Here is a 44783-nt window from a genome sequence, read left to right on the forward strand (position 1 = left end):
CGTGAAGCGCTGGCCATGGATGTGGATCTGTCGTTGCCGTCAGAGCGTGTGGTGCGAGCCTTGGATCAGGTCATTGAATGGCGTGGCAAGCCCAAAGTGATTCGCAGCGACAACGGCCCGGCATACATCGGTGCTACGCTGAAGGGCACGATTCTCAGCAGGAGAAAGGCGTGTTTTCAAATAATGCGTTCGTACGCTAACCCCTTCTGTTTTTGAAGAAATAAGTAAAGTGGACGATTTGTGGCACATCATGTGGGACTGCCAACGCCGCATGGCATAAGCCCTTTAGGTGTTGCACACAGGACGCAGCGCTTGGCGTCGTGCTCAGCGTATCAACCATGCAATGTCACACTCAATTCCTGCTTGACAGGCTTACCCTTGTTGCGAGGTTAGTTTTAGGATGGTCGTCGACGGCTTCCCTCTAAAACGGCTAGTTTTGACCTCCTTGGTCATGCAGCCACTGGAGATATCAAGCCAACTATCCCTTGTGGTGTATACGTTCTTGTAGCTCCATTCCCAGCGGGTGTGGGCAACGGTTGCACCGTCAAGTTGCTCGATGCCGATCTCTGACACGGTTCCGGTAAAGCTGGATCCGGCAGTGTTTTGAAAGGTAATCGTCCACGAATCCCCTGAAGTAAATGGCCACTTGTAGTAACGATGAATCTCACCGGTTTTGGTGATCTGATTCAGGTCCTTGTCGAGGACGAAATGAACGTCCCCTTGCTTGTAACGGATGGTGCCGTTGGACATGACGGTGTAAGTGTCTGTGCGCTCTCCTGTTTTAACTCCGGAAAACCCATCTATGATGTCATATCGGCAGGTAAGCCCGCTTTTGATAACGGGGGCGTTAATTTGATCTGCTTGCGCCATATTGGTGCTAGCGAGAGTAGTTAACAGAAGAAGGGCACTTAGAAGATATTGGTTACGCATCATGAAATACCTTAATTATTTGATCGCCCCACCAAATGATGGGCGATTGTGGCGATTAATATTGATTTTCAGCTAGTGTGCGCGAAAAAAATGATGCATTTGCTAGTAAGCACGAAATACTATTACAAGGAAAACAGAATGTGAGCCGAGAAGGTGCAGCATTAGTGCGTGCCGTTGGCATTTTTTTAATATACTAGTACACGGTACGGCCTGTCTATTCGCACCGCCGACAGAAACGAGAAGAACTGGATTGCGCGACCTCTGCACTATGCTACGCGACTGGCCGGTTGGAATTCTAGGCCCCATTCGTTTTCAGCATTACTTACTTGGCACGAATCAACTGCGGAATCGGAATAGCCATAGCAATAAAGGCAAAGGCCCATTCCGGTAGCCGCTACTCAGAGCAGAATGTTATTTTTAGTTATATTACATTATATGACAGTAGCTCGGTAAAGCTCGAATAGCGCTTAACGCCACCTGCATCGAATCCATCGATCTGTTCCCGCACATAACTTTTAACAACAGGAGAGTACCAGATAGTCTTTACCGCGTCACCCGAGGCGCCATTTCGGAACCATTTGCAGCGATAAACAATCTTGACCGCCATGAATTTACCAGCCGGGACCGTTATGCTTTCGTAACCAACAACGATGGCAGTGGTTGTGAGCTTGTGCCCATCTTGGTAAGTGGGGTACTCCCATTTTTTTCCGGTCGTAAGTGGCCAAGAGTACATCTTTACATACACGTCGGAGTGGAGTTCTTCATTGGTGTAGTGGTAATTCAAGGATGGCAAAAATATACGGTGCCCACCCGTTTGATATTTCATGTCGACGGATTTGTTCGTGACCTCGGCGACCTCTATCGAATAATCCTTGAAAGATGTCGAGTGGTACGACCACTTGTCACCAACAGTAAGTTTCGGCTTCTGTGCGGGGGCTGACGTGTCAACAGACATCAGCTGTTCTGCCGTCAGGTTGCCTGTTGCTGCGCAACCGGCAAGAGATGTGATAATTACGGCGAACAAAATGACTGCTGCCGTTCTATGAAAAATAAATTCGAACATAACGTTCTCCTGAATATTCTTCTTGCCTAGGCTCTGGCGCGTGCGATCGGACGGCATGCGGGGGAAATGGGCTTTAGACTACGGATAGGGAATGATTTCTGATAAGTCACAGTGATGTTATCAGAAGGGCTGTGCCAGTAGGCAAATCTGCGGTGTAGACCGTCATGCTCCGTTATTAACGGGATGGTCGACATGAAAGGCTCTATGAACGAGTGAAGGCGCTACGGGAGCGCAACCGATATATTTTACACATATTGCCAATTCTCAATAAGAGCCGCAAGTTAATTCGCCGCTGACGTTCGTGCCGTTTCCCTAATGTGTTGCAATTTTTCTTATGCGCACTATCTTCCATGGTGAGCAACGGGCATGACTCGTGGAGGTGTACAGCCAAGGACGATGAGAATATTTATTTTTGAATAGAGCTGGTTGTTTTTCTTGGCTCACGGCGATGTCTATGCCCCTCTCCTCTACGGCTTATTTTGCCTTATTCAGGTTAATCGTGCGATATCATTAATAGATTCATCGCGTGATAAATTAATAATTGGCATCAACCATGAATTCAAATTTATTGTCGCGCTATGAGCTTGCTATTGCATAGTACCTTCACTGCACAATTCTTAATTATCCTGTAATTTAATTACATGGTTCTTTGCAAATACGCCATGCTGTCATGCAGGGAAAGCCGCTCATCCTATTTTGGAACTTCATTATGCATCATCAATACTTTCTGAGTCCATTTCTGCTGTCGGCTCGTTCACCTGTTCCGCTGCAGTGCTAGCCCTTGCACGCCTGCAGATACCCGTTTGTGCCCACCGCCAAGGACACATAACCTGATGGGTTCGTAGATGCATCCCCTTCTGTATTACTTGCTTGGCACGAATCAACTGCGGAATCGGAATAGCCATAGCAATAAAGGCAAAGGCCCATTCCGGTAGCCGCTACTCAGAGCAGAATGCTATTTTTTGTTACATAACATTATATGACAGTAGCTCGGTAAAGCTCGAATAGCTCTTGACTCCATTTGCGTCGAATCCATCAAGCTGAATTCGTACGAAATTTTTAACGATGGGAGAGTACCATAAAGTCTTTGTTCCGTCCCCGGACACCCCATTGTGAAACCATTTGAGGCGATAAACAATCTTGACAGCCATAAATTTACCAGCCGGGACGGTTATACTTTCGTAACCAACGACGACGGCACTGGTTGTGAAATTGTGCCCATCTTGGTAATCTGAGTACTCCCATTTTTTACCGGTCGTAAGTGGCCAAGAATACAACTTTACATACAAGTCAGAGTGGAGCTCTTCATTGGTGTAGTGGTAATTCAAGGATGGGAAAAATATACGGTGTCCACCCGTTTGATATTTCATGTCAACGTATTTGTTCGTGACTTCTGCAACCTCTATCGAATAATCCTTGAAAGATGTCGAGTGGTACGCCCACTTGTCGCCAACTGTAAGTTGCGGCTTCTGTGCTGGGGCTGACGTGTCGACAGCCATCAACTGCTCTGCCGTCAGGTTCCCTGTTGCTGAGCAACCGACAAGAGATGTGATAATTACGGCTAACAAAATGTCAGCTGCCGTTCTATGAAAAATAAATTCGAAAATAACGTTCTCCTGAATATTCTTCTTGCCTAGGCTCAGGCGCGTGCGATCGGATGGCTTGCGGGGAGCTGGGCTTTAAATTACGGATAGGGAATGATTTCTGATAAGTCACGGTGATGTTATCAGAAGGACTGTGCCCCTGTGCCACAGTTGTGACAGGCCTCACCCGGCAAGGCCGTTATTGTGACCGTTTTAGATAGTGCTAGAATACAGGCAAGCGCGGCAAGCCATTGATAACTAATGAAGTTAAAAACCACAAAAAGGAATCATAATCCGCAGGTCCGGGGTTCGAGTCCCTGATTCGCCACCATCCTATTCATAGACTTAGCGATGTCTGCATCTGGCTGAGTCGATAGCATGGCGATTCACGTATACGCTGTGTAAGCAAAATTAAGAGAGGCCAGCCATGCGCTGGCCTTTTTTGCATTCCTCTATTTCTTCACTGCAATCGTAAAATTATATCTCGCTCACCAATGAGAGCCGAACAGATCGCTGCGCCCGCTCGACCAACGCATTTCACGACCCGATAAGCTGCCGACCTGATGCGCAGAAAGCCCGGCACTCTCTGCCAATGGGCCAGCACGGAGAACGGCCCGCTGCGCCCGGCAGCATCCACGGGAGACGGATGTGGTCAGCAAAGGAAATCGCGACGGTACCGGCGCCCACCTGGATGATCTCGACCTACGGCAAGCCCCGCCCGCAACTTCAGCCAAGACACAGAAACCCGCGGCGCTCAACGCGCCCCAACACAGCGCACGGCCCCTTGCCCCCCCTCGCAAAGACCCCCAGCAAAACACTTTCGAGCGGCCTCCCCCTTAGCGCCACCATCCAATTCCTTGATGACCCAAGGCTGACATCCGCAATGATCGAGAACGTTTTTAATGCCAGCAAGTTCGTGCAAGCCCTGCAAACTCTAGAGCGGGAACTTCCGCTTCGTGTAGTCCACAGCAGACTGGCTATCCGTATGCTCCGGCATTTCCAGTGCTCCAGTGAGTCAAGGCATCAGCTCTTTCAACACATCAATAAACGCCCTCAGACCCGCAGGAACATGCCGATGCCCTGCGTAGTACAGAAACAGACCCGGGATTGCCGGGCACCAGTTTGAAAGAACCTCCACCAGCTGGCCCGCATCCAGGTAAGACTGCACCACCGAAGTCGGAACGTAGGCGATGCCCATTCCCTTTAGCGCACACTCAGCCATCAACCCCGGGTGGTCAAGAGTTAGCTGCCCCGGGAAATCGACGGTCAATTCCTGTCCATGATGTTCAAACTCCCATCGATACGGCTTGCCGCTAGGCATACGGACCCGGATACACCGGTGGTCCCGGAGATCATCCGGCGTTTCTGGTTTGGGATGGTCTGCCAAATATCCCGGGGAGGCTACGGCCACAAACCGCGCCGTCCCACCGAAACGCACCGCAACCATATCCTGAGGCACCGACTCTCCAAGCCGGATACCAGCATCAAAGCCCTCGGCAACGATATCAATCAATCGCCCTTCCGTGACTAGGTCCAGGCTCATATCTGGAAAACGCGCCAAGAAGGTCGGCACCACCGAATGCAGCAGCAGTCGGGCAGCAATCTCACTGGCATTGATGCGCAATTGGCCACTGGGGCGATCCCGAAAGACATTGACCTCCTCCAGCGCCAGATCGAGATCACGAAGCACAGGTTGGAGCCGCGCAAGAAGCCGCTCCCCGGCTTCCGTGGTAGACAAGCTGCGGGTCGTTCGATGCAGCAGGCGCACCCCCATGTTGGCTTCCAGCGTCCGCATCATGTGGCTGAGGGTGGAGGGCGATAACCTCAGCTCTTCGGCTGCTTTACGAAAGCTGCGGTGGGTCACGATGGCTGCGAACGCTTCGAGATCCGAGAGGGTTGGCCGTATATTCATGGGTTTTTTTCACCAAATCATGCAACATTGTACGGATAGTAAAATGAATTGGCCAGACCTACCATTACTTTCACGGCCTGCTGCAATTCCGCAGCGTTACGCGAAAGGTATTTCTCCATGACTAAAACCTGGTTCATTACGGGCACTTCATCCGGCATCGGCCGACAATTGACCGAGAAAATCTTGGCGCGCGGCGACCGCGTTGCGGCCACTGTGCGCCGAGAAGATGCGCTCGACGATCTGAAAGAACACTATGGCGAACTCCTGTGGGTCACGACGCTGGATGTCAGCCATATGGACGATGTGCGTCGTACCGTCGACCGCGCATTCGATGCCATGGGGCGTATCGACTTTGTGGTGAGCAATGCGGGTTACGGATTATTTGGCGCCGGCGAAGAAGTCAGTGACGCCCAAATCCGCGACCAGATTGATACCAACCTGATCGGCTCGATTCAGGTGATTCGCACCGTGCTACCGCATTTGCGAGCCCAAGGCGGCGGGCGAATTTTGCAGGTCTCGTCTGAGGGCGGCCAAATTGCGTATCCCAATTTCAGTGTTTATCACGCCACTAAATGGGGAATCGAAGGCTTCGTGGAGTCGGTGGCACAAGAGGTTGCGCCTTTCCATATCGAGTTCACCTTGGTTGAGCCTGGTCCAGCCAAAACGGCATTTGGCAGTGGCATGGTGAGTCCAGAGCCGATGCCTGCCTATGAGAACACTCCAGCTAACGATGTTCGCAGGGCGGTGATGAGCGGCTCATTTAAGCTCAAGGGCGATGCAAGCAAGATGGCGCAGGCGATGTTGGATTCAACGGCCATCAACCCTGCTCCGAAGCGGCTGACGATGGGCAGCGATGCTTACCTATCGATACGCACGGAACTTTTAAAGCGGATCGCGGCACTGGACGCTCAGAAGGACATCGCATTTTCTACAGATGCAGAACCCGCATAAACTAATGGCCTCTCCTTTGTCAGTCTGATCGGCAGGTTTTAGCGCGTAGTTGCACAAGCGGCGGCCCAGGCGTTCTCGTTTGGCGAACCAATCCCGGTACTCGACCGGCGCGGGATCCTCGACTATGCCGAGTGTCTGAATATGGGAAAGTGGTTCGAACCGCCGATCGGTTGGGAAGTCCTGGCGCGCAGTTGGCGCGCCTCGGTGCATCACGCCAGCGCCATTGCGGTGAAACGCAACATTCTGGTCTGCACCTTCAAACCGCACCCGCTGCTCTGCCGCTCCGACTTTGCCCAACGGGTGACCGACTATCTAGTATTTGGCAATCTGTATGCCCTGGAGGTCAAGAATCGACTGGGCCGCACCACCAAGCTGGATCCATCACCCGCCAGGTTCAGCCGGCGCGGCTCCGACCTGGAGAGCTTCTGCTGGGTGCCGTCCTGCAACCAGGAGATCCAACGCGATAACGTGATTCACCAGATAAAATACGATATCAATCAGGAAATCCACGGCCTGCCCGAGTACCTGTCGGCAATGAATAGCGCATGGCTGAACGAATCCGCCACGCTATTCCGGCGCAAGCATTACCTCAATGGCTCGCATGCGGGTTTTATTCTCTATGTGTCCGAGGCATCGCAAAATCAGGCCAACCCCACCCGTTGACGTCCCGGTTTGCCTGTTCATTGCGCAGATGAGCACCGGCCTGTCGAGCGCTCCATTCGCACAGCCGGGCCCGTTCTCCGCAACCCGCCGCTTCATCCCGCCTCCCCTGCCGATTTCTTCAGCACACTCGCACGCGCTGTCGCATAATCGCTGAATGATCCCTGCGCCGGACACTTCCCCGGCAGGCAGGCTGCGAACGATTCCGGTGCACGCTCATGATCCCGATTATTCCCCAGCGCGAATTTCCCGCCCAACGCTGGTTAAAGGTAGTGGTGCGCGGCCTGCATCTGGTGGCCGTGATCCAGTTCTGCGCCGGCGTGCTCGCACAGCCGATGGCCGAACCGTCCGGCGGCCTTGCGGTGCTGCTGACCGGGCTGACGCTATGGGCGCTCGATCTGTGGCAGCACCCCGACCATCTTCGCCAGATGGTCGGCCTGAGCATGCTGATCAAGCTGCTGCTGGTCGCCGCGATGATGCATATCCCCGCGCTGCGCCTGCCGCTGCTATGGCTGATCGTGGTCTGGTCGGCCGTGTTCTCGCATGCCCCCTCCAGTTTCCGCAATATCCGGCTCGGCGGCCGCCCCTAGCCGACGCCTCCCCCGGCTGTCACTAAACGGGACAGTCGGACGGCAAACAGCCCGATGTGCTTGTCGCAACCGTCCTCCGGGACAATAGTGCAGCCAGGGCAGGGTCACTCCGTTGCGGCCGCCCTGCCTTTCCGCCCAGGCGGAACGCCCGCCAGCGACAGCACAGGGGATGAATCATGATCGTCAGACAGCTCAAGCCCAACGTCTATTCGTTGGCCGCACAGGACTGGGACCGCAAGCTGTTCGACGAACTGGTGCCCTTGCCCGAAGGGACCAGCTACAACGCCTACCTGATCAAGGGCAGCGAAAAAACCGCACTGATCGATACAGTGCACCCGTCGATGGCGGAGGACTTCGTTCTCGCACTGCAGAAGCTCGGTCTGACACGGCTGGACTACATCATTTCCAATCACGCCGAGCTCGATCACGCCGGATCCATCCCGGCCGTACTAGCCGCCTTCCCGGAAGCGAAGGTGCTGGCCAATGCCAAATGCCGCAGCCTGCTGGTCGCCGGCCTCAATCTGCCGCGCGAGATGTTCGGCCTGATCCAGGATAATCACACGCTGTCGCTCGGCGATACCTCGCTGCGCTTCATGTGGATGCCCTGGGTGCATTGGCCGGACAGCACCGTCACCTATCTCGAGCCGGACAACATCCTGTTCACCTGCGACTTCATGGGCTCGCACCTCGCGACCTCGGACGTGTTCGCCGACGACGAAGCGCGCGTCGAGCGCGCGGCGCGCATGTATTACGCTGAAATCATGATGCCTTACCGCAAGCATGTGATGCGGCATCTGGAGCGTCTGACGGCGGAAAACATTGCGATGATCGCGCCCAGTCACGGCCCGGTCTATGCGCGCCCGGCCTTCATTCTCGATCTGTATCGGCGCTGGGCGGGAGATACGCCGCGCCCCGAAGTCATCGTCCCCTACCTCTCGATGTACGAGAGCACCAGCAAGATGGTCGCGTATCTGCTCGACAGGCTGATGGAACAGAATCTGAAGGTTCAGCCATTCAATGTCGTCGAGCTCGACAGCGGACGCTTTGCGTCTTCGCTGGTCGAAGCCTCGACCCTGATCTTCGCCTCGCCCACGGTACTGGATGGCGCCCATCCGGCCATGGCCAATGCCGCCTTCCTGGCCAATGCACTAAAGCCGAAAGCCACTCACGCCGGCATTATCGGTTCCTATGGCTGGGGCACGTCGATGCCGGAAAATCTGCGGCCGCTGCTGAACAATCTGAATGCGGAGTGGCTGGAACCCGTCATCGCCAGCGGCGTGCCCAAGCCGGAAGATTTCGCCGCCCTCGACCGCCTGGCCGGCGCGATCCTGCAGGCCAACCAGCCAGCCCCTGCCACGGCATGAGCGCGCGAGCGACATCTCGCACCCGGCAGTAAAAAAGCGGCCGTGGCCGCTTTTTTACTGCCGCTCGACACCGGATTCAGCGCCGGGCGAAGGCCACGGCCAAAGCCGCGCCGCGGCGGCGCTCGCTCAGCGTCAGCCAGAGGCCGATGCACACGCTCATGATCGCCAGAGCGATCACATAGTGCGCGGGAGCCAATGCGTCCCCCTTGAGCAGCAACGCCACCAGCATGGGGGTCAGCCCTCCGAATACCGCGTAGGCCAGGTTATAGGACAGGGACAGCCCGCTGAAACGCACTGCAGCCGGAAACGCTCTCACCATGATGCAAGGCACGGTCGCGATCACACCGACGGTAAAGCCGAGCAGAGCATAGCCGGGAAACAGCCATCCAGGGTGGGCGGCGATGCCGCCGTAGAACAGATGGCAGGCGCCGGCCAGCAGTAGCGAACCGCCGGTCAGCACCGAGCCATTGCCAAAGCGGTCGGTCAGACTGCCGGCCAACACACAGCCGAGCGACAGCGCGAGCACGGCCAGGCAATTGGCCTGCAGAGCGAGCCCGGGCCCGATCTGCGGCAGCTTGCCCAGCAGGGCCGGCGTCATCAGTATCACCACCACGATGCCGCCCGTCAGCATCCAGGTGACGAGCATGGACAGCAGCATCGCGCCGCGATGCGCAGCCATCACGCGTTTCATCGGCCATTCGGTCAGCACTGCGCGCTGCGCCTCCATCTCGCGGAATATCGGCGTCTCTTGCAGATAACCGCGCAGCCAGACCGAGATCAGGCCGAACACGCCGCCCAGCAGAAAGGGAATACGCCAGGCATAAGCGATCAACTCGTCGTTGCCGAAGCGAGCATGCATCACGGAGGCGACCAGCGAGCCAAGCAGGATGCCGATGGTCAAACCGGCGGTCAGGGTGCCGCAGGCAAAACCGACCCGACGCGTCGGCACATGCTCCGACACGAAGACCCAGGCGCCCGGCACTTCGCCGCCAATAGCCGCGCCCTGCAATACCCGCAACAGCAGCAGCAGGACGGGGGCCCAGACGCCGGCTACCGCATAGCTGGGCAACAAACCCATGATGAAGGTCGGCAGCGCCATCAGCAGAATGCTCAAGGTGAACATGCGCTTGCGTCCCTGCAGGTCGCCAAAGTGGGCCATCACGATGCCGCCGAGTGGCCGCGCCAGGTAGCCGGCGGCAAAGATGCCATAGGTCTGCAGCTGCACGAGCCAGTCCGGACTGTGCGGCGGAAAGAATACATGCCCCATCACGGCGGCGAAGAACACATAGATGACGAAGTCGTAGAATTCGAGGGTGCCGCCGAGGGCGGCCAGTGCGAGAGTGCGGTAGTCGCCGCCGTTGAGCGGCCTTGCGTGTTGGTCAGACATGATTGCGATCCCGATCGGTCATTATTGTATTTGGTGCGCTATTGCCAGACCCAGCATACCGCAAGCTGGCGCAAGCACAAAACACCAACAAGAAACCAAACAAGGCAATACGTCACAACTAAATGCTACAAGTTACCGTATAAAAACAAATAAAATTCAAAGAATAGATAAAATGTAGAATGGCGGCCGCGCAAAACGAAATCTGCCGCAATGTTGCCGCCCTGCCCGATCCTGGCCGGGCAGCCGTGTATGGGCCGTGGCGGCGTCGCGGAAGAGCGGCCGGCGATCGTCCCTGCATCGCGGCGCGGGATGCTCGAAGCCGCGATGCAAGCCCGCGGCTTCAGCAGGCATGGGGGTCGGGTGCAAGCTCCCGACGCCGGCAGCTTGCCGCAGCTCTCACGCGACCGGTGTCAGCGGCTCGCGACCGGCGAGGACCGCCTCGAGGTTGTCGAGCGCGCAAAACCCCATAGCGTTGCGCGTCTCTATGGTCGCGCTGGCGGCGTGCGGAGTTAGAAACACATTGGGCAGTGTGGCAAAACGCTGGTCAAAGGCGGGTTCGCTCGCGAAAACATCGAGCCCGGCCGCCGCCAGGCGTTCGCTTTGCAAGGCGTCCAGCAAGGCCTCTTCATCGACGAGCTGGCCGCGTGCGGTATTGACCAGCACCGCTCGCGGCGGCAGCAAGGCGAGCGCGGCGCGATCGATGACATGGCGGGTCGATGCGCTGGCAGGGGCATGCAGGGATAGAAATTCGCAGTACGGCAGCATGGCATGGAAATCGTCGAAATAGCGTGCCCCTTGCTCCAGTTCGGGCGGCAGGCGCGTGCGATTGTGGTACAGCACCTTCATGCCGAAGCCGCGCGCTCGCTGTGCCATTTCGCGTCCGATGCGTCCCATGCCATAGATGCCGATCGTCTTGCCGCTGACCTTGAGCCCGAGCATTTCACCCAGGCCGAGCACCCGGCGCCACCCCGCGCGCATCAGGTCGTTATATTCGCCGGCCCGGCGCGCCGCACACAGCAGCAGCATCATGGCCAGATCGGCGGTGCACTCGGTCGGCCCTTCCGGCGCATTGGTCACCACGATGCCGCGCGCGCGGGCTGCCGCGACGTCGACATGTTCGAAGCCGGCGCTCAAGGTGGCGATGATCCGCAGGCAGTCCGGCATGCGCGCTATCGTAGCCGCATCGAGCTTCACCGTGGCCCCCACCAGCAGACCCTCAGCCTGGTGGCGGGCGACACGGGCCAGCACTTCGTTGCTATCGGGAATATCGTCTTGCGACAACAGGGCATCGAAGTCCCGGCTCGCGCGCGCGGCGACGGCTTGCGGTACGGCACGGGCAATGACAATTCGCGGTTTCATATCATCTTCATCACAGGATAGGGGTGGAATGAGAACGTCGTGGCCGCGCAGCGGCATCCGGAAAGTTTACACCCGGACTTTTGCCCGGGTTTAGCGCGAAACAGAGAAAGTCGCACCTGTCCGACGCCGTCGAATTGTGCAACGGCACATTACGCGGCACGGCCGCGCTGCCTCCGACGCGCCGCGGCGCGCTCGCCCACGCTTGCGGGCTGGCGAACTCGCGCGCCAGGCCCGATAATGAGCCCAACCCGGCGCTTTCGCGCAACGGCGGACGCGTGTTGCAGCGGCGCTGCTCCTCGCTTTCACCGCGCGCGGGCCAGTCCCCGGTCCCGGACAACGGCAGGCCCGCGTACCGGCAACCGATTCAAGGAGTCGCAGATGGCACGTGTCAGTACCTACCTCAATTTCCCGCGCGTGACCGAACACGCGTTTCTGTTCTACCGCTCAGTGTTCGCAACCGAGTTTTGCGCGCCCATGGTCAAATTCAGGGATATTCCGACCTCCCCCGAACAGCCGCCGTTTGCCGAAGCCGACCAGGACCTGGTCATGCACGTCGAATTGCCCATTCTCGGCGGACATATTCTGATGGGAACCGATGCCCCGCATTCGATGGGCTTCCCCGTTGTGACCGGCAACAATATATCCATCAATCTGGAGCCGGACAGCCGCGAAGAAGCCGACCGCCTGTTCGCGGCGCTGGTGGAGGGCGGGAGCGTCGAAATGCCGCTGCGCGACATGTTCTGGGGCGGTTACTTCGGCATACTGACCGATCGCTACAACATACGCTGGATGTTCAATTGCCCGGCCACTGCGTGACGCCGAACGCATAGGCCTGAAAAGCACACGGAGCGACCGCCATGGCCAGCACACGGGATTTCGTCGATTATGTCTGCGAACAGGCCGGCCTGGGCGCGGCGCTCGGCTACCGCAAGATGTTCGGCGAGTACGCGCTTTATCTGGACGGCAAGGTCGTCGGCCTTGTCTGCGACAACGCCCTCTACCTGAAGCCGACCCAGGCTGCCCGCGAGCTGCTGTCGCCGCTGGTGGAAGGGCTGCCCTACCCCGGCGCCAAGGCGCATTTTCTGATCGAGCAGGCGCTCGACGAGCCCGAACTGCTGCGGCGCTTGCTGCAGGCGACCGCCGCCGAATTGCCGCCGCCGCGCCCCAAACCGCCCAAACCGCCCGGACGATCGCCGCGACGTTGACGGCACGGGCTCAACGCTCGCAAAAGTTGCGTCGAACGACTCGCACCGAAGCACCGAAAGCCTATCCACGGGCGCTTGAACGGTTATTTTTTCTACGGTGACGACCCACCATGCTGCGAGCGGGCGAGGACTCATAGCTCAAGCCCGGCATCCGGCTGTCAGCGGCGAATCTGCGCGGGGACGCGCCACATGCAAAACGCGGGGTCAGAATACGTAACTGACGCCGACATTCAGTACCGGCATATACCTGAGCCGATTGGCCTTGCTTTCCAGATCGCTCTTCTCGGTAGCGATATCGTTGACCGCTTGCTGTTGCAGCGCCTGGCTCGCACTCAGATCGACCGAAGGCTTGCCATAAGCGACGCCAAGGTCCGAATAAAACCCCAGCCCCTTCCGCGGCGTATGGCCAAAGCCGAAACCAAGGTAGGGACGTACCGTGGGGAATTTCACCGTCGCCGTGAGCGATTGGCCTGACGCGCTGTATTGGTTGCCGTTGATGGTGTAGCACGCGACAAACTCGCGATACCGGCCATGAGCGGTCCGGATCAGCCGTCGCCCCCCGTTCCGATGACGCCTTCAAGATGCCCGTCACGCAGGGTGACGGCGCGATTGCACATATGCGCGATCACATCGGCATCATGACTGACCAGCAACAGCGTCATGTCGTATTCCGTCTTCAGCCGGTTGAGCAGGTTGAGAATGCCGGCCTGAACCGACATATCGAGCGCGGAGGTCGGCTCGTCGAGCAGGAGCAAGCTCGGTCGCAGCGATAGTGCGGCCGCGATGGCCACCCTCTGGCGCTGGCCGCCCGACAACTGATGCGGGTAACGATCGGCCACGGCGGCCGGCAGATCCACCGCCGCCAGCAATTCGGCCACCCTGGCGTCGGGACGTTTTTCACCGGCCAGCAGCAAGGGCTCGCGCAGGGCACGCCCGATGCGATGGCGCGGGTGCAGCGAAGCATAAGGGTCCTGGAACACCATCTGCACTTTGCCGCGCAAGCCGGCTTCGAAACGCCGCCCCGGGAGCAGCGTCTGCCCGAGCAGACATATCTCGCCGCTCCACTCGCGATGCAGGCCGGCCAGAACCCGCAGCAAGCTGGATTTGCCGCACCCGGACGGGCCGACCAGACCGAAGGTCTCGCCGGCCTTCACCGTCAGCGCGGCTTCGCGCACGACGGTGCGCTCTCTGCCGTCGCTGCGATGCCAGACCCTGACGTCTTGCAAATGGACTGCACTCATGTCTGCGCCTCCAGCATGTTCAGAGTCGGCAGCGGCCGCCCCTTTGTCGCTGCCGAAGGGCGACACTGCCACAGCATCCTCGTATACGGATGGTCGGCATCGGCCAGGCGCGAGGCGGGCAGGGATTCGACCAGGCGGCCCCGGTGCATGACCAGCACGTGCTCGCAGTGCTGCGCCACTTGCGGCAGGTCGTGGCTGATCAGCAGCAGGGCCATGCCGCGCAGATCGACCTGCGCCCCTATCAGTTCCAGCACCTGCTCGCGCAGCTCGCGGTCGAGCGCTGAAGTCGGTTCGTCGGCGATCAACAAGCGCGGTTCGGCAATCAGGGTCGCAGCCAGCATAGCCCGCTGCCCCATGCCGCCCGACAGCTGATGCGGATAAGCGCGATAGGCGCGCAGAGGATCCGGCATGCCGACCGCTTCCAGCATGGACAACGCCCGGTCGCGCCGCTCGGCGCGGCCAAGTCGGCGATGAATGCGCAGTCCTTCTTCGACCTGACTGCCGATCCGGCGCACCGGATCGAGCGCATGCCGCGGGTCCTGCAGCATCAATCCTATCCGCTGTCCGCGCAGCCGTTGCCACCCGCTCTCGTTCAGACCCGATAAATCGGAACCGTCCATCTGCAAACGGGTCGCGGCAACGACACCGGGCGCGGCCACCAGACCGAGCAGCGCACGCGCCGTCATCGACTTGCCGGAACCGGACTCCCCCACCAGCGCCAGCCGGCCACCAGGGTGCACGAAGGAGATGCCGTCGACCACACGTTGTTCGCCCCCTGCGCCGGGAAAGGACACAGTCAGACCGGCCACGTCCAGCACCGGCGGTAAGGTATCAGTCATGACGCGGATCCAGCCAGTCCCGCAGACCGTCGCCCAGCAGATTGAATGCCAGACAGGCCAACACGATGGCGCCGCCGGGAGCGGCCGCCACCCACCATTGATCGAAAATCACCTTGCCCCCCTCGGCCACCATCGCTCCCCACTCCGCGGTCGGCGGTGGAACCCCCATGCCAAGAAAACCGAGGCCGGCAATGGCCAGGATCATGCCGCCCATATCGAGCGCCGCCCGCACCACCGCCGTCGGCAGACACATGGGCAGAACATGGCCGAAGACCAGCCGCACGCCGTAAATGCCATGCATGCGCGCGGCAGCCAGATAGTCGCTGCGGCGAAGCAATTGCGTTTCGGCACGGGCGAGCCGCGCATAGGCGGGCCAGGCGGTCAGCGCCAGCGCCAGCGCCCCGTTGAACAAGCCGGGACCGAGCACGGCGACCATGGCCAGCGCCAGCACGAGACTGGGCAGGGCCAGAACCATATCGGTCAGCCGCATCAATATCCGCTCCGCCCAGCCTCCGCCGAGTCCGGCCACCATCCCGACCGTCAAGCCGAAAGGCACGGTGAACAACAAGACCAGGGACACCAGAAGCAGGGTGGGACGGGTGCCGTAGATGACGCGGGCAGCCAGATCGCGGCCAAAGCCGTCGGTCCCCAGCCAGTGCGCGTGCGACGGGGGCGCCAGACGGATTTCTATGTGCTGCAGATTCGGGTCGTAAGGGGCTAGCCACGGGGCGAAGGCGGCCAGCAGCAACAACAGTATCAGGGCAGCGGCGCCCAGCGTCGCGGCCGGCGAACGCCGCAGTCGCTTGCGCCAGACAAGGCGGGGAACAGGCAGATTCACGATTTCAGTCGTCATACGCTTCGGGGGTCGAAAAAATGGATCAGCACATCGGCCAGCGCATTGAGCAGGATGAAGCACAGGCCGATCAGCAGGGTCGCGCCGAGAATGGCGGCGGTATCGGCGGCAAACAGCGCGGTGGTCAGATAGCGGCCGACCCCGGGCCAGGCGAATACGGTTTCGGTCAACACCGCCCCCTCGAGCAAACCGGCATAGGACAGGGCCAACACCGTCAGCAGCAGGGCGCCGGCATTCGGCAAAGCATGCGCGAGCAGCACCCGCCACGGTCCGGCGCCGCGTGCGCGCGATGCCAGGATGTAATCCTTGCGCATCTCCGCCAGCAGGCCGGCACGCATCAGGCGGGCGATGTTTGCGCAGGCGTGCAGCGCCAGCACCAGCGCCGGCAAGCAGAGATGCGACAGCACATTGGCCAGCAAGGTGCGATCGCCGCTGCGCCAGGCGTCATACAGCAAGAAACCGCTGCCTTGCGGCAAGGTGTACAGATAGACGTCGTCGAGTCGTCCCGGCCCCCCGGCCCAGTGCAGGCGGGCATAGAACAACAGCAGAGCCAGCAGCCCCAGCCAGAATACCGGCAAGGAATAGGCGAACAGTGCGAACACGCGGGCGAGCGTGTCGATCGCTCCCCCCGGATAGCGCGCCGACAGCAGTGCCAACGACAGACCGAACGCCGAGCCGACCACGATGGCCACCGTGGCCAATTCCAGCGTGGCCGGGAACACCCGTTTCAGATCGTCCAGCACCGGCTGGGAAGTCGAACGCGACATACCGAGATCGCCGTGCAGCAACTGGCCGAGATAGTGAGCGAATTGCAGCGGCAGCGGCCGGTCGAGCCCGAGAGCGAGCCGGGCCTGGGCATAACTGGAGGCGCTGGCATGATCCCCCACCCATTGCAGCGCGGAGTCTATGGGCGACAGGCGCGACAACAGGAAGGTAAATAGCAGCAGCCCGGACAATGTCAGCCCCCAGGTCAGCGCATGGGTGCCCAGCCGCCGCAATCCGCGGGCGAGGAGGGACGCTGCCGTCATTACTTGCTCACCCGGTCGTAATAGACCATGTCAGCCAGCAGCCCCTGCACATAGCCTTTCACTCCATTGCGCAGCACGACCTGATCCTGCGCCTGGAAAGCGATGACAAAGGGCGAGTGCGTCTGCACCTCGCGCTGGATTTCGCGGTAGCGCTGCTCGCGCCGGGCCGCATCGCTTTCCCGGACCGCAGCGTCGGTCTTGTCGCTCAGTGCCGGAATCACCCAACCGTTGCGCCAGGCCACGGTCTTGGTGCCATCGTTGCGATTGATCGCAAAAGCGCTGGCGTTCGAGTGGGCATCGAAGTAGTCCGGAATCCAGAACAGGATCGCCGCCTGATGCGTTTGCGAGCGCACTTTGGCATAGATCTGGCTGCCGACTGCCGGCTGAATCTGCAGATGGATGCCCGCCTGGGCAAAGCTGGCTTGCAGGGACTGCGCGATCTCGGGATACGGCGGCTGGTTGAAGATATCCAGTTTGATGGTCACGTCTTTCAGACCGGCACGGGCAAGGATCGCACGCGCACGCGCCACGTCCAGGCGATAGGGCCTGTCGTTGAGCGCGCCGGGGAAACCGGTCGGCAGAAAAGCCTGATGGACCTTGAATTGCCCCTTGAGCAGTTTTCCGGCGATGCCGTCATAGTCGACCAACCAGCGGGCGGCTTCCCACAAGGCAGGGTTCTTCAACGCCGGGTTCTCGGCATTGGCGGCATTGAACGCCAGATAGTCGACGGCGGCCGACGGCACGCTTTCGACATGGACGCCGCCATGCAAAGCCGCGACCTGGTCCGGGCCGAGATCGCGCGCGATATCGGCATCGCCCTGCTCGACAAGCAGACGGCGCGCGGCGGCATCGGCCACATTCTTCACGATCACGCTCGCGAGACGCGGCGCACCGGCCGGGGAGCCGACATTCGCATCCAGCACCAACGCTTCGTGCGGCAGGTACTGACGGATCTTGAACGGACCGCTGCCGGCCGAATGCGTCTTGAGCCAGCCGTTTCCGCTATCGCCGTTCTGCGCATTGGCCAGCGCCAGCTTGCTGTCGACGATGGATGCCACCGGCGCGGACAGGATATGCAAGGCAAAGCTGGCGCCGACCGCGGCGGGCCAGACGACCCGGACTTGATCGCCGGCCACGACCTTGATGCTGGCGTCGATGTTATCGGCCTTCCAGCCGAGTTCATTGAGGATGAAGGCGGGCGATTTGTTCAGTTTCACCGCCCGTATCAACGAGAACGCCACATCGTCCGCCCGCACCGGATTGCCGGAGGCGAAGCGTGCCCCCGGACGCAGCTTGAAGGTCAGACTGCGACCGTCGCTGCCTGCGCGCCAACTGGCGGCAAGCGCCGGCCGCAGCTGCGACGGGTGCAGCGGATCGGGCTGCAGCAGGCGCTGATAGAGGCTGGTAAACGCGCTGACACTGCTCAGTTCGAAGCCTTCGGCGGGGTCCAGGCTGACGATATCGTCGATCGACTGCGCCACGACGAGCGTCCTGGCAGGCGTCGCCGCCCAGGATGGCAGTACGGCGGCAAGAGCCAGCAGCAGGCCTGTTCTGAATATGAGAGTCATCCTTGTTCCTTGTCCTATTTGCTGACTTTGTCGTAGAAAACCATGTCGGGGGTAATGCCTTGCACATAGCCTTTGAGCGAACTGCGCAAAGCGATCAGATTGCGCGACTGGAATGCGACCACAAACGGCGAGTTGCGCTGCACCTCGCGCTCGATCGACTCATAGGCGCGCGCGCGGCGCGCCGGATCGGTCTGTTTGAGAGCGGCGAGCGTCTTGGCGTTCAGGGCAGGAATCTGCCATCCCGTGCGCCAGGCCAGCGTTTTTTCACCATCGTTGCGATTCAGCGCAAACGCACTGGCATTGGTATGCGGATCGAAATAGTCGGGACCCCACGATGTCCAGATCGCTTCGTAATTGCGCGACGAGAACAGGCTGCCGACCTGGCTGCCGACGGCCGGGACGACATTGAGCCGGATGCCGCCCTTGGCAAAGCTCGCCTGGAGGGCCTGCGCCACATCGAGGTAAGGGGGTTGATTGTTGACATCGAGACGAATATTCACCTCTTTGAGGCCTGCACGAGCGAGGATGGCGCGCGCCCGTTCGGGGTCGAAATGATACGGCCGCTCTTTCAGCGCCCCCGGGAAGCCCAGCGGCAAGAAGGCCTGGTGCGGCGCAAACTGCCCCTTGAGCAAGGTCGTGGCGACATTGTCGTAGTCGATCAGCCAGCGGGCGGCCTCCCATAGCGCCGGGTTTTTCAGCACAGGGTTGGACGATTCGATATTGAAGGCAAGGTAATGGATAGAGGCGGAGGGAACGGCCAGCGGCGTGACTCCGGGTTTGCCTTGCAAGGCGGCAATCTGGTCGGGTCCCAGATTACGCGCGATATCGGCATCGCCCTGCTCGATCAGCAAGCGGCGGGCCGCCGGATCGGGCACGTTCTTGATCAGCACGGTATCCAATCGCGGTGCGCCCGCCGGCGACAACGGATTGCCGCTCAACACCAGCGCCTGATGCGGCTGATAGCTGCGGATCGCATACGGACCGCTGCCGGCCGAATGCGTTTTCAACCAGGCGTTGCCCTGGTCTCCATCGATCTCGTGTGCGCTGGCGGTGCGGGCATCGACGATGGACGATGCCGGAGCCGACAGCAGACTCAGGACAAAGGCGGGGCCGACATCGGCCGTCCATGCCACTTTGACTTTGGCCGGTCCGGTGCGAGTCAGAAAGCGACCGACATTATCGCGAGTCCATCCGAGTTGGCCGAGAATGAAGGCCGGATCTTTATTCAGCCTGATCACACGCGACAAAGAGAAAATCACGTCCTCGGGACGCAGCGCGTTGCCGCTGGCGAAACGGGCGCCAGGACGCAGGGTGAACTCCAGGCTGTGGCCGTCGGCTCCCGCGTGCCAGGACGCAGCGAGTACCGGCTTGAGTACGGCAGGATGGGCGGGATCGGACTGGACCAGCCGCTGATAGAGGCTGTTGAAAGCCTGTACCGTACTCAGCTCGAATCCTTCGGCCGGATCGAAGCTGGTCGCGTCATCCAGCGATTGCGCGATAACCAGGGTATGGGCCGGGGTCAGTGCCCAGGCCGGCAGGCTGGTCAACAGACCGGCAAGCACAAGGGGGCGGATTCGGTTCATGGCGCTCTGCAAAGAGTGATGGGCCTTGCAGTGTAGTGCCGCGCCACTTAGTTCGTTAATTCATATAATTTCATTTTGATATACGAATAATGGTATAAGAAAGCGATGCCGAGCATGTCCGGCGGCAGGCTAGTCGGAAGATCGTGCATGCTGTTCAGCCGCGAATACGCCACGGACGAGGGGCGCTTGCTGACAGCCGCAAACGGCAGAGACAAGCAACGCAAAAGCGACAAGACGTACAGGGGACAAAGTCGATTCCTTCAGGGTTCGTCGGGCAGCGGCGGCCAAGTGTCATGATTCTGGTGCCGAAACGATCCGCTATGCATGCCGGCGCAGCGCAGGCGCGCCAGGCAGCGGGCCACACTGTACCGGAGACAGCAATGGCGCGAAACCGCCTTGTATCTATTTGCCGCAAGATACCCTGATCGCATGCCCCAGTGCTGTCGCGAGCGGACACATCACCATCGCTCCCGGCCACGGCGACAAGGCATGAAAGATATTTGTCATGTCATCATGTAATTTAAAATATGATTCTGCATTCATTTAAAGCCTGGATCCTGCGCAGACCCGGTTCGCTTCGAGCCATGGCTCCGCCCATGATTCACAGATGGGCGAACCGGCGCATTGCAGACCAGAGGTGACTTCGATATATGGCAGGGATGCACGACTTGGAAGGTTTGGCTAGCCGATGCGTTTGCTGGCGCGCGCTGCGCCTGATCACAGCCCTGGGATTGCTTCTCGCGCTCGGCGCGTGTAGCACGCTGTCAGAGACGACGATCGACAGCACAGAAACGGAAGTCAGCCATTATCAGCGCGGGGGGAATCTGCACGATGAGGTGGACAGTCTCGTCCAACCGCTGATACGGAGCGGGCAGACACCGGGAATGATGGTCGGGGTCCTGCTGCCGGACGGCTCGGCCCACTTCTATGGCTATGGCACGGCCGACAAGGCGCGGCCGGAAGCGCCGCAAGCCGACACCCAGTTCGCCGTCGGCTCTCTCAGCAAGTGTTTTCTGGCCGTGCTGACCGCACAACTCGTCGCAGAAGGACGCCTGTCGTGGGATGAAACCCTGCCGTCTCTGCTGCCGCCGGGCACCCCGCTAAGCGCAGATGCCCGCAAGATCACCTTGCTGCAGCTGCTCACGCACACATCGGGTTTGCCGCGCCAGCCGATGACGCTGGAAACCCTCGATTACTTCGTCCGCTACCTGTTCACCGGAGAGAGCTTCTATCGCCACTTTACCCGGCAGTACATGCTCGATTATCTGAAGGATTTCCGCGCTCCGGCACCTGCGCATCCCATCTACTCCAATGTCGGATACGGTCTTGTCGGGTATGCGCTCGAGTTACGGACCGGGCAGACTCTGGACGCCCTGCTCGCCCACTATATAAGCGGGCCCCTGCAACTCGCGCATACCGGTTATGAGGCGGCGGCTCTCCCCGGTTATGCCACGCGCGCACGCGGCTACGCCGGCGATCAGCCCAAATTCATCGCGCGCGGGCAGCCGGTTCCCGACTGGGAATTCACGGATCTGATGAAAGGCTCGGCCGCCATCCACTCGAGCGCACGCGATCTACTGCACCTGGCTGCCGCCTTCCTCCACCCTGGCGTCGGCCCGCGCGGCCAGGCGCTGCAGGAACTGCTGCGGTTGCATTACCCGCGTCAGGGCCAACAAGCGTGGATTGCCTGGGATCACGATACGCTGGGCGGCGCCGACTTCAGTTCGATGATAGGGCTGGTGGCGGGTTATACCGCCTATATGGGGCTCGACATCGAGCACCACAGTGCCGTCGTGGTACTGCAGAACAGCTTTAACTGGGCCGACGAAGTCGGCCACCGCCTGCTCGCCCGGATCGCGCGCGCCAACCCGACAGCAACCGACCTCGCACACCGGTCAGGGCGGCCGCCGACGCTCGCCGCCGGGACGCTTTGACGCTACCAGCACTTTTCGTATAAGGCTACCGTCTTGTCGTCGACCGGAAAATTAACGGCGCGGGCAATACGGTATTCCCCGGACGCGGTATCGACCAGTTGCAACGGATCGGAACATGCCAGCGAAACATGCGGGGCGGCGGCATTCGCGCCGACGTGCACGACCAGCGCCACCTCGCCGTTTTTCAATTCGACGAAGCTGCCGGGCGGGTAGAGTCCGAGCACCCGGATCAGATGGGCGGCCAGGGTGATGTCTATCGGTTCGTTCTTAGAAGTATACAGCGCAGCCAGAGCCGTCGGCGCCGGCACCCGGTTGCGATAGCCTCGCGGCATCAACCTCGCGCAAACAATATCGAGCACATGCAGCAGATGGGCATGCATTGGAATTTCGTCATCGCGCAAGCCAAAGGGATAACCGAGTCCGTTGCGTTTTTCGTGATGCAGCAGCACGCCATTATGCCAGCGCTCATCCACGACGCCGGCCTCCCGCAGAATCGCGGCACTGGTCAGCGGATGAATTTTTATTTGTTGCCATTGCATGGTGGTCGGAGTGCCGCGACGGTGGTTCATCTCATCGTGCAGTCCGACCGAGCCGACGTTCATGGTCAGCGAAGCGGCGACCAGATGCCGGATGTCGCCGGTCGGGAATTCGAGCGCCTCGCCCATGCGAATCGCCAGAATCGCGCAGAACAGCGCGTGCCGCGCCGTATACGCGCTCTGCTCCACCCTCAGCAGGGCGGCAGCGAGATAACCGTCGCGATTCTTGCAAACGCGCTCGATCAGCGAATGCGCGAGGCCGATCGTCAACCCTGCCGCACCCTCGAGGTGAAGGTAGTTGCGTAGAAGAGCGTTCAGATGCTGGACGAGCAGAGGGAAATCCAGCATCGGATGCGCCGAGGCAGGGGGCAGCGGCGCAGGCGGCGTCGCCTGCCCGGCCAGCAGCAATTCTTCGCGGAAACGTGACTCCAGGCGAAACTCGTATTCCCCAATCTGGCTGAAACGATTTTTTATATAAAGCGACCCCGGCAGCTGCACAGTACACTCGGTTTTTCTATTCTGATTTTTGGAATATTACACCAGAGTAATTACTGAAAATAATTATCTTCATCTATTGAAACAGAGTGTAATAAATCGATCGCGCATTACAGGCGTCGACTGCAGGACCATTCAATCTGAAAGCGAGCAAGCCCCCCATCGTTGCGTATCAGCTCCGCCGGAACGGCATCGCACCTCGCATCATCCGGCACCCGGACTGCAGGCGGACGGCCCGTCCCGCGAAGGCCAGGCTGCTACGGTCGCTGGTGGCGTGCCCTGTATTCAGACCGGCTCCACCGCGGCAGGAAGGAAGGCCCATGCCGAGCCCATAAGGACAGACGGCGACAGGCCATGATCGATATCCCGAATGCCTCGCGGCGCATCGTTATACACTTGTGCTGACGACGGCAGCCGCGCAAGGCTGAGGGCAGCGTTTGCCTGGCGGCGGCGGGCGGCGGATAATCGCCGGCCCGGCAGATCGTCGGGATGATAGGAGAAAGAAACGCATGAGCGAACCAGGTGTACGTCTGTCCAAACGCATGACCGAGCTCGGGCTGTGTTCGCGCCGCGAGGCCGATGATTTCATCGAGCGCGGCCTGGTGCGCGTCGATGGCGCCGTGGTGCGGGTGCTTGGCAGCCGCGTCTTGCCGGAGCAGAAAATCGAACTGATACGCCAGGCGACGCTTCCGTCCGAATCGCGTGTCACACTGTTGCTCTACAAACCGGAACAGACAGCGCAGGCCTTGCCCAAATTCATCCGCGCCGAGACGCGCAGCCCGGACGATAACAGCGGCATCGAATTCTTGCCGCGCCATGCCGGCAAACTGAGCCTGGCCGGCGCACTGGACCATGCCGCCAGCGGCCTGGTCGCCATGACACAGGATGGCCGGCTGGCGGAAAAAATCGCTGAGCGCGAGCTCGAATACCTGGTGCAGGTCGACTCGGCGCCGCCCGCCGACGAGTTGCAGAAGCGGTTGCAGGCAGTGCGTCTGGACGGGGCTGTCGTGCCGCCGTTCAAAGTGACGCGCCAGAGCGACCGCCAGTTGCGCTTCGTGCTGCACCGCCCGTTGCCGCGGCAGATCTGGCTGCTATGCGAGCAGGCCGGCATCGCCATCGGCAGTGTGCGCTGCATTCGCATCGGCAGCATTTCCACCGGGAGCCTGCAGCCCGGTCAATGGCGTTATCTGCAGGCCTTCGAACAATTCTGAAGCGTTTTCAAGCGGTATCCTTTTTGCCGAACACGAGCGCTTGCGGTCGCTCGCGCAGCATGCCGAGGTAGATCTGTTCCACGCGCTCGCGCGCCCATGGCGTGCGGCGCAGGAACTTGAGGCTGGAGGCGATGCTCGGATCGTGGGTGAAGCAACGGATATCGAGCATGCCGGCCAGGGCGTCCCAGCCGTAGTAATCGACCAGAGCCGTCACGATGGCTTGCAGGGTCTTGCCGTGCAAGGGGTCGGGCTTTGTCGCGCTTTTCATGGTGTTGCCCTTTTATCCGGCCGGCGAATAAAAAAAGGCTCCAGGGAGCCCTTTCTCGCCGGCCTTGCCGCTCATACCTTCTTCAGGAAGCAAGCCTTGAGCATGAAATTACCGGCATCCATTTTGCAATCGACCTCATGATCGCCGCTGACAAGACGTATGCTTTTTACCTTGCTGCCCATTTTCAGGGTGATGGATGTGCCCTTGACCTTGAGGTCCTTGATCAGCACAACCGCATCGCCATCGCTCAGGATCGTGCCGTTGGCGTCTTTCACCACCGCAGCGTCGTCATCGTCATCGCCGGTCGCGACTTGCGGCCACTCGTGACCGCAATCGGCGCAAACATAGTTTTCGCCATCGCCATAGGTGTTTTCCATCGCACATTGCGGGCAGGGCGGAATCGTGGACATAGTACCTTTCAAACTCACTGTCGTTCGGTTAAGCCGGGAGGATAACCGATCCGGCACCGGCGCGGCTAGCGCCCCTTGCGCGCGTGCTTGCCCCAGTAGCCGAACGCGTCTTCATGCACCTCGAAGTCTAGGTCGGCGACCCGCTCCTGCATGCGTTGCTGGACGTCGGCGACAGCCTGGTTGTAGACCGCCGGGCCGATTTCCTCAAGAAAGAATGCCAGCAGCGACCGCGCTTGCAGATTTCCTATCGGTTCATCCATATACTCGACGAAATAGCGTTCGATCGACTCGACGGCGGCCTGGCGCGTGTCGCGATCCAGTTCGATACTCATTGCATGCTCCCGTTCACACTCGATACGGCTTGATGATACCCGACGCCGTATCGTATCGGACGCAGGAAAGGCGGTTTGCTATCCATTACTAGACGACCGGTCTAGTCGCAGCTATCATGCTAGCCATGAGAACGCATCATGAAGATACCCGGCGCGCCATTCTCGACGTGGGTCATACGATCATGTCGCAGCGAGGCTTCAGCGGGGTCGGGCTACAGGAGCTCCTTGCCACGGCAGGGATCCCCAAAGGCTCGTTCTACCATTACTTCGGCTCGAAGGAGCGTTACGGCTGCGAACTGTTGCAGCAGTACATCGAAGACTACGACGCCCGGCTGTGCACGCTATTTCGCCCTGATGGCAAGAGCAACGGCCGCGAACGGCTGATGCGTTACTGGATAGGCTGGCTGGAAACCCAGTGCGGCGACGATGCAAGACGTTACTGTCTGGTGGTCAAGCTCGGTGCAGAAGTCGCCGATCTGTCGTCTGAAATGCGCGCCATCCTGCATGCCGGAACGGGCCGTATCATCGCCCGCCTGGCGGACTGCATCGAACAGGGTATCGCAGACGGATCGCTCAGCCAGACCCTGAACCCGGCCAGGACCGCCGGCATGCTGTACGCGATGTGGCTAGGCGCCAGCCTGCTGGCCAAGCTCAGCTGCGATCGCGCACCGCTGGAACAAGCACTGCAAAGCACGCAACAGCAATTGACCGCGCTCTGAGGCCTGCGTGGCCGCTCGCGGGGCACGCCCGGTTTGAACAGAAACTAGACGACCGGTCTATTTTTACCATGACAGATGGAGACGACACATGAATATCCTGATGATTTTGACCTCGCACGACAGCCTGGGCAACACCGGTCATAAAACCGGTTTCTGGCTGGAAGAGTTCGCCGCCCCCTATTACGCCTTCGCCGATGCCGGCGCCACGCTCACCCTCGCCTCCCCGCTCGGCGGTCAGCCGCCGCTCGACCCCAAGAGCGACGATCCGGCCAGCCAGACCGAAGACACGCACCGTTTCCGCCGGGATGGCGCCGCCCAGGCCGCGCTGGCCGGCACCCGGATTCTGGCAACACTGGACCCTGCCCACTACGACGCCGTGTTCTATGTCGGCGGCCACGGTCCGTTGTGGGATCTGGCCGAAGACGCAAGTTCCATCGCGCTGATCGAAACCATGCATGCCGCCGGCAAGCCCGTCGCCGCCGTCTGCCATGCGCCGGGCGTGTTGCGCCACCCGCGCCGGCCCGATGGCCAGCCATTGGTCGCCGGCAAGAAAGTCACCGGCTTCACCAATAGCGAAGAAGCGGCGGTACAGCTGACCGATGTCGTTCCCTTCCTGGTCGAGGATGAACTCAAGCGTCTGGGCGGCGAGTTCAGCCGCGTCGATGACTGGCACCCCTATGCCATTGCCGACGGCAATCTGATTACCGGCCAGAACCCGGCCAGTTCGGTAGCCGTCGCACGCGAAGTGCTGCGGCAACTGGCCTGACGCACGCGCCCGGGACCGGCATCGGGTCGGCTCCAGGCCGTAACAAGCACGATAGCGACAGGGTTCGCACCGATCATGTCGATGCGGACGCAACGCTCAGCCCTCCGCCAACCGCAACGGCCGCCGGCACTTCCGCGCCCTTACTCCAGGATTGAAATCATGACTTCCCCTCTGAGCCGCCGCATCGTTCTGGCCTCGCGCCCGCAAGGAGAGCCCGCCCTCTCCGACTTCCGATTGGAAGAAACCCCGCTGCCGGCCCCCGGGCCGGGCCAGGTTCTGCTAAGGACCGAATACCTGTCGCTCGACCCCTATATGCGCGGCCGCATGAGCGCTGCGCCGTCGTATGCGCCGCCGGTCGCCATCGGTGAAACCATGGTGGGGGGGACGGTGTCGCGAGTCGAAGAATCGGCCCATCCCGAGTTCGCGACCGGCGACTGGGTCGTGGGAATGAGCGGCTGGCAAAGCCGGGCCGTGCTTGATGGAGCGTCGCTGCGCAATCTCGGCGCCCGGTTCGAGCACCCTTCGCTGCAGCTCGGCGCACTCGGCATGACCGGTTTCACCGCCTATATGGGTTTGCTGGATATCGGCCAGCCGCAAGCAGGCGAAACGGTCGTGGTGGCCGCAGCCAGCGGAGCGGTCGGATCCATCGTCGGTCAAATCGCCCGGATCAAGGGCTGCCGCATCGTCGGCATCGCTGGCGGCGCCGACAAATGCGACTATGTGCTGCGCGAGTTGGGTTTCGATGCCTGTATCGATCATCGTACCCCCGACTTCGCCGCCAGGCTGGCAGAAGCCTGCCCGCAAGGTATCGACGTATATTTCGAAAGCGTGGGCGGCGCGGTTTTCGACGCTGTCCTGCCCTTATTGAACCTGCGCGCCAGAGTGCCGATGTGCGGCCTGATCTCGAGCTATAACGCCACCGCCCTGCCTGCGGGGCCCGACCGGCTCGCGCTTCTGCAAGGCATGCTGATCAAGAAACGCATCCGCATGCAGGGCTTCATCGTCTTCGACGACTACGGCCACCGCTTCGGCGAATTCTATCAGGCGATGAGTGGCTGGCTGGCGGAAGGCCGCATCCGTTTTCGCGAGGATATCGTCGACGGACTCGAGAACGCACCCGCCGCCTTTATCGGGCTGCTGTCGGGACGGAACTTCGGCAAGCTGCTGGTGCGCATCGGCCAGGACTGAAATCCGTGCAGGCTAAGGGCTGACTGAACGGCTCGCCGGCACGAAAAGTAGCGCCGTGCCCTGCGCGTGAGCGGCGCTGACAAGCAAGGCACCATCGGCCTGGGTCCGGAAGGGAACGCCCTTCCCCGTCAGCCAGGCGCGCGTGCGCGCCGGGTCGCGCACCTGTATGCCAAGCGCAAGAACGGCAGGCAGGGAGCGCCCGTCCGGAAGATCGAGTCCGGCGGCGTACCCGGCCACCGCATCCGGGTGGCAGATATCGATACGCGCGCCATGATCGCAGACCACGCTCGCACCATAGTCGCGGGGCTCGCTCGCGACATCGAGCAGCCGGCCATAAGCGTCTGCCGTTTCCGCCGGGCTCGCGGATGCCAGCAACACAGAATCGAGTCCGCACGCCCCATTGGGATGACGCTGCGTATCGGGCAGCCATACCAGCTCGCGGCTGAAATGCTCGCAGGCGAAACCGTAAGCACCGGGTACGGAGCCGGGCGGCAGATCCAGAATACGGAACCGGGCGTGCGCCAAACCGCCGCCTGTCTCGACCGGGCGGGAAAAATCCCTTGCCTCGCCGGGTTCCAGACCGGCAGCGAGCAATTCCTCGCGCGCCAGCAAGGCGTCATCGGTATGGAATGCCAGTGCATTCAGACCGCGTCCGCGCGCCAGCAGACGGCTGAAGCTCGCGGGTGGCTCGACAGTGGACGCGGACGGGAGTCCGAGCAATTCGAAATAATCGTGCTCGAACATGATGCAGTGATTGGCCGTTCCCATCGTATGGAAGCCCCGCGCCGTCGTCGTGAATCCCAGGCGCTCGAAATCCGTCAGCGCCTGATCGAGATCGTCACAGGCGACGACCGCATGATCGATGCCCGTCAAATGGCTACGCATGCCTTGCTCCTCGTTATCATTCAATCCCGCTCGTCAGCCAGCCGATATGGCAACAACATCCACGGAGCGACCCGTCTGGCCACGGCATGCAGCGCAATCGGGCGCAGGGGGGCGAGCGGCAACGGCAGGTCCGCCAGTGGGGTTCCGGTCAGCGCTTGCGCCAAGGGACGGCCCAGAGCGGTCGCCAGCGCCACGCCACGGCCATTGCAGCCCATCCAGGCGAACAGCCCGTCCGCCAGTTCATGCACATGCGGCAAGGCGTCGGCCGTCATCGCCAGATCCCCCTGCCAGAAGTGCTCGAAGCGCCAGTCTCCCATTTCCGCCAGCGGCGGGAACAGCATTTCCATGCGCTGCCGTATGCGCTGCCCGAGGCGTTGCCGCGCGTTGTGATGCAACAACAGCGCGCCTCCTGTCACCAGGCGCCGGTCGGCGGTACGCCGGCAGAAATACAGATCGCCATGGGTATCGGACAGGGCAAAGTCGGCGGGCATGATGGCGTCGAAAACGGCGTCGGGCAAGACCGGCGTCGCCAATTGGTAGCAGCGCACCGGCACGATGCTCTGGACGAGTCCGGGCCACAGCGGGGTGCTGTAGGCATTGGTGGCGATCAGGACGCGCCGCGCGCGCACCCTCCCCCGTGGCGTCGTGGCAACCCAGTCGGCGCCCTTGCGTTCCAGACTCAGGGCCGGCGAAGCGCAGTACAGTTGCGCGCCGGCTTCGACCGCTGCACGGGCCAGGCCGCGGCTAAATGCCAGCGGATTCAGATGCCCGCCGCTGGGATTGAACCAGCCGCCATGCCAGTAGCCGGAGCCGGTGGCACGATGGATCTCCCCGGCGTCCAGCAGCGAGACTGGCGCGCCGTGCTGCAGCCACTGTCGACAGCGGCTGCTGGACACTGCCAGACGGCTGGCGCGGTGCGCGGGCTGCAACCAGCCATTCTGGACGGCGTCGCATTCGATGCCGTGGCGGCGGACAAGATCGAAGACCTCTTGCGCCGAATCCCGCACCAATTCCACGAAGGCCGTGCCGCGCCGCTCGCCGAAGGCGGCGATCAGCGCCTCGGGATCCGAACGCGACAGACAGGGAATCACCTGGCCGTTATTCCGGCCCGAAGCCCCCCAGCCGACGGTGGCCGCCTCCAGCACGAGGGTCCTGGCCCCGCTGCCGGCAGCCGCCAGCGCCGTGGACAGCCCGGCCAGACCGGCCCCGATGATCAGGGCATCGCATTCGCGATCGCCGATCAGCGGCGTTTGCGCCAGCTGCTCTCGCCCCGCCGTAATCGCCCATAGCGAATCGACGGCCTCCCCTTCACCTCGAACAGACATCATGCTTCGTTCTCTCAGGATAAGCGCGGGTCGTGCCGGCACGACCCGATCGCGGGATTACTTGCCGCCCACCGTATCGAGGACATTCCATTTACCGGCGACCGCCTTGTACACGACGATGCTGCCCTGCTTCAGATTGCCGTGCGCATCGTAGGCCCAGTGCGCGGATGTGATGCCGGGGTAATCGATGGCCGCCAGCTTCGGCAGATAGCTTGCCGGTGCGGTGGAGTCGGCGGCCTTCATCGCCGCGATCATCGCGCGCGTCGCGTCATAGCCGTACGGCGAGTAGGTTTCCACCTCGGCATGGAAACGGGCCTTGTAGCGCGCGGCATAATCCGCACCCTTGGGCATCTTGTCCAGCGGCAGTCCGGCAAGCGATACGATGGTGCCTTCGGCAGCCGCCCCCGCCAGCTTGAGGAAATTCGGCGTCATGCTCATATCGCCGGAAACCAGCATGGCCTTGATGCCGAGTTCCTTCATCTGGCGGGCGACGGTGCTTGACTGCGCGTCGATGCCGCCAAAGTAGATCGCATCCGGATGGATGGATTTAATACTGGTCAGGATCGCCGCAAAGTCGGTCGCCTTGTCGTTGGTGAACTCCCGTTTGACGATGCTGCCGCCTGCCGCAACGACAGCCTTGGCCACCTCATCGGCCAGACCCTGGCCATAAGCCGTGCGATCGTCGATCACGGCAATTCGTTTCGCATGCAGGCGCGTAACCAGATACTGGCCCATCACCCCGCCTTGCTGATCGTCGGCGGTCATGGAGCGGAAGGCCGTGTCGAAGCCCTGGGCGGTATACTGCGGCGAGCTGGACATCGATATTTCGGGAATGCCTGCATCATGGTAAATCTTGGATGCCGGAATGGTGCAGCCCGAATTGAAGTGGCCGATGACACCCGCCACCTTGTCGTCAACCAGCTTCTGGGCGACCTGTGTCGCGGTTTTGGGGTCGGCCTGATCGTCTTCGGCTACCAGTTGAAAGGTCACGGCCTTGCCGCCGATAACGGGATGGCTTGCATTTTCATCCTCGATCGCCAGTTCCACGCCGTGCTTGTATTCCTCGCCGTAATGCGATTGCGGGCCGGTCAGCGGGGCGGCATAGCCGATCTTGACGACGGAGGATGAGCTATCGGCCGTTTTGCCGCAGGCGCCCAGTGATAGCGCACAGGCCAGAGGCAGGGCGAGTCGCTTGAAGTGACAGGGGAGGGACATGGTCTTCCTTTCATCGATCAGGCTTGAGAACCGTTCGCCACGACGTGACGTTCAAACGGAGGGGAACAGGGTACGGACGTCTGCCCGTTCAGCCGCGCGAGAGCGCCGAGAGCCAGCTCGGTCAACAAGGTCGCGCCCTGCACAATGGCACGATCGTTGAAATCGTATGAGGTGTTATGCAATCCGCAATGATGTTCATCATCGCGGGTGCCAAGATGCAGGTAGGCGCCGGGGCAAGCCGCCAGCATGAAAGAGAAATCCTCGCCGCCCATGCTCGGACCATAGGCGGGCGCCAGCGTGGCTTCGCCGAAAACGCGGGCGACGGTCGCGCGGGCATGCTCGGCGGGTCCTTCGGCGTTGACCGTGACCGGCAGCAGCAGCTCGCACTGGACTTCGGCTCGCGCGCCATGTGCCTGCGCGGTATGTTCGCACACGCGGATCAGGGCAGCGACCAGCGTTTCTCGTGTTGCCGCATCCAGCGTACGCAAGGTGCCCGTGATCGTCACTTGATCGGGGATCGCCGCGAAGGCATCGAGCTCGCCACCGGCGATGCCGCACAGGCTCAGCACGGCGGCCTGCATCGGATCGGTCTCGCGCGAAATAAGGGAATGAACGGCCTGGATCACGGCGCCGGCCGCGCGAATCGGATCGACCGCACGATGAGCGCCGGCGCCGCCGTGGCCACCGTGACCGATCAGGCGGATGGAGACACGGTCCACCGCGGCCATGATCGGGCCACTGACCACTCCAACCGACCCCAGACTCAACTCGGGCCAATTGTGCAGAGCGTAGATTTCATTCATCGGGAAGCGGGTGAATAAACCATCTTCCACCATTTCCAGACCACCCTTATAGCCTTCCTCGCCGGGCTGGAACACCAGCCGGACGACTCCGCTGAAATCGCGATGCTGAGCGAGGTAGCGCGCTACGCCCAATAACATGGCGGTATGGCCGTCATGGCCGCATGCATGCATGCGCCCCGGATATTCGGAACGGTGGGCGACGGTGTCGGCCTCGTGCAGGGGCAAGGCATCCATGTCGGCGCGCAAACCGACGCTGCCCGCCCCCGGATGGCGGCCGACGACGGTCGCGACGATACCGGTTCGCCCCACGCCAACCTCATGTTCGATGCCAAGCTCCCGCAGTTCGCCAGCGATCGTGGCCGCCGTCTCGAACTCGCGATAGCCAAGCTCGGGGCGGCGGTGTAACGCGCGCCGCAACACGGTCAACGCATCGTGTTGCTGCACAAAAAAATCGTAGGGGCGCATGGCGGCTTTCACGGATTTCGGCAATGGACAAATTAATACCCGAAGCCGCCCAAAGCATAAAATACTGAATTTTGATATCAACAATACTTTTTGGGTATGACTATTGCTAGAAGGGGCTTATGCAGTCGCACAGGAGAGTCCAATGGAATGGCGCCAGCTACGATACTTTGTCTGCGTGGTCGATTGCGGCTCGGTTTCCGCCGCGGCCCGCAGCGTGCATGTCGCCCAGCCCGCGCTGACACGTCAGATCCACCAGCTGGAAGAAAACCTGGGCGTGGTCTTGTTCACCCGCAGCGCGCACGGCATGGCACTGACCGAAGCGGGCCGCATCCTGTACGACGAGGCCAGGCATGTACTGGAAGAAGTCGAACGCGTGCGCGGCCGCATTCGCGCCCTTGGCGCGCATGCCAGCGGCAATCTGGCGCTGGGCGTCACCTCGACCCATCTGTGGCTGCCGCAAGTCTCTTCCCTTCTGCGCGATTTTCGTGCACGGCACCCCACGATTTCGCTGCAAATCTCGCCGATCCTGTCGCAACCGCAAGTTGAGCTGCTGCTGTCGGGGCGGCTCGACGCGGGCGTGATGTTCTTGCGCCCGTCCACTCAGCCTCTACTGCAAGGAATCGAGCTGTATCGCGAGCATTTCTGCCTGGCGGTTCCCGCTGCCTCGCCCCTGGCCGAAGCGCCTCCGGAAACGCTGGCCGACGTCGGGCACGAAGATTTCATCTGGTTTCCACGGGCAGGAACGCCGGACTATTATGATTTTCTGATGGAAGCGTTTCAACGCGCAGGATTCCTGCCGCGCATCGTGCAGGAGGGATCCGACAATGTAACCGTACTGAGTCTGGTCGCCGCGGGGCTGGGTGTATCCGTGGTGCCGGCGGCATCGCGCCACCGTTCCATCGACGGGATATGCTTCATCGATCTCCCCGAGCTGAAATCCTTGCAATTGCCGCTGGAACTGGTGTGGAAGGAGAACCACAGTTCGCCCCCCTTGTGCGAGCTGTTGGCGACAGCGCGCGGACACGGCACGGCAGCCCTCCGCGCCGCCGAGCTGGCCATCCCCTAGCACCGATGGCCGCGCCCGTCTCAATCGCAACGGCCCGGCACCTCCAGCACCGCCGGCACATGCCCTGTCGATTCGAGAAAACGCTCCAGCGAGGCATGCGACAAGGACGCGGTCGCCGTGTTGCGCAGGGTATGCGTAAGGACGCGGGGAGCCTGCCAGACCCGGGCGTCGATCACGGATTCGACCGCGACGTCGCTGTCGTTGAACAAACTGAAAATACCCACGGCCCCCGGCGCGATCCCGAGAAAGCGAAGCAATCGCTCGGGCGAACCCATGCCCAGCCGCGACGCGCCGAGCTCGCGCGCCAGCGCGCTCAAATCGACGCGCAGCCAATGCGGCACGACCACCAGAAAATGGCGCTGTCCCTTGCCATCGCGCAGAAACAGATTCTTGGTGCCGTAGCCATCCATAGGCGGCAGCTTCTCGAGCGCCTCGTCCACCGTCATGACCGCAAGGTGCTCGATAAGCCGGCAATCGAGTTTCAGCATCTGGATGCGTTGCAACAATGCGGCCTCGCGCAGGGCGGGATCAGACTCCATGCCGTACTCCATGCAATTCGGGCGGGCGGCGCCCGGGCCGTTCCGTCAATTTATCCCATTTCATGCCGCTTCGGCGATGCGGACTTTCCGGCCGGTCAGTGCGGGATGGCCGCCTTGACCGGCCGGAATGCCGCCGTCTCAGTCCCATGCCGGCGCGAAATCGGGCGAAGCCAGACGCTCGTTGCGGTCGAGCGCAGCAATCGCCACGCGATCGTCGTCGTCCAGATGCAGGTCCGCCGCCATCAGGTTCGCCTCCAGGTTCTCGCGCCGCGTCGACGAAGGAATCACCGTGTACCCTTGCTCCAGCAACCAGGCCAAGGCAACGCGGGCCGGGCTGCAGGCATGTTTGTCGGCTAGCGCCTGCATGACGGGATCCTGCATTACTTTTCCGTACGCAAGAGGCATGTAAGCCGTTACGGGAATGGCCATTTGCTGGCAGAACGCCCGCACTTTGCGGTTCTGCAAAAAGGGGTGGATCTCGATTTGTTGATTTGCGATCGCGCCCGCCCCCACAACGTCGAGCGCCTGCCGCAGATGCGAGATGGGAAAGTTGGACACGCCGATCATGCGGGTCAGACCGCGCTGCTGCGCCAGTGCGAGGGCTTCCATCGATTCAGCGACGGAAATCTCGTCGCCGGGCGATGGCCAGTGAATCAGCGTCAGATCCAGCCGTTCAAGGCCGAGGGCATCGCGGCTGGCTTGCAGGCTGTCGAGCAGCGCGGAGGCGGCCAGATTGGCAGTCCAGATTTTGGTGGTCACGAACAGCGCTTCGCGCGCTAGGCCGCTTTGGCGCAGCGCGAGGCCGATCTCAGTCTCGTTGCCGTAGATCTGCGCGGTGTCGATGTGACGGTAGCCAAGCTCCAGGCCGGCCAGCACCGAATCGATGACAGTCTGTCCTTGCAGCCGAAAGGTACCGAGTCCGATAGCGGGCATTTTCATTCAACTTCTCCTTTGTTTTCGGGTCACGGTCAGCGGTCATCCGCGAACCGGCACTGCAGGCGCCATCAGCACGCCTCTTCAAGCGCGACGGGCGGCAGGCTGTCGGTCGCCCGATCCAGCCTGCCCGACCACGTCGTCAGTCCAAGCGCGAGCAACACGACGATTGCTCCCATCCACGGCGTAGCCAGTAGCCCGAAACGCTCGACAATCAGTCCGCCGCCCCAGGCGCCGCCGGCAATCCCGATATTGAAGGCGGCGATGTTCAGCCCCGAGGCAACATCTACCGCCTGGGGAGCCACTCTCTGCGCCTGGCGGACGACATAGACCTGCAGACCGGCCACATTGCCGAACGCGACAGCGCCCCAGGCCAACACCGTCACGACGACCCAGAAGGGCGAGACGGCAGTGAAGCTCAAAACCAGCAATACCGCGGCTAGCAGGGCGAAAATGATCTGCAGGGCCCGGATCGGCCCTTTGCGATCGGCCAGACGCCCTCCCCACAGATTGCCGACCGCCACCGAAACGCCATAGGCGAGCATGACCCATCCGATGCGCGAGGCAGGCATGCCGCTGACCTGCTGCAGGACGGGTGCCAGATAGGTGAACGCGACGAACGATCCGCCGTAGCCCAGCGCAGTCATCGCATAGACCAGCAGCAGGCGAGGCTTTTTCAGCACGGCTAGCTGCTGCAGCAGCGGCGCAGGCCGTGAGCTGGCCGTTGCGGCAGGCAGCAGCAGCCAGCAGGCGGCACAGGCGAGAATGCCGAGCGCGGCCACGGCAAGGAAGGTCAGGTGCCAGCCGAAAGTCTGCCCGACGAATGTGCCAAGCGGAACGCCGGTCACCAACGCCACGGTCAACCCGGTAAACATGATGGCGATTGCACTGGCTGCCTTGTGTTTGGGCACCAGGCTGGTGGCCAGGGTCGAACCGATGGAAAAAAAGACGCCGTGCGCGAGTCCGGTCAGCACCCGTGCGGCCATCAAGGTGTGATAGCCCGGCGCCAGCCACGCGACCAGATTGCCGATGGTAAACAGGGCCATCAAGGCGAGCAGCAGCGGTTTGCGCGCCACCCGCCCGGTCAGCGCCGTCAGCAGCGGCGCCCCGATGGCGACGCCAAGAGCGTACACGCTGACCAGAAGCCCGGCGGATGGCAGGCTCACACCGAGATCGGCGGCGATAGTGGGGATCAGGCCGACAATCACGAATTCCGTGGTGCCGATGGCAAAGGCGCAGAGTGTCAGCGCCCACAAGGCGAGAGGCATGGGATGGCTTCCTGTTCAAATGGAGCCCGATTGTGCGCGCTTGCCGCACAAGGAAAAATCGTCTCTACTGGCTATTACTTTTGCTTGGGAAGCAACAATGATCGCTATCGACTCCTTGATCGCCTTTGCCGCCATCATAGACTGCGGCTCGTTTTCCGCGGCGGCGGTGCGCTTGCAGCAAACCCCTTCCGGGGTCAGCCGGACTCTGTCGCGCCTGGAAAAACAGCTAGGCGTCACGCTGATCGTGCGCACCACCCGTCGCCTGGATCTGACCGAAGAGGGCCGCTGGTTATTGGGGCGTGCACGCGAGATCCTCTCCCGCCTCGAAGAGACCGAGGCACAGTTGCGCGCGAACCTGGCCCGGCCTTCCGGGCTCGTCCGGGTCAATGCGGCGACGCCGGTACTCAACCATCTGATTTCGCCCCATGTCGCCGGTTTCATCGAGGCCTATCCCGCGGTGCGGCTCGAGCTGACAGGTGCCGAAACGATCGTCGACCTGATCGCTGAACGCGCCGACGTGGCCATACGGGTCGGCGCCCTCCCCGATTCGACCTTGAACGCCCGTCTACTGGGAGAAAGCCGCTTGCGTCTCGTCGCGGCGCCCTCCTATTTGCAACGCAGGGGAACACCGCTTGCGCCGGCGGCGCTTGCCGCGCACCAAGTGCTCGGCTTTACCCAGCCCTCATCGCTGAACCTGTGGCCCTTGTCCGACGGCGAACGTACCGGCTGGCCGATCGCTCCTACGCTGACCGCTTCCAGCGGGGAGACCCTGCGTCATCTGGCGCTCGATGGCGCCGGCATCGCCTGCCTGGCCGACTTTCTGATCGGCGAAGACATGCGTGCCGGGCGCGTGGTGCCAGTGCTCGCCGACTCAGCACTGCCCTGGGCCCAACCGGTATGGGCCGTTTTCTATGCCCCGTTGGCACCGCGCAGCGCTTGCTTCGTAGACTACCTGGCCAAGCGGATCGCCCTGAGTCGCTGAAATCGGGTCCGGGCCTATACCCGCGTCGCAGGCATATTCGAAATGAATAGTGCAGTACGCTCTTTATTCGTCAATAATGAAAAAAGCTGCCATTAGCCATGAAGAGCTGCGATGACCCGTCTCTCGTTCAATACGCTGCGCGCCCGCCTGCTTCTACCTCCTCTGGTCTCGCTGTTATGCCTGTCCCTGCTGGGCGGCATTTCACTCTACGGCTTGAGGTCGCACTTGCAGCAAAACAAGCAGGCCCAGTTGCATGCCGTCGTCGACATCGCCTACGGCGTGCTGGACTTTTATTATCGGGAGCAACAGGCCGGCCGGCTCAGTCAAGCCGAAGCCCAGCGTATGGCGCGAGAAGCGATCCGCAAGGCGCGCTATGAGGAAAAGGAATATATCTGGCTGAATGATCTCAGCCGTCCCTATCCGGTCATGCTGATGCACCCGACTCTGCCCAAGCTCGAAGGCAAAGCGCTGTCGGACGCCAAATTCGACAAAGCCACCCGCCGCTTCGGCCTTGACGGACAGCAGGATACGGCCCTGGCCAACAGCAATATCTTTGTCGCCTTCGCTGATCTTGTCGAACAGCAGCAGCAAGGATTCGTCGCCTACTCCTGGCCCAAGCCTCTGGCCGGCGGCGGTGCCACGCATGAACTCTACCCCAAGCTTTCCTTCGTCAAAAAATTCGCCCCCTGGGGCTGGGTCATAGGTTCGGGCGTCTATATCGACGACTTGCAGCACGCATTCTGGTCGCAGGCGATGCAGGTCTGCCTGGTGCTGGCTGTCAGCTGTCTGTTGATGCTTCTGATTTCATTCGTGGTCAGGCGCTGGATTGTACGCACTCTCGGCGGAGAGCCGGCTGCAGCCGTGCAGCAGGCCAATCGCATCGCCGAGGGCAATCTGATCCCGCCTGCCGGCGAAGCACCGGCGCAAGCCCACAGCCTGCTCGGCGTTCTGCATGCCATGCGCGCCCAGCTGCGCACCATGGTCGCCACCATCGTCGACAGTGCGCACGAGTTGACCCGGGATATGGGGCAACTGAGTTCCGATGCAAAAATCATGGACGGGCAACTGCGGCGCCAGAAGGCGGCGGCGGACCAGGTTCTGACGGCCGTGGCGGAATTGCACCAGCAGATCGGCGGCGTCGCGCATCTGGCCCAGGAAACCGAAGTCCGCGCACGCGCGATGGCGGACAAGTCGTCGTCCGGCGAAGCCATGGTGCAGTTGACCACACAAGGCATGCGCAGCATCGCCCAATCGATCGAAAGCTCGTCCGTCAGTGTGCGGCAACTGGCTGATCGCACCGGAGAGATCAACGCCATTGTTCGCATCATCAATGAAATCGCGGAACAGACCGACCTGCTCGCCTTGAACGCCGCCATCGAAGCCGCACGCGCAGGTGAGAACGGCAGCGGCTTTGGCGTCGTGGCCGAAGAAGTTCGTTCGCTCGCAACGCGAACCAGCGTGGCGACCCGCGACATCCGCAAGGTCATCGTCTCTATCCAGCAGCAGATCGAGCAGGTGGTCGCCGCCATGCAGGCGGCTGTTCCACAAGTAAAGGACGGGGTGGCAAGTGCCGATGCGATGGCCAGCCTGCTGGCCGAATTCCGCGACGACTCGAGCCATGCCTCGCGGCAGATGAGCCAGTTGGTCGACGTCATCGACACCGAACTGAAGAATGCCGACTCCGTCGTCGTGCTGCTTGGACAATCGAACGAGATCACCGAACAGGCCGTCCACATGATCGCCGTCACGGTCGGCGTGGCCGGACGCGCCGACGAAACGTCAAACATGCTGTTGCAGGTCAGCAAGCGCTTTTCGACCGGCGAAACGGAAACTCCGCCGCAGCCTTGATCAGCTGCGGCGCACTTTGATCAGCACGCCGAATTCGACCAGGTCGCCGCATTCCAGCATCTGGCAATGGCGGACTTCGGTCTCGGTCACGAACGGTGCCGCACGGCAGGCGCCGACGACGGTGGGAAGCATCGTGATCTCAAGGCGCTCGGCGAACTGCGGCACATAGCTCGAACGGATCACGATGCCATCGACCGACAAATGCGTGCATTCGCCGTAATGAATTGCGCCGGACACAAGGGAACGGATCTTGGCCCTGCAACACGTTTTCATCCAATATGCGGTCATCTGGCGCGACGCGACGTATCCTGGCCCGGAGCGGATGCGCTGCCGACCGGCGGACCAGGGGTATGAAACTCGAACGCGGCCCGGCGGGCGCACGGCCGTCATTATCAAACAGAAACGCGGCAATAAGACGCTGATTGACAACAGATAATACCAAATAGCCTCCACTCGGGAAAGCCCCATCCGCCGACCGCATTGTCAGTCATGGCAGACAATGCGGTCGCGCCCGCTGCGCTTGGCGCGGTACATGCGCGAATCGGCGATGTCCACCAACGCCTTCCAGTCGCGTACATCATCGCGTATCCGCTCCGCCAGGCCGACGCTGATGGTCAGTGGCGAGCCGTCCGGCCGCGCGCCGAGACCGAACTGGCGCAAGCGCTCGAGCGCGAGCAGCGCCTGATCCATATCGACGTGAGGCATCAGCAGCAGGAACTCCTCTCCGCCCCAGCGCACCAGCGTATCCCCGCGCCGCAGACAGGCCGCGATCCTGGGCTGGATCTGCCGCAGGACGCGATCGCCGGCCTCATGCCCGAACTGGTCGTTGATGCTCTTGAATTGATCGATATCGAGAAAAGCCACGGTCAGCGCGGTCTGACTGCGTCTGGCGGATATCATCTGCAAGTTGAGCAGCTCTTCGCCACTGCGACGGGAAAAGCAGCCGGTCAGCGGATCATGAATCGCCTGATTGACCAGAGCGATGATAAAAGCCAGCTGGCTCATGCTGGCCAGGCTGGCGACGCCCGTGAGCAGCAGCAGCAGCCAGAACTGGCCGCCAAAGGCGGGTGCGCTGACCGTCGCCCAGTTGAAGGCAAAGCTCAAGGCATAGACGCACAGAATGGGAAAGGCGAAAGCGAGATTTTCCAGCAGCGTCAGCGGGAAAATCGCCAGCCCTGCCAGCAGAACGAAGGGAAGAAACGCATAGCCGGTACCGATAGCGGCCGCCAGCCCGAACAGATGATGACTGGCCAGCAGCTGGTTGGACAGCAGGTAAAACAGCGATGGCAGCATGAACAGAACCCCCATGCCGCGATAGGCCATGGTCAGCCGGCCGACTCGCGGCTGCTGCCACACCAGCCAGAAAAACGCGGCGCTGGTCGTCAGGCGCAGCATGGCCAGCTCCACCCACAGCCGCGATGGCAAAGTCGCCACATCGACGACTATCCACAAGGGCGTCAGCAAGGCAAACAGGGCGGCGAACAGACGCACGCGGTTGGAGATCATCAGTGCTCGCCGCTGCTTCAATAAAGGCAGATGCAAGCGCGGACTCAGCAACCAGCCGATTTCGTTGGGCGAGACTTCTCCCGGAAGCAGCCCGAGCAAGCTGAGAACGATAAACCGGGCAAGGCGCATACCGTGCCACCTCCAGAGTGAGCGCGCGGGGACCGTGGCGAACCGCCACCGCTATATTATGCGGAATCGGCACCGTCTTATTTGTATATCATCAAACATCGCCTGCGTCACCTGATGGCCCGCCGCGCATTTTTAAGCTAATTTGCTAGCTTATTCGCGCCCCTTCCGAACGTTCACACCGCTGTCTCGACATGACAAATGTTTGAATAAAGGAGAAAAATGACATTCTGGCAATCAATTTGCTATTGCATGACCCACTACGCCGATTTCAACGGTCGTGCACGCCGCTCCGAATACGGGTGGTTCGTTCTGTTCATCGTCCTGGGCTGCTTGGCGAGTTCGGTGCTGGGGGCCCAGGTGAAGGCCCTGTTCGCGCTGGCTATCCTGTTGCCGGGACTCGCCGCTGGCGCCCGTCGTCTGCACGACGGCGGACGCAGCGGATGGTGGCAACTGCTCGCGCTTATTCCGGTGCTGGGTGCGCTGGTTCTGATCGTGCTGCTGGCGCTGCCGGGCGACAGCGGCCACAACCGCTTCGGCCCCGCCCCGTTCGCACCGCCCCGCTAAGCGCAACGAGGCAGACCGCTCCCATCCCCGGACAGTTTCCCCCTTTTGCCACACATTTTCCCGTCGCAAGCCCATGAACAGGTTTCGATGGTGCAATGCAGCAACCAAGAGAAAATAATACCCTCAGTGCCTGACTCGACTTATCAACGCGGCAGCAGCGAAAGGATGCGGACATGGCGGATACCATCTACGAACGAGGCCTGCAACGGCTGAACGAACTGGAGGAAGGGGCTGGCGAGCATCTGGTCGCCCAGCTGGCCGACATCAGCCCCGATTTCGCACGCTATGTGATCGAATTCGGTTACGGCGAAATCCACTCACGGCCGGGGCTGACGTCGCAACAGCGCGAACTGGCGGCAATCGCCGCCCTGTGCGCGACAGGAAATGCGCATGCGCAACTGAGACTCCATCTCGCCGGTGCGCTCACTACCGGCCTGTCGCATCGGGAAATCATCGAAGTCATCATCCAGACCGCGCTCTACGCCGGCTTTCCCGCCGCGCAAACCGCGCTGGCGCTCGCGCGCGAGGTCTTCGCCGCACATGCGCAGCTGAGCTCTTCGCGCTAGCGCCCGCCCTCCAGCAGCGTTTCGACCTCGGCGCGCGTCGGAGCATAGGCTCCGGTGTGCGCCGCCGCGCATGCCGCCGTCGCGGCGGCGTAGCGCAGGTGCGTTTGCACGTCGGCGCCGGGCTGCAACAGACGACTGGCCATCCACCCTCCCATGGCGGCATCGCCGCAACCGACGGTGTCGCGCACCGTCACGGCAAATGCCGGCTGCACCCATTCATGCCCGCCATGCAGCAGCGTCATGCCTTCGGCGCCGCGCGTCAGCAGCAGCTCGGCTTGCGGTGCCAATACGCGCAACTCGGCAAGGGCCGCGGCGGGATCGAGGCCGGGGAACAAGCCGGCGAGGTCTTCATCGGAGACCTTGATGCAATGCGCGACGGCAGCAATGGCGGCGAAGACCGCACGGTAGCCGGGTGACGCCATGGGGGCCCGGAAATTGGGATCGAAAGCGATCCGTTTTCCGGCGGCCGCCAGCGACAGGGCCAGCTCGACCAGACGATCGGCCAGCGGCGGTCGGGCCAGGCTGATGCAGCCGAAATGCACGATGCGTGCCGCTGCCTGCCAGCCCTCTGGCAATAGCGATGGATCGAAATGCAAATCGGCGCTATCGTCGCCGACGAAGAAATAGCGCGGCGGACGCGTCGACGGCACCATCGCCAGCAGCGGCGAATGCGGCAACTGCTGCAAATAGCGCGCGTCCAGCCCGGCTTCGCACGACAATTGCGCGAGCTGCGAGCCGAAAATATCCTGACTCACGCTTCCGGCGAAAGCCGTCGCTACGCCGAGGCGCGCACCGACGCGCGCCACATTCCAGCAGGCGCCGCCGGGGTGCGCCTGCCAGCTGCCGTCATCCTGGCGAATGAAGTCGGTCAAGGCTTCGCCGAAAACGAGGTATTCGGGCAAGGAAGGCGTCATGCGGCAATCTCCAGACCGGCGGCGGATTCGCGTGCGCACGCCATGCTCCAGAAGCGAACCTCGTTGAGCACGGCGGCACCGGCCGAGAAGAAACGAATCGCTTCGGCGCCTGCCGGCGGATAGATGCGCGCCGTGAATACCTGCTCGCCATCGTTGACGAAAATTTCGATGGAACTGCAATCGACGAACACGCGCAGGCGCAGACGTTCGCGCCCGAGCGGTGGACTCGTCCGTACGCCGCTGGCGCCTGTGCCGCTGGCACGGCGGTCGAGACGCAGCGTCGCGTTGGCGCTGTCGAATTCGATGCGGGTAAACGCGTCCCCCCCCGCGCGCACGTCGATGCCGCAACGACTGGCCTCTCCCGGCTCGATCTCGCACTCGAGTTCAAAGCACTCGCCGACAAGACCGGGCAGGGACAATTCACCATCGAGGCTGTGCCGGCCATGAGCGACAACCGGACCGCGCAAGGCCTGCAGCTCGACGGGCGGTTGCTGCCACAGGCGGCCTTCCCGCCACTCGAGCACGCGCGGCAGGGTCAGACAGTGGCTCCAGCCATCGTCGACAGTCGGCGTCTCCTCTTCTTCCGGCAGCCCCATCCAGCCGAACAGAATACGCCGGCCGCCCGGGTCGAGCATCGTCTGCGGCGCATAGAAGTCGAAACCACGATCGAGTTCGTCGAAAGCGTCATGCTCGAACGTCGCAGTGGCAAGATCGGCACGCCCGGCGACATAGCCGGATGGATAACGATTCTGGAAGCGGTTGCCCTCCGGCTGGCGCCCCTGCGGGCAAAACAGCAGCATGTCCATTCCGTTCAGACGGAAAAAGTCGGGGCATTCGCACATATAACCATTGTCGCGCACGGGCAGCAGATCGCCGACCAGATGCCAGGACGAAGGCGTGTCGCTTCGATAGAGCAGGACCGTCCCCTGCTCTTGTACGGTCTGCGCCCCCATGACCATGAAATAGTCGTCGCCTTCGCGCCAGACCTTGGGATCGCGAAAATGCTGGGTAAACCCCGATGGCGGCGCCGACAGCACCGGCCCTCGCTTGGCGAAACGCACACCGTCCGTCGAGCGCGCCAGGCACTGATAACTGGCCCGCTCACCGTTACCTAGACGCACATTCCCGGTATAGAGCAGCAGCAGATCGTCCCCGTCGACCAGCGCCGACCCCGAGTAGCAGCCATGCGACTCATAGTCGTGCTCGGGCGTCAGCGCGGGCGGAAGCGAACGCCAGTTCACGAGATCGGGGCTCGCATAGTGCCCCCACGACTTCAAGCCGTGCCGGCAACTGTCGCCATGCCATTGGTAGAACACATGGTAGGCTCCGTCGAACCATACCAGCCCGTTGGGATCATTCATCAGCCCCCGCGGCGGCATCAGATGAAACCGTTGCCGCCATGAGGCTGCTTGCGCCGACATTTTTTCCATTTTCATTCCAGTCACACTCGGGCCGCCTTCTTGCCGGCCAAGCCCAGCACCCAGGTCAGCGCGAATGCACTGCCGAAGGCCAGCACCATGCCAATTACATAATTGAGCATCAGCGACCCCGGAACGATCGCGATGCCCGGTATCCCCGTCACCCCGATCGCCGTCATCGCTACCTTCGCGAAGACCACATACGCCCCGCCCAGCGCCCCCCCGACCGCCGCCGCGACGAACGGCTTGATATAGCGCAGGTTCACACCGAAGATCGCCGCCTCCGTGATCCCCAGCAGGCACGACAAGGCCGCTGGCAGCGCGATCAACTTCACCTTCGCGTCCTGCGTCTTGAAGAACACCGCCAGCGCCGCACCCCCTT

44 protein-coding genes and 1 pseudogene are annotated in these 44783 nt (G+C 61.5%); 17 read left to right on the forward strand and 28 right to left on the reverse strand.

From position 1 onward, the window contains the following. A pseudogene (locus G520_RS24940) lies at positions 1 to 141 on the forward strand (IS3 family transposase); the annotation flags it as partial. Between the two features lie 231 nt (positions 142 to 372). Here the strand turns inward: G520_RS24940 and G520_RS22575 are convergent. From G520_RS22575 to G520_RS0111885, 3 genes are all read right to left on the reverse strand, one after another. Then, positions 373 to 933, reverse strand: coding sequence for a hypothetical protein (locus tag G520_RS22575; RefSeq protein ID WP_028535860.1), 561 nt, complete (start codon positions 931 to 933; stop codon positions 373 to 375). Positions 934 to 1351: 418 nt separating this feature from the next. After that, a complete protein-coding gene (locus G520_RS0111875; protein WP_028535861.1) occupies positions 1352 to 1993 on the reverse strand; it encodes a DUF3108 domain-containing protein in 642 nt (213 codons plus the stop codon). Positions 1994 to 4591: 2598 nt separating this feature from the next. After that, the gene (locus G520_RS0111885; protein ID WP_028535863.1) at positions 4592 to 5488 is read right to left on the reverse strand and encodes a LysR family transcriptional regulator; all 897 of its coding nucleotides are present in this window, start codon (positions 5486 to 5488) and stop codon (positions 4592 to 4594) included. A 117-nt stretch (positions 5489 to 5605) separates the two neighbouring features. Here G520_RS0111885 and G520_RS0111890 point away from each other — a divergent pair, with 117 nt between their 5' ends. The 4 genes from G520_RS0111890 to G520_RS0111905 all read left to right on the forward strand — a co-directional run bounded on the left by G520_RS0111890 (position 5606) and on the right by G520_RS0111905 (position 9053). Further along, positions 5606 to 6439: an SDR family oxidoreductase gene (locus tag G520_RS0111890; protein ID WP_028535864.1), complete on the forward strand. Its 834-nt coding sequence runs from the start codon at positions 5606 to 5608 to the stop codon at positions 6437 to 6439. A 141-nt stretch (positions 6440 to 6580) separates the two neighbouring features. Next, positions 6581 to 7102 (forward strand): phage portal family protein, encoded by a 522-nt coding sequence (locus G520_RS22580; protein WP_051229351.1) that lies wholly within the window; start codon positions 6581 to 6583, stop codon positions 7100 to 7102. A gap of 215 nt (positions 7103 to 7317) precedes the next feature. Then, a complete protein-coding gene (locus G520_RS0111900; RefSeq protein WP_028535865.1) occupies positions 7318 to 7689 on the forward strand; it encodes a hypothetical protein in 372 nt (123 codons plus the stop codon). A 176-nt stretch (positions 7690 to 7865) separates the two neighbouring features. Further along, positions 7866 to 9053, forward strand: a complete 1188-nt coding sequence (locus G520_RS0111905) for an FprA family A-type flavoprotein (protein ID WP_028535866.1) — start codon at positions 7866 to 7868, stop codon at positions 9051 to 9053. Between the two features lie 76 nt (positions 9054 to 9129). On the opposite strand, the gene G520_RS0111910 is transcribed toward G520_RS0111905, so the two are convergent. Both G520_RS0111910 and G520_RS0111915 read right to left on the reverse strand, forming a co-directional pair. Beyond that, on the reverse strand, positions 9130 to 10440 hold the full coding sequence (locus G520_RS0111910; RefSeq protein ID WP_036666176.1) for an MFS transporter: 1311 nt from the start codon (positions 10438 to 10440) through the stop codon (positions 9130 to 9132). Positions 10441 to 10836: 396 nt separating this feature from the next. After that, positions 10837 to 11799, reverse strand: a complete 963-nt coding sequence (locus G520_RS0111915; RefSeq protein ID WP_028535868.1) for a 2-hydroxyacid dehydrogenase — start codon at positions 11797 to 11799, stop codon at positions 10837 to 10839. A 378-nt stretch (positions 11800 to 12177) separates the two neighbouring features. Between G520_RS0111915 and G520_RS0111920 the strand changes: the two genes are divergently transcribed. Together G520_RS0111920 and G520_RS0111925 are read left to right on the forward strand one after the other, a co-directional pair. After that, the gene (locus G520_RS0111920; RefSeq protein ID WP_028535869.1) at positions 12178 to 12615 is read left to right on the forward strand and encodes a VOC family protein; all 438 of its coding nucleotides are present in this window, start codon (positions 12178 to 12180) and stop codon (positions 12613 to 12615) included. Between the two features lie 41 nt (positions 12616 to 12656). Further along, positions 12657 to 13004 carry a TfoX/Sxy family protein gene (locus tag G520_RS0111925; protein ID WP_028535870.1) on the forward strand — a complete coding sequence of 116 codons (348 nt, stop codon included), beginning with the start codon at positions 12657 to 12659 and terminating at the stop codon, positions 13002 to 13004. Positions 13005 to 13208: 204 nt separating this feature from the next. Here the strand turns inward: G520_RS0111925 and G520_RS22585 are convergent, their stop codons facing one another. From G520_RS22585 to G520_RS0111960, 7 genes are all read right to left on the reverse strand, one after another. Beyond that, on the reverse strand, positions 13209 to 13454 hold the full coding sequence (locus G520_RS22585) for a hypothetical protein (RefSeq protein WP_051229352.1): 246 nt from the start codon (positions 13452 to 13454) through the stop codon (positions 13209 to 13211). Positions 13455 to 13549: 95 nt separating this feature from the next. After that, on the reverse strand, positions 13550 to 14245 hold the full coding sequence (locus G520_RS0111935; protein ID WP_028535871.1) for an ABC transporter ATP-binding protein: 696 nt from the start codon (positions 14243 to 14245) through the stop codon (positions 13550 to 13552). Further along, positions 14242 to 15084: an ABC transporter ATP-binding protein gene (locus G520_RS0111940; RefSeq protein ID WP_028535872.1), complete on the reverse strand. Its 843-nt coding sequence runs from the start codon at positions 15082 to 15084 to the stop codon at positions 14242 to 14244. The genes G520_RS0111935 and G520_RS0111940 overlap by 4 nt, the downstream gene beginning before the upstream one ends. After that, a complete protein-coding gene (locus tag G520_RS0111945; RefSeq protein ID WP_036666178.1) occupies positions 15077 to 15937 on the reverse strand; it encodes an ABC transporter permease in 861 nt (286 codons plus the stop codon). The genes G520_RS0111940 and G520_RS0111945 overlap by 8 nt, the downstream gene beginning before the upstream one ends. Then, positions 15934 to 16965: an ABC transporter permease gene (locus G520_RS0111950; protein ID WP_036666180.1), complete on the reverse strand. Its 1032-nt coding sequence runs from the start codon at positions 16963 to 16965 to the stop codon at positions 15934 to 15936. The genes G520_RS0111945 and G520_RS0111950 overlap by 4 nt, the downstream gene beginning before the upstream one ends. Next, the gene (locus G520_RS0111955) at positions 16965 to 18533 is read right to left on the reverse strand and encodes an ABC transporter substrate-binding protein (protein ID WP_028535875.1); all 1569 of its coding nucleotides are present in this window, start codon (positions 18531 to 18533) and stop codon (positions 16965 to 16967) included. The genes G520_RS0111950 and G520_RS0111955 overlap by 1 nt, the downstream gene beginning before the upstream one ends. 14 nt (positions 18534 to 18547) lie before the next feature. Further along, positions 18548 to 20116, reverse strand: coding sequence for an ABC transporter substrate-binding protein (locus G520_RS0111960; RefSeq protein WP_028535876.1), 1569 nt, complete (start codon positions 20114 to 20116; stop codon positions 18548 to 18550). A gap of 668 nt (positions 20117 to 20784) precedes the next feature. Between G520_RS0111960 and G520_RS22590 the strand changes: the two genes are divergently transcribed. Then, positions 20785 to 22050 carry a serine hydrolase domain-containing protein gene (locus G520_RS22590; protein WP_211222820.1) on the forward strand — a complete coding sequence of 422 codons (1266 nt, stop codon included), beginning with the start codon at positions 20785 to 20787 and terminating at the stop codon, positions 22048 to 22050. A 2-nt stretch (positions 22051 to 22052) separates the two neighbouring features. On the opposite strand, the gene G520_RS0111975 is transcribed toward G520_RS22590, so the two are convergent. After that, positions 22053 to 23084 (reverse strand): HD-GYP domain-containing protein, encoded by a 1032-nt coding sequence (locus tag G520_RS0111975; RefSeq protein ID WP_028535878.1) that lies wholly within the window; start codon positions 23082 to 23084, stop codon positions 22053 to 22055. 506 nt (positions 23085 to 23590) lie between these two features. Here G520_RS0111975 and G520_RS0111980 point away from each other — a divergent pair. After that, the gene (locus G520_RS0111980) at positions 23591 to 24292 is read left to right on the forward strand and encodes a S4 domain-containing protein (protein WP_028535879.1); all 702 of its coding nucleotides are present in this window, start codon (positions 23591 to 23593) and stop codon (positions 24290 to 24292) included. Between the two features lie 7 nt (positions 24293 to 24299). Here G520_RS0111980 and G520_RS0111985 read toward each other — a convergent pair whose 3' ends face one another. The 3 genes from G520_RS0111985 to G520_RS0111995 form a co-directional block, all read right to left on the reverse strand. After that, positions 24300 to 24560, reverse strand: a complete 261-nt coding sequence (locus G520_RS0111985) for a VF530 family protein (protein ID WP_028535880.1) — start codon at positions 24558 to 24560, stop codon at positions 24300 to 24302. A gap of 71 nt (positions 24561 to 24631) precedes the next feature. After that, the gene (locus G520_RS0111990) at positions 24632 to 24970 is read right to left on the reverse strand and encodes a zinc ribbon domain-containing protein YjdM (RefSeq protein ID WP_028535881.1); all 339 of its coding nucleotides are present in this window, start codon (positions 24968 to 24970) and stop codon (positions 24632 to 24634) included. Positions 24971 to 25035: 65 nt separating this feature from the next. Further along, complete coding sequence (locus tag G520_RS0111995) at positions 25036 to 25302, reverse strand: DUF2164 domain-containing protein (protein ID WP_028535882.1); 267 nt, start codon at positions 25300 to 25302, stop codon at positions 25036 to 25038. A gap of 125 nt (positions 25303 to 25427) precedes the next feature. On the opposite strand from G520_RS0111995, the gene G520_RS0112000 reads away from it, so the two are divergent. From G520_RS0112000 to G520_RS0112010, 3 genes are all read left to right on the forward strand, one after another. Next, positions 25428 to 26021 carry a TetR/AcrR family transcriptional regulator gene (locus tag G520_RS0112000; protein ID WP_028535883.1) on the forward strand — a complete coding sequence of 198 codons (594 nt, stop codon included), beginning with the start codon at positions 25428 to 25430 and terminating at the stop codon, positions 26019 to 26021. An 88-nt stretch (positions 26022 to 26109) separates the two neighbouring features. Further along, positions 26110 to 26787 (forward strand): type 1 glutamine amidotransferase domain-containing protein, encoded by a 678-nt coding sequence (locus G520_RS0112005; protein ID WP_028535884.1) that lies wholly within the window; start codon positions 26110 to 26112, stop codon positions 26785 to 26787. A gap of 159 nt (positions 26788 to 26946) precedes the next feature. Then, complete coding sequence (locus G520_RS0112010; protein ID WP_028535885.1) at positions 26947 to 27975, forward strand: NADP-dependent oxidoreductase; 1029 nt, start codon at positions 26947 to 26949, stop codon at positions 27973 to 27975. A gap of 12 nt (positions 27976 to 27987) precedes the next feature. Here G520_RS0112010 and G520_RS24000 read toward each other — a convergent pair whose 3' ends face one another. Genes G520_RS24000 through G520_RS22600 form a run of 4 tightly spaced genes read right to left on the reverse strand, consistent with a single transcriptional unit; the run spans position 27988 to position 32668 of the window. Continuing rightward, positions 27988 to 28860 carry a VOC family protein gene (locus tag G520_RS24000; protein WP_051229353.1) on the reverse strand — a complete coding sequence of 291 codons (873 nt, stop codon included), beginning with the start codon at positions 28858 to 28860 and terminating at the stop codon, positions 27988 to 27990. Positions 28861 to 28880: 20 nt separating this feature from the next. Next, the gene (locus tag G520_RS0112020) at positions 28881 to 30188 is read right to left on the reverse strand and encodes an NAD(P)/FAD-dependent oxidoreductase (RefSeq protein WP_051229354.1); all 1308 of its coding nucleotides are present in this window, start codon (positions 30186 to 30188) and stop codon (positions 28881 to 28883) included. A gap of 54 nt (positions 30189 to 30242) precedes the next feature. Beyond that, complete coding sequence (locus tag G520_RS0112025; RefSeq protein WP_036666182.1) at positions 30243 to 31400, reverse strand: branched-chain amino acid ABC transporter substrate-binding protein; 1158 nt, start codon at positions 31398 to 31400, stop codon at positions 30243 to 30245. Between the two features lie 17 nt (positions 31401 to 31417). After that, complete coding sequence (locus tag G520_RS22600) at positions 31418 to 32668, reverse strand: amidohydrolase (RefSeq protein ID WP_084637597.1); 1251 nt, start codon at positions 32666 to 32668, stop codon at positions 31418 to 31420. A 142-nt stretch (positions 32669 to 32810) separates the two neighbouring features. Here G520_RS22600 and G520_RS22605 point away from each other — a divergent pair, with 142 nt between their 5' ends. Then, positions 32811 to 33734, forward strand: coding sequence for a LysR family transcriptional regulator (locus G520_RS22605; protein ID WP_051229355.1), 924 nt, complete (start codon positions 32811 to 32813; stop codon positions 33732 to 33734). A 20-nt stretch (positions 33735 to 33754) separates the two neighbouring features. On the opposite strand, the gene G520_RS0112040 is transcribed toward G520_RS22605, so the two are convergent. The 3 genes from G520_RS0112040 to G520_RS0112050 all read right to left on the reverse strand — a co-directional run bounded on the left by G520_RS0112040 (position 33755) and on the right by G520_RS0112050 (position 36474). Further along, positions 33755 to 34273, reverse strand: a complete 519-nt coding sequence (locus G520_RS0112040; RefSeq protein WP_211222821.1) for a prolyl-tRNA synthetase associated domain-containing protein — start codon at positions 34271 to 34273, stop codon at positions 33755 to 33757. A 138-nt stretch (positions 34274 to 34411) separates the two neighbouring features. After that, complete coding sequence (dkgB, locus tag G520_RS0112045; RefSeq protein WP_028535889.1) at positions 34412 to 35212, reverse strand: 2,5-didehydrogluconate reductase DkgB; 801 nt, start codon at positions 35210 to 35212, stop codon at positions 34412 to 34414. A 65-nt stretch (positions 35213 to 35277) separates the two neighbouring features. Beyond that, positions 35278 to 36474: an MFS transporter gene (locus G520_RS0112050; RefSeq protein WP_028535890.1), complete on the reverse strand. Its 1197-nt coding sequence runs from the start codon at positions 36472 to 36474 to the stop codon at positions 35278 to 35280. Between the two features lie 97 nt (positions 36475 to 36571). Here G520_RS0112050 and G520_RS0112055 point away from each other — a divergent pair, with 97 nt between their 5' ends. After that, entirely contained in the window at positions 36572 to 37456 is an 885-nt protein-coding gene (locus G520_RS0112055; protein WP_028535891.1) for a LysR family transcriptional regulator, read from the forward strand. Positions 37457 to 37567: 111 nt separating this feature from the next. After that, positions 37568 to 39304: a methyl-accepting chemotaxis protein gene (locus G520_RS0112060; protein WP_028535892.1), complete on the forward strand. Its 1737-nt coding sequence runs from the start codon at positions 37568 to 37570 to the stop codon at positions 39302 to 39304. Here G520_RS0112060 and G520_RS0112065 read toward each other — a convergent pair whose 3' ends face one another. Together G520_RS0112065 and G520_RS0112070 are read right to left on the reverse strand one after the other, a co-directional pair. Then, on the reverse strand, positions 39305 to 39541 hold the full coding sequence (locus tag G520_RS0112065) for a PilZ domain-containing protein (protein ID WP_156876929.1): 237 nt from the start codon (positions 39539 to 39541) through the stop codon (positions 39305 to 39307). A gap of 246 nt (positions 39542 to 39787) precedes the next feature. Continuing rightward, the gene (locus tag G520_RS0112070; RefSeq protein ID WP_036666186.1) at positions 39788 to 40939 is read right to left on the reverse strand and encodes a GGDEF domain-containing protein; all 1152 of its coding nucleotides are present in this window, start codon (positions 40937 to 40939) and stop codon (positions 39788 to 39790) included. Between the two features lie 219 nt (positions 40940 to 41158). On the opposite strand from G520_RS0112070, the gene G520_RS0112075 reads away from it, so the two are divergent. Further along, entirely contained in the window at positions 41159 to 41503 is a 345-nt protein-coding gene (locus G520_RS0112075; RefSeq protein WP_028535895.1) for a DUF805 domain-containing protein, read from the forward strand. Positions 41504 to 41676: 173 nt separating this feature from the next. Then, on the forward strand, positions 41677 to 42069 hold the full coding sequence (locus G520_RS0112080) for a carboxymuconolactone decarboxylase family protein (protein ID WP_028535896.1): 393 nt from the start codon (positions 41677 to 41679) through the stop codon (positions 42067 to 42069). Here G520_RS0112080 and G520_RS0112085 read toward each other — a convergent pair. The 3 genes from G520_RS0112085 to G520_RS0112095 form a co-directional block, all read right to left on the reverse strand. Next, positions 42066 to 42983 carry a carbohydrate kinase family protein gene (locus G520_RS0112085; RefSeq protein WP_028535897.1) on the reverse strand — a complete coding sequence of 306 codons (918 nt, stop codon included), beginning with the start codon at positions 42981 to 42983 and terminating at the stop codon, positions 42066 to 42068. The genes G520_RS0112080 and G520_RS0112085 overlap by 4 nt on opposite strands. After that, entirely contained in the window at positions 42980 to 44413 is a 1434-nt protein-coding gene (locus tag G520_RS22610; protein WP_051229357.1) for a glycoside hydrolase family 32 protein, read from the reverse strand. Before G520_RS22610 ends, G520_RS0112085 begins: the two co-directional genes overlap by 4 nt. Positions 44414 to 44424: 11 nt before the next feature. Further along, on the reverse strand, positions 44425 to 44783 hold a 359-nt coding region (locus tag G520_RS0112095), incomplete at its 5' end, for a PTS transporter subunit EIIC (protein ID WP_028535898.1).

This window comes from Paludibacterium yongneupense DSM 18731 (assembly GCF_000422925.1).
Lineage (GTDB): Bacteria > Pseudomonadota > Gammaproteobacteria > Burkholderiales > Chromobacteriaceae > Paludibacterium > Paludibacterium yongneupense.

Excerpts from the sequence above, each read along its gene's own strand:
- G520_RS0112000 (WP_028535883.1), top strand. The coding sequence starts at position 25,428 with ATGAGAACGCATCATGAAGATACCCGGCGCGCCATTCTCGACGTGGGT.
- G520_RS0112055 (WP_028535891.1), top strand. The coding sequence starts at position 36,572 with ATGATCGCTATCGACTCCTTGATCGCCTTTGCCGCCATCATAGACTGC.
- G520_RS0112080 (WP_028535896.1), top strand. The coding sequence starts at position 41,677 with ATGGCGGATACCATCTACGAACGAGGCCTGCAACGGCTGAACGAACTG.
- G520_RS0111910 (WP_036666176.1), bottom strand. The coding sequence starts at position 10,440 with ATGTCTGACCAACACGCAAGGCCGCTCAACGGCGGCGACTACCGCACT.
- G520_RS0111875 (WP_028535861.1), bottom strand. The coding sequence starts at position 1,993 with ATGTTCGAATTTATTTTTCATAGAACGGCAGCAGTCATTTTGTTCGCC.
- G520_RS0111995 (WP_028535882.1), bottom strand. The coding sequence starts at position 25,302 with ATGAGTATCGAACTGGATCGCGACACGCGCCAGGCCGCCGTCGAGTCG.
- G520_RS0112005 (WP_028535884.1), top strand. The coding sequence starts at position 26,110 with ATGAATATCCTGATGATTTTGACCTCGCACGACAGCCTGGGCAACACC.
- G520_RS0112075 (WP_028535895.1), top strand. The coding sequence starts at position 41,159 with ATGACATTCTGGCAATCAATTTGCTATTGCATGACCCACTACGCCGAT.
- G520_RS0112070 (WP_036666186.1), bottom strand. The coding sequence starts at position 40,939 with ATGCGCCTTGCCCGGTTTATCGTTCTCAGCTTGCTCGGGCTGCTTCCG.
- G520_RS0112050 (WP_028535890.1), bottom strand. The coding sequence starts at position 36,474 with ATGCCTCTCGCCTTGTGGGCGCTGACACTCTGCGCCTTTGCCATCGGC.
- G520_RS0112025 (WP_036666182.1), bottom strand. The coding sequence starts at position 31,400 with ATGTCCCTCCCCTGTCACTTCAAGCGACTCGCCCTGCCTCTGGCCTGT.
- G520_RS0112040 (WP_211222821.1), bottom strand. The coding sequence starts at position 34,273 with ATGGAGTCTGATCCCGCCCTGCGCGAGGCCGCATTGTTGCAACGCATC.
- G520_RS0111885 (WP_028535863.1), bottom strand. The coding sequence starts at position 5,488 with ATGAATATACGGCCAACCCTCTCGGATCTCGAAGCGTTCGCAGCCATC.
- G520_RS0111915 (WP_028535868.1), bottom strand. The coding sequence starts at position 11,799 with ATGAAACCGCGAATTGTCATTGCCCGTGCCGTACCGCAAGCCGTCGCC.
- G520_RS0111920 (WP_028535869.1), top strand. The coding sequence starts at position 12,178 with ATGGCACGTGTCAGTACCTACCTCAATTTCCCGCGCGTGACCGAACAC.
- G520_RS22580 (WP_051229351.1), top strand. The coding sequence starts at position 6,581 with ATGGGAAAGTGGTTCGAACCGCCGATCGGTTGGGAAGTCCTGGCGCGC.
- G520_RS22605 (WP_051229355.1), top strand. The coding sequence starts at position 32,811 with ATGGAATGGCGCCAGCTACGATACTTTGTCTGCGTGGTCGATTGCGGC.
- G520_RS0111905 (WP_028535866.1), top strand. The coding sequence starts at position 7,866 with ATGATCGTCAGACAGCTCAAGCCCAACGTCTATTCGTTGGCCGCACAG.
- dkgB (WP_028535889.1), bottom strand. The coding sequence starts at position 35,212 with ATGAAAATGCCCGCTATCGGACTCGGTACCTTTCGGCTGCAAGGACAG.
- G520_RS0111990 (WP_028535881.1), bottom strand. The coding sequence starts at position 24,970 with ATGTCCACGATTCCGCCCTGCCCGCAATGTGCGATGGAAAACACCTAT.
- G520_RS0112020 (WP_051229354.1), bottom strand. The coding sequence starts at position 30,188 with ATGATGTCTGTTCGAGGTGAAGGGGAGGCCGTCGATTCGCTATGGGCG.
- G520_RS22610 (WP_051229357.1), bottom strand. The coding sequence starts at position 44,413 with ATGGAAAAAATGTCGGCGCAAGCAGCCTCATGGCGGCAACGGTTTCAT.
- G520_RS24000 (WP_051229353.1), bottom strand. The coding sequence starts at position 28,860 with ATGCGTAGCCATTTGACGGGCATCGATCATGCGGTCGTCGCCTGTGAC.
- G520_RS0112085 (WP_028535897.1), bottom strand. The coding sequence starts at position 42,983 with ATGACGCCTTCCTTGCCCGAATACCTCGTTTTCGGCGAAGCCTTGACC.
- G520_RS0111960 (WP_028535876.1), bottom strand. The coding sequence starts at position 20,116 with ATGAACCGAATCCGCCCCCTTGTGCTTGCCGGTCTGTTGACCAGCCTG.
- G520_RS0112060 (WP_028535892.1), top strand. The coding sequence starts at position 37,568 with ATGACCCGTCTCTCGTTCAATACGCTGCGCGCCCGCCTGCTTCTACCT.
- G520_RS22600 (WP_084637597.1), bottom strand. The coding sequence starts at position 32,668 with ATGCGCCCCTACGATTTTTTTGTGCAGCAACACGATGCGTTGACCGTG.
- G520_RS0111985 (WP_028535880.1), bottom strand. The coding sequence starts at position 24,560 with ATGAAAAGCGCGACAAAGCCCGACCCCTTGCACGGCAAGACCCTGCAA.
- G520_RS0111945 (WP_036666178.1), bottom strand. The coding sequence starts at position 15,937 with ATGACGACTGAAATCGTGAATCTGCCTGTTCCCCGCCTTGTCTGGCGC.
- G520_RS0111900 (WP_028535865.1), top strand. The coding sequence starts at position 7,318 with ATGATCCCGATTATTCCCCAGCGCGAATTTCCCGCCCAACGCTGGTTA.
- G520_RS0111980 (WP_028535879.1), top strand. The coding sequence starts at position 23,591 with ATGAGCGAACCAGGTGTACGTCTGTCCAAACGCATGACCGAGCTCGGG.
- G520_RS0111935 (WP_028535871.1), bottom strand. The coding sequence starts at position 14,245 with ATGAGTGCAGTCCATTTGCAAGACGTCAGGGTCTGGCATCGCAGCGAC.
- G520_RS0111955 (WP_028535875.1), bottom strand. The coding sequence starts at position 18,533 with ATGACTCTCATATTCAGAACAGGCCTGCTGCTGGCTCTTGCCGCCGTA.
- G520_RS0112010 (WP_028535885.1), top strand. The coding sequence starts at position 26,947 with ATGACTTCCCCTCTGAGCCGCCGCATCGTTCTGGCCTCGCGCCCGCAA.
- G520_RS0111940 (WP_028535872.1), bottom strand. The coding sequence starts at position 15,084 with ATGACTGATACCTTACCGCCGGTGCTGGACGTGGCCGGTCTGACTGTG.
- G520_RS0111925 (WP_028535870.1), top strand. The coding sequence starts at position 12,657 with ATGGCCAGCACACGGGATTTCGTCGATTATGTCTGCGAACAGGCCGGC.
- G520_RS22575 (WP_028535860.1), bottom strand. The coding sequence starts at position 933 with ATGATGCGTAACCAATATCTTCTAAGTGCCCTTCTTCTGTTAACTACT.
- G520_RS0111950 (WP_036666180.1), bottom strand. The coding sequence starts at position 16,965 with ATGACGGCAGCGTCCCTCCTCGCCCGCGGATTGCGGCGGCTGGGCACC.
- G520_RS0111890 (WP_028535864.1), top strand. The coding sequence starts at position 5,606 with ATGACTAAAACCTGGTTCATTACGGGCACTTCATCCGGCATCGGCCGA.